The sequence below is a fragment of the Sphingomonas sp. NPDC079357 genome (assembly GCF_044901155.1).
In the GTDB taxonomy this organism is placed as follows: domain Bacteria; phylum Pseudomonadota; class Alphaproteobacteria; order Sphingomonadales; family Sphingomonadaceae; genus Sphingomonas.
The window spans coordinates 1523753-1578147 of record NZ_JBJDOM010000001.1 but is presented as its reverse complement, the minus strand read 5'-3'; the positions used below and the strand labels follow the sequence as shown (position 1 = coordinate 1578147).

The following is a 54395-nucleotide window of genomic DNA, read 5'->3' as shown; positions in this document are numbered from 1 at the left end:
AGCGGCGCGAGCGCGATGCGCAGCGGCCGATCGGGCGGGGGCGGGGCGGCGGCGACCTCGATCGCGACCGCGCCGCTTTGCGACACCATCAACCGGACGCGCGCTGCGGCGCGCAGCCGGAAGGTCGCGGCCTGCAGTTCGTTGCGCGCGGCGTGGCGATCGAAGGCAAAGCCCAACGCCGCCGCGCTGTTGCGCAGTCGCTCGAGATGTCGCTCGATCCGCAGCACGCCTTCGTCCGGATCGAACGCCATCGTCTCCAGCAAGTCGACCCGGCGGCGGGCGCCGGCCAGGAACGCCGCCTTGGCGATCGCCTCGTCCCATTCGTCGTCGACGCGCGAATCGGCGACGATCCCGCCACCGATCCCGATCACGGCATGATCCGCGCCCTCGTCAATCGTCAGCGTGCGGATCGCGACGTTGAACGCGGCACTGCCGTCGGCGTCGATCCGGCCGATCGCGCCGGTATAGGCACCGCGCGGGCTGCCGCGTTCGACGGCGGCGATCGCCTGCATCGCGCGAACCTTTGGCGCACCGGTGATCGAGCCGCACGGGAACAGCGCCGAGAGCACGTCGATCGAATCGCACTCACGGGCCAGCGTCGCCGTCACCTTCGAGGTCAGTTGATGCACGGTCGGGTAGCGTTCGACGGCGAACAGCTCGGGTACCGCGACGCTGCCCGCGACGGCGACGCGCGACAGGTCGTTGCGCATCAGATCGACGATCATCAGATTTTCGGCGCGTTGCTTGGTGTCGGTGGCAAGCGTGCGTGCGACGGCGAGGTCGATCGCAGGATCGGGGTGGCGGCGCGCGGTGCCTTTCATCGGACGGCTGACCAGCATATCACCGTCGCGTGTGAAGAACATCTCGGGCGAGAGCGACAGGATCGTCTGCGTGCCCGTCGCGACCAGCGCGCTCCACCCGGCACCCGCCGTCTGCCGCAATCCGGCATAGAGCGCGAGCGGATCGCCGATGAACGGCACGCGCGCGCGGAAGGTGAGATTGAGCTGGTACAGATCACCCGCGCGGATCAGTGCCTGTGCCGCGTCGAACATCGCGCGATAGTCGGCGCGCGACGGCTCGGGTTCGGGCGCGCCGGTCCATACCCCTGCGGGATCGGGGAGTAGCGCGGCGACATCCGCCACCTCCTCGAACCCGTCAAAAAGTCCGAACCACCCCAGCGGAGTCGTGGAGGCGGGCTCGCCTCCGGCGGCAGGCTCGAACGCCGCACCCGCGCCATAGGAGAGAAACCCCGCCGCCGCGCCGGGCCACGCCCGGATCGCCGCAAGCAGGTCGTGCACCTCGTCCGGCGTCCAGGCAGTCAGCACCCGCCGCGGCGCCCGATACAGCCTGGCACGATCCAGCCCGGCCCGGGCATCATGGAGCAGCACGAAGGGAGCAGCGAGACGCATCGGCGCCCTTGATGCCCGTAGGCCATTACGCCTGCAAGCCGCGTTGCGTCCGACCAAGGTCGAAGTTAGTGCCTGCGGCACCGGCGATGCCGCATCCCGGCAGGAGTTTTCCGATGACCGACACCCCGTTGCGCGCCGCGATCGTTCCCGTCACCGCGATCGAGCAGAATTGCACGCTGATCTGGTGCACCGCGACGATGAAGGCGGCGGTGGTCGATCCCGGTGGCGATCTGCCGCGCATCCTGTCGGCGGTGGAGCAGGCCGGGGTGACGGTCGAAAAAATCCTGCTGACCCATGGGCATATCGACCACGCCGGCGAGGCGAAGCCCTTGGCCGAGCAACTGGGCGTGCCGATCGAGGGCCCGCACGAGGACGACCGTTTCTGGCTGTCGCGGCTCGACGAGGACGGGCGCAACTGGAATATCCGGGGTGTGGTGTTCGAGCCCGATCGCTGGCTGGCGGATGGTGACACGGTGACGGTCGGCGACCTGACGCTCGACGTCTACCATACGCCGGGTCACACCGCGGGGCATGTGATCTTCCACCACGCGCCGTCACGATTCGCGCAGGTCGGCGACGTGTTGTTCCAGGGCTCGGTCGGGCGCACCGATCTGCCGCAGGGCAATCACAAGCAGCTGATCGAATCGATCGTGACCAAGCTATGGCCGCTGGGCGACGAGACGACGTTCATCCCCGGTCACGGCAAGCCGAGCACCTTCGCGCACGAGCGGGCGCACAATATGTTCGTCAGCGACCGCGCGCTTTCCGCCTGAGAGGGACACGACCGCCCGTTCGGGGCGTTGGCGGGATGGAGGTCATGTGACGGGCTTTACTTGCAACCGCCGGGGAATTCGCTATAGGCGCGGGGCTTCGCGATGCGAGCCGATGCCCGGCTGTCTGCCGCGGCCGGTGCTTGCATCGTCCGCGCGGCACCGTGCACCGGCTCGTCGCTCATATGAACTACTAGACAAATCAAGGTGCCGCGATGGCCGTCCCCAAGCGAAAGACTTCTCCCTCCCGCCGTGGCATGCGCCGCGCGCACGACGCTCTGTCGGTCGAGGCGTTTCAGGAATGCCCGAACTGCGGCGAGCTGAAGCGTCCGCACAATCTGTGCACCGCCTGCGGTCACTACAATGGTCGCGAGGTCATCGCGGTCGACGCCTGAGCCTGACCGGGTGCAGGCACAGCTTCGGGAGCGAGGTTCAGTGATATCCGACAGGTCCCGGATCGCCGTCGATGCGATGGGCGGTGACGAGGGGTTGGCGGTAATGCTGGCTGGGGTGGCGCGTGCGTGCCGCCGTCACGACGACGTCAACTATCTGTTGGTCGGCGACGAGGCGGCGATTCGCGAGGGGCTGTCCCAGCATCCCAATCTCGCCGAGCATTCCGAAATCGTCCACGCCCCCGATGTGATCGCGGGCGACGAGAAGCCGAGTCAGGCGATCCGTCGCGCCAAGACGACCTCGATGGGTGTTGCGATTGACTGCGTGAAGCAGGGGCGCGCCGCCGCTGCGGTGAGTGCGGGCAATACCGGTGCGCTGATGGCGATGGCCAAGCTGTCGCTGCGGACGATGCGCGGCATCGACCGGCCGGCGCTGGCCGCGTTGCTGCCGACGCTCGGTGACAATGACGTGGTGGTGCTCGACCTCGGCGCCAACACCGAGTGTGACGCGCGCAATCTCGTGCAGTTCGCGGTGATGGGCGCGGCCTATGCGCGCACCACGCTGGAGCTGGATGCGCCGCGAGTCGCGCTGCTCAACATCGGCAGCGAAGATCAGAAGGGCACCGGCGAGATCCGCGACGCCGCGCAGATGCTGCGCGCCGCGCCGCATCTGCCCATGAAATTCACCGGCTTCGTCGAGGGTGACCGGCTGTCGCGCGGCGAGCATGACGTGATCGTCTGCGACGGCTTTTCGGGCAATATCGCGCTCAAGACCGCCGAGGGCACCGCGCGCTTCGTCGCCGATCTGCTCAAGCGTGCGTTCCGCAGTTCGGTGCGTTCCAAGCTGGGCTTCCTGATCTCGCGCCCGGCTACCGAGTTGCTGCGCGATCACCTTGACCCCAACAACCACAATGGCGCGGTTTTCCTCGGGCTCAACGGGCTGGTGGTCAAAAGCCACGGGAGCGCGAACGAGCGCGGGGTGGAAACCGCGATTGGCAACGCCGCCAAGATGGTGCGGGCCGACCTGACGCGCCGGATCGTCGAGGATCTGCGCCATTTCGAAGCGAAGGCCGCTGCATGATCCGTGCCGTGCTGACGGGAACGGGCAGTGCGCTGCCCGCCCGCCGCGTCTCCAATGCCGAACTGGCCGAGCGCGTCGATACCTCGGACGAGTGGATCGTCGAGCGCACAGGCATCCGCTTCCGCCATATCGCAGGTGACGACGAGACGACTGCGACGCTGGCGCGCGACGCCGCGACCGCCGCGATTGCTGCCGCCGGGCTGGTCGCAGGCGACCTCGACCTGATCGTGCTGGCCACCGCCACTCCCGACAACACCTTTCCTGCCACCGCCACCAAGGTGCAGGCGATGCTGGGCATCGACGATTGCGTCGCCTTCGACGTGGCGGCGGTCTGCTCGGGCTTCCTCTATGCGGTGCAGGTCGCCGACAGCATGATCCGCGCCGGCGCGCACCGCCGTGCGCTGGTGATCGGTGCCGAGACGTTCAGCCGCATCCTCGACTGGGAGGATCGCACCACCTGCGTCCTGTTCGGCGACGGGGCCGGTGCGATCGTGCTGGAGGCGCGCGAATCGGCGGACGACGTGACGGACGCGGGCGCGCGGGGCGTTCTTGCCACGCGGCTTCATGCCGACGGCCGCCATAATGGGTTGCTTTATGTCGACGGTGGACCGTCGACGACCGGCACCGTCGGTAAGCTGCGGATGAAGGGGCGGGAGGTTTTTCGCCACGCCGTGATCAACCTGGCAGCGGTCATGGAGGAGGCGTTGCACGCCGCCGGACTACCCACCGCGGCGGTCGACTGGGTGGTGCCGCATCAGGCGAATGCGCGTATTCTCGACGCCACCGCGCGCAAACTTTCCCTGCCGTCTGAAAAGGTTGTGCTGACTGTCGACCAGCACGCCAACACCTCCGCGGCGTCGGTTCCGCTGGCGTTGGACCAGGCGGTGCGCGACGGCCGGATCCGGCCCGGCCATATCGTCGTGCTGGAGGCGATGGGCGGCGGATTCACCTGGGGCGCTGCGGTCATCCGCATCTGACCCACAACGGTCGACCGCATCGACAATTTGCGCGCGGCGTTCTAAGCGGGCGGTGAATTGTGTAACCTTTCCGGGGGGTAGAGGGAAGTCGATGACGGAAGCAGGTACGTTGACGCGCGCTGATCTGGCGGAGTCGCTCCACAAGCAGGTGGGGCTGTCCCGCGCCGATTCCTCGCGCCTGGTCGAGCAGATTCTCGACAATGTGTGCGGCGCCCTGTCGCGGGGCGAAAACGTCAAGATCTCGGGCTTCGGCACGTTCGTGCTGCGCGACAAGGGCGAGCGGATTGGCCGCAATCCCAAGACCGGCGTCGAGGTGCCGATCGCGCCGCGCCGCGTGCTGACCTTCCGTGCAAGCCAGATGATGCGCGACCGCATCGTCGCGGGCTGAGCTATTGGCGTCGGACGCAAAATCCGCCGCCGCGTTTCGCACTATCGGCGAGGTCGCTCAGGCGACCGGCCTCGCTCCGCACATCCTGCGGTATTGGGAAAGTCGCTTTCCGCAACTTCGGCCGGTCACACGCGCGGGCAATCGCCGCTACTACCGGCCGGAGGATGTGGCGCTGGTCGAGCGGATCGACCGGCTGCTCAACCGCGAGGGCTATACGGTCAAGGGCGTCCAGCAATTGCTGGCGCGCGAGCCCGTTGGCGCCCCCGGCCTGGTCCCGCGGCCCGGCGTGCCGTCGCTCGTCGCGATCCGCGACCTGCTTGCCAAGGCGCTGGCGGACGACTGACCCTTGCGCCGGCGCGGCCAGGTGCGCATGTGCTGGCGGCATGAAGCGTCTGCTCGCCTCCATCCACGATGTCTCGCCGCGGTTCGAGCGCGAGGTCGATATGCTGCTGGACCGGCTCGCGCCCTATGTGGGTGAGCGTCTGGCGATGCTCGTCGTCCCCGATCATTGGGGCAACGCCCCCTGGACCCCCGCCTTCACGGCGCGACTGCGGGGCTGGGCCGACGCGGGTATCGAGATGTTCGTCCATGGCTGGTTCCACCGCGACGACAGCGCGCATAGCGGGGTTGCGGCGATCAAGGCCAAGCGGATGACCGCGGGCGAGGGCGAGTTCCTCGGGCTCGATCACACGGAGGCGCTTGCGCGGATGCGGCGCGGCAAGACGTTGCTGGAAGACGCGACAGGGCGTGCGGCGGCGGGGTTCATCGCCCCGGCTTGGCTCTATTCGGAAGGCGCGCGAGCGGCGCTGGGCGATGCCGGCTTCGCGATTGCGGAAGACCATGCGCGCGTCTGGGAACCGGGCGGTGCGATGGTAGCGCGCGGGCCAGTGATCACCTGGGCCAGTCGCAGCGATGCGCGCGCGCTGAGTTCGCTGGCGGCGGCGTCGGCGCTGCGCCATTTGCTCCAGCCCTTGCCGACGGTGCGAATTGCGGTGCATCCCGGCGACGTCACGCGCCCGGCATTGCTGCGCAGCATTGACCGGACCTTCGCCGCCTTCTCGACGCCCGCGCGTCGGCCGGCGGCCTATGCCGACCTGCTGACCCCGCGCCGCGCGTCGATCAGCGACTGATAGTGCGCGATCAGCGCCTGCGCATGTTCGCGGTCGCTCCACACCTTCGGCGCGGCGATCGCCGCCGCACGGTGCAGCAATCGCTTGTCGCGCGAAGCGAGCGCCACGATCGCGCGCGCGCAATCATAGGCGTTGCCGCTGCGGAACCACTCGCCATATTCCGGCTTCGGCACCGCCGAGGCGCCGCCGCGATCCGGCACGATCAGCGGGAGGCCCGAGGCCAGCGCCTCCGACGCGACCAGCCCGAACGTCTCGGTATCGCAGCCATGGACGAGCGCGTCGGCACTCGCCATGATCGAGGCGAGCTGTCCGCGATGGTAGATCGGCTGGAACATGCGGACGTGCGGACTTTCGGCGATATGCCGCTCCAGGGTCCGCGTGTCCGGGCCCAGCCCCAACAACACCAGCCCGACCGGCAATTGCGCCCCGGCGCGCCGCACGGCGTCGATCACCATCGGCCAGCGCTTTTCGGGATGATGCCGCCCGACCCCGATCAGCAGGAACGCATCTTCGGGCAGGCCGCATTGTTCGAGCATCGCGGCGCGCAACGTGGGGCTGCGCAACGCGGGCGAGAAATGCTCGCGCTCAATCCCCAGTGTCATGGTCGCGTCGATACGAACGCCGCGCGCGCGGAGTCGCTCGGTCAGCACCGGGCCGTTGGTGACCACGGTGTCGAACTTGTCGAGCCAGCGGTTCATGTACCGATCGTACCAGCCGAACGCGCGCTCGATCGTCGCTCCTGAAGCGACCCGCGAGAACCAGCGCTTCGGATAGGTTTCAAGGTTGTCGTTGTGCATGAACCACGACCGCAGCGCATCGCCCTGCCAGTCGGCGACGATCGCGGCCGACCGCCACGGTGCGCAATTCTCGACCACATCGGGCCGATAGTGATCGAGCAACTCGTGAATCGGCCCGGCTTCCCAGAACAGCCCGTAATTCGAATCGAACGGTATTCCCGGCGACTTCACGAAGTGAATGCGCGCGCCGCCGGGCCGCTCCTCGACCCGGTCCTCCCGCCCCGGCGCAATCACGATCTGCTGATGCCCAAGCTCGGACATCAGCGCCATCTTGCGATCAAGGTACGAGCGTACTCCGCCGCCGGTGGGCGAGTAGAATTCGTTGACATCGACGATCCGCATGGTCCCGTCCTCCGATCAGCGCATGAAGCCGAAGCCGCCCAGCCCGCGCAGATACTGGGCGCGGATCGTGGTGCGGGTAATGCCGGGGCCGACGTCGATCAGCGCGTCGACCAGCTTGGGGCGGGCGCGCCCGATCTTGTTGTTGCTGGGGAAGCCAGCGCCATCGCTCCAGAAGTTGAACTTGCGCTTGCCGTCGCGGTCGTGCCCGAGGAACAGCGCATAGCGGCCCTGCCGCGGCACGCGGATGCAGATCGCGGCATCGCCGGCGGCGGGTGGCGCGACCGACACGCGGCGGAAGAACTTGCCCTGGCGCGCGAGATCGTCGTCGCCGGCCAGAAAGTCCTTCTCATTGGGCGGATACAGTTCGAGCTTCAGCGTGCCGGTGCGGTCCTTCAGCCCGGTCACGGTGGCGAGGATCGCCGGACCTTCCTGGCCGCTGGCGCAGGCCGCCGCGTCGCTGCCCAGAATCTGCGCGCCGGCACCCGGCGCCGCGAGCGTCAGCAGCCCGGCAAAGGCGATCGTCAGCGTTCCTCGCGCCATGTGCGCATCCTTCCAGTCACATATGCCGCGCCGAACAACAGCAGCAGCAATCCATGCATCACCAGGGTTGACGCCGCGGTGAATGCCATCAGGTCCGACAACGCACGATCATGCCCGATAACCAGGATCGCGAAATTGGCGAAAAGCAGGTCTTTGTTGGGCAGGAACGGCAAACGCGACACCAGTTGCCGCCCGGCGACCAGGAACAGCCACATGCCGAGCGAAACGCTGGGGATCACGCACGCCCAGGCAAGCGCCACCGTGACGCAGCTGCCGCCGATGCGCAGCAGGTCGACCCAGAAGATAAACCAGAGGTCGCGTCTCGGTAACGAAAAGACCCGCTTGGAAAAGAGGAGCAGCGCCAGCGACAGCGCTGTCGCGAAGGCCAGCGACCAGATCATCGCCGACACCACCTCGGGCGCGATCAGCTGATAGCCGAGCGGCAGGGCGACCGCGCCGAGCAGCAGGGCAGTGACGTTACCGGTGATCCCGGAGACGATCGTCACGTCCTTAACCGCCCCGAACGGTGCGGCGACCATCTCCAGCCGCGCCCGTGCCCAGGCGTAGAAATAGGCGTCCCCCGTATAGCCGATCAGAATGTCGTTCGCGATCCGCTTGCGGTTAAGCGCCCCGAAGGCGGCGGGTGGCACGTTCCACAACCGGCGGAAAATGACGAAATCGCAGACCGGCAGCATGAAATAGGATGCGAGGAAGAACAGGTAGAAACCCGATGACGTGGGGGTCACGCGGCGGATGCCTGCCAGACCGTCGGCGAACAATTCGTACCCGACTCCGACCAGCATCGCGACGCTCAGCACGGTCGCCAGCAGGACCGGCCAACGCCGACGCAGCGTCTGGACCGGCTTCAGCGCGACCAACGGCGCAGCGTCGGCAGCAGACATGGTCGAGGGAGTTGATACTGGCTCGTCGACGCGCAATCGGTTCTTCCTGCGCCCGTTCGTACACGGGACGCGGGCTTTAGCAGCGTCCGGCGGCGCGCGCCAGCCGTGCCGCATCGCCGTCAGTCGCGGGAAGGGTCGACCTCGACCTTCTCGGAGCGGCGCTCCATCGCGGTCTTCAGGATCGCGGTCATCGGATCGGCGAGCGCCAGCCCCATGATCCCGAACAACGCGCTGGCCAGGATCTGTGCGCCGAGCGTCAGCGCCGGGGGAAGGTCGACCGTGCGCTTGGCGACCATCGGGATCACGACATAGCCATCGAAGGTCTGCACCACGATGTAGACGACGATCGCCAGCACCCCGGTGTGCACGCCCGCCGAAAAGCCCACCGCGACCATCAGCGCGCCGGAGATAAACGCACCGATATTGGGGATGAAGGCGAGCAGGCCGGTGAGAATGCCGAGGATCATCGCCATCGGCACCCCGACAATCCACAGGGCAATCGCGGTCAGCACGCCCTCGAACGCCATGCCGAGCAGCCGCCCGGCGAGCAGCCGGCGCAGCGTCTGCGCCATCCGCTTGAGCGTCACCGCGAATTCGACGCGGTTCCGTTCGGGCACCATCCATTGCAGCCCGCGCTCATAGCCGTGCGGATCGATCGCGATGAACAGTCCGAGCACGACGATCATGAAGCCGCTGGTCAGCGCCCCTGCTGCCGTGCCGAGCCAGCTGGTGACGCGCCCTAGCGACGACATCGCCTGTTTGGCGACGCCGCTCAGGTCGCTGGCGCCCGGCATCAGCCCTTGCGCGCTCAGCCAGCCGCTGAAGCGCAGCACCTGCACCTCGACGGTCGAGCGGAGTTGTTGCGCCTGCGCGGTGATCTGGACGCCGGCGAGATAGAAGGTGCCGAGCAGGAAGGCGATCGTCAGCAGGCAGACAATCAGCAGCCGCCAGCTTCGCCCGATCGGCAGCACGCGCCCGAGCAGCCGCACTCCGCCGTCGAGCAGCGCGGCGAAGACGAGCGCCGCGAAGATGATGAGCAACGGCTGGATCAGCAGCACGACGAGGGCGATCGCGCCGGCCATGCCCAGCCAGACCGCGGCGCGGCGGATTTCGTTGCGGGTCGACTCGTCGCGGACCTCGGTAGGGCTCGCACCGGCGCGGACGCGCACCCGCTCGCCACCGGCGTCGATCCGCACCTCCGGCGCGTCGCTCATGGGACGCGCGTCGGGTGGAGCGAGCTGCCCGCGCGTCCGCCGCGCAGCGCGCGCGGCCACGTCAGCGGGTTCCAGCCGGCGCTGCCGTCGACCGAGAAGGTGATGAACTCGGCGCGCCCGCCGATATTCTCATAGGGCACCGGACCGCCCAGCCCGCGCTCGAACCCGCCCAGCGCAAAGCGGCTGTCGGCGGAGCGGTCGCGATTGTCGCCCATCAGGAAGACGTGGTTAGCGGGGATCGTCACTGGGCCATAGTTGTCGCCGGCGCTGTCCGATTCCAGATCGACCGTGTCATAGCGCCGGCCGTTGGGCAGCGTCTCGGTGACGATCGGCAGGTGGCAGACCGCCGAGCCGTCGGGACGCTCCTGCCGCGCACCGGGATATTGTGCGGGATCGCAGGTCGCGTTGGCATCGACCGGCAGGTCGCGATAGTGGAGCGGTCCGCGCGCAACCGGCGTGCCGTTGAGGATCACGACGCCGCCGCGTACCGCCAGCGTGTCGCCCGGCAGGCCGATCACGCGCTTGATGTAATCGCTCGACTGGCCCGGCGGGGTAACGATCACCACATCGCCGCGCTCGGGCAGGCTGCCCCAGATGCGGCCATGGATGAACGGCACTTGCACCGACCAGCTGTCGACCGGCTGGTGGAGCAACGTACCGCGGATAATTGCGACCGGATCGGGGATCGTCGGCGAGACGAACGACCAGCCATAAGCGAATTTCGACACCACCAGCCGGTCACCGACCAGCAAGCCGGGCAGCATCGATTCGCTCGGGATGTAAAAAGGCTTGGCGATGAAGCTGTGAAAGCCGAGCACCGCCAGCAGCAGCCAGAACAGCCCCTTGATCTCGCCCCACCAGTCGAAGCCGGTGCGCGACGCAGGCGTCGCGGCCGTGGCGTGCGGGGGCGTGTGGTCGCCGGTCAATGCGATATCCTCTGCCACGCGGTCACTCGGCTCCTGCATGTCGGTCGGCAACGGCCTCGATGATGACGAATGCCTGCGCCCAGGGATGGTCGTCGGTCAATGTCAGATGGATGCGCGCGCTGTGCCCGGCGGGGATCAGCGTATCGAGCTGCGCCTTGGCCCCCCCGGTCAGCGCCAGCGTCGGTGCGCCGGAGGGTGCGTTGACGACGCCGATGTCCTTCATGAACACGCCCGCCTTGAACCCGGTGCCGACTGCCTTGGAATAGGCTTCCTTCGCGGCGAAGCGCTTGGCGAGCGTCCCGGCCTTGGTGAACGGTCGGCGATCGGCCTTCGCGCGCTCGACATCGGTGAAGACGCGCCCCTCGAACCGTTCGCCGAAGCGTTCGAGCGAATGCGCGATCCGCTCGATGTTGCAAAGGTCGGAGCCAAGCCCGACGATCAACGGGCTTCGTCCATCAACGCCTTCATGCGGCGCACGCTGTCCTCCAACCCGGTAAAAATTGCCTCGCCGATCAGGAAATGGCCGATGTTGAGCTCGCGGACCTGCGGGATCGCGGCGACGGGGGTGACATTGTCAAAGGTCAGCCCGTGCCCGGCATGGACCTCAATCCCGTTCTTTGCCGCCAGCGCCGCGGCATCGGCGAGCCGGCGCAGCTCGACGGTGCGCGCCTCGCCGTCCAGCTCGGCATAGCGGCCGGTGTGCAGCTCGACGACCGGCGCGCCGAGCGCGACCGCCGCCGCGATCTGGCGCGGGTCGGGCTCGATGAACAGCGAGACGCGAATCTGCGCCGCGCCGAGTTCGCGGACCATCGGCGCGAGGCGGTCGTGCTGGCCGGCGGCGTCAATCCCGCCCTCGGTGGTGCGCTCCTCGCGCTTTTCGGGGACGATGCAGGCGGCGTGCGGCCGGTGGCGCAGCGCGATCGCGAGCATCTCGTCGGTCGCCGCCATCTCGAGATTGAGCGGGATCGACAATTCCGCCGAAAGCCGCGCGATGTCCGCATCGGTGATGTGGCGGCGATCCTCGCGCAGATGCGCGGTGATCCCGTCGGCACCCGCCTTCGCCGCGAGCAGCGCGGCGCGCACCGGATCGGGCAATCCGCCGCCACGTGCGTTGCGCACCGTCGCGACATGGTCGATATTGACCCCGAGGCGCAACGGGCCGCCCATCGTCACGCCGCCGCCCGGCTGCCCGGCTTGATCGCCGGGATCGCTGCGAGTTCAGGGGGCAGGTCATCAGGCTGGTAAGTCGGCACTTCCAGCCGGATCAGCGGAAAGAACGGCACACCGATGTCCGCGGTGCCGTTCGAGCGATCGACCAGCGCCGCGCCGGCGATCACGCGCCCGCCGGCTTCCTCGATCGCCTTGATCGCCTCGCGGCTCGACAGGCCGGTGGTGACGACATCCTCCATCATCAGCACTTCCTGCCCCGGCTCCAGCCTAAAGCCGCGGCGCAGCTCGAAGGTGCCAGTCGGGCGCTCGACGAACATCGCATCCACGTCGAGCGCGCGCGCCATCTCCTGCCCGGCGATCACCCCGCCCATCGCGGGGGCGACCACCGCGGTGATCCGCGTGCGCAGCTCGGCCGGAATCCGCGTCGCGAGCGCCTCGGCGAGCCGCGCAGCACGGCGCGGGTTCATCAGCACGCGCGCGCACTGCAGGTAGCGCGGGCTGCGCAACCCGGAGGAAAGGATGAAATGCCCTTCCAGCAGCGCGTCGGCGGCGCGGAATTCGGCGAGCACGTCGTCGTCGGTCATCGTGTGCTTGGTCTCCTGCGCGCGCCATAGAAGCGCGGCCGCGCGCACGCAACGCGCCTCGGGCGAGAAAAGCGCGGACGCACGCCCCCTTGAGGCGAGGGGATGCCATGCTATAGGCAGGTGCAGGAGGGGCGCTTCGATACGCCCGGTACGCGAATGCGCACCACGACAGGGGTGACGATAAAGAAATGCTGAGAACCGGGATCAAGGGTTGGGTATTGGCAGCGGGCTTCGCGCTGACCGCCCTCACAGGTGCGGGCAGCGCCGGTGCGCAGGCGCCGGCCGCGACCTCGCCCGCCACCGCGGCGACTGCCGCGCCGAGTGGGCTGCGCCCCGCCGACTCGAATCAGGGCCAGGCCGGCGGCACGGTGCAAAAGGCCGATGCGGCGCCGCAATCGCCAGCGCTGGCGATGGACGGGGCACCGGCCTTCAATGCCACCACTTCCGCGCCCGGCGTCGGCCAGCCGCTCGACGGCGTGATCCACATTCAGCCGCAGGTCACCAAGAATGGCCTGCGCGCGCACTGGTTTCACGACCGCATCCTCTTCCCGCTGATCACGATCATCTCGATCCTGGTGCTGGTGCTGCTGGTGGTCGTGGTCGTGAAGTTCCGCGCCAGCGCCAATCCGGTGCCGTCGCGGACCAGCCACAACACCTTCATCGAGGTAGTATGGACCTTGGTCCCGGTGCTGATCCTCGTCGCGATCGCGGTGCCGTCGATCGGGCTGCTGCAAGCGCAGTTCAAGCCCGCGCCGGCCGGTGCGGTGACGCTGAAGGCGATCGGCAACCAATGGTTCTGGAGCTATCAATATCCGGATCATGGCGGGATCGAGATCACCGCCAATATGCTGAAGGAAGCCAATCAGGTCGCAGCCGGCGAGCGCGCGCGCACCGACGCCGACGGCCCGCGCCTGCTGGCCGCCGACAATCGCGTCGTGCTGCCGGTCGGCGTGCCGATCCGCCTGATCACCACCGCCAATGACGTCATCCACAGCTGGGCGGTGCCGGCGTTCTGGATCAAGCTTGATGCGATTCCGGGTCGGCTGAACGAGACCAGCTTCACGATCGACAAGCCCGGCCTTTATTTCGGCCAGTGCAGCGAATTGTGCGGCGCGCGCCACGCGTTCATGCCGATCGCGGTTGAGGCGGTCACGCCGGCGCAGTTCGCTGCGTGGGTGCGCGCCAAGGGCGGCTCGATGCCGGCGCCGGGCAAGGCTTCGGACGCGGTGATACCGCAGCCGGGCGCGGACAATTCCGCCGCCGTGATGGATGAGGCGGCGGTCGCCAACGCGATCACCGGCCCGACCGAGAATGGGACCGACACTCCCCCCACTTCCCCGCAGGGCGCAACCGGCAATCCGGGCGGCGTCGGCGAAGCCGGACGCTAAGATCATGACCGACACCGCGCTCCACCCGTCCGCGTTCGTCTCGCACGACGATCACCATCATGACGCGCACGCCGACCACAAGCCGGCGTTCTTCGCGCGCTGGTTCATGTCGACCAACCACAAGGACATTGGCACGCTCTACCTGATCTTCGCGATCGTCGCGGGGATCATCGGCGGGGCGATCTCGGGGCTGATGCGCGCCGAGCTGATGCATCCCGGCATCCAGTATCTGCCGCACTGGGCGTCGATGCTGCACGGCGGCGAGGAACAGTCATTCGATCAGGCGCTGCACCTCTGGAACGTGCTGGTCACCGCACACGGCCTGATCATGGTGTTCTTCATGGTGATGCCGGCGATGGTCGGCGGGTTCGGCAACTGGTTCGTGCCGCTGATGATCGGCGCGCCGGATATGGCGTTCCCGCGGATGAACAACATCAGCTTCTGGCTGCTGGTGCCGGCGTTCCTGCTGCTGCTCGCCTCGCCGTTCTTCGGCGGCGCCGGCACCGGCTGGACCGTGTACGCGCCGCTCTCCACCTATGGCGAGCCGGGGCCGTCGGTCGACATGGCGATCCTGTCGCTCCACCTCGCGGGCGCCAGCTCGATCCTGGGCGCGATCAACTTCATCACCACGATCTTCAACATGCGCGCGCCGGGCATGACGCTGCACAAGATGCCGCTGTTCGCCTGGTCGGTGCTGGTCACCGCCTTCCTGCTGCTGCTGGCGTTGCCGGTGCTGGCGGCGGCGATCACGATGCTGCTGACCGATCGAAACTTCGGCACCACCTTCTACGATCCCGCCGGCGGCGGCGATCCGGTGCTGTACCAGCATCTGTTCTGGTTCTTCGGCCACCCCGAAGTGTACATCATGATCCTGCCGGGCTTCGGCATCATCAGTCACATCGTCGCGACGTTCAGCCGCAAGCCGGTGTTCGGTTATCTCGGCATGGCCTATGCGATGGTCGCGATCGGCGTGGTTGGCTTCGTCGTCTGGGCGCACCACATGTTCACGACCGGCATGAGCGTGAACGTGAAGATGTACTTCACCGCCGCGACGATGGTGATCGCGGTGCCGACCGGCATCAAGATCTTCTCGTGGATCGCGACGATGTGGGGCGGCAGCCTGCGCTTTCCGACCCCGATGGTGTGGGCGATCGGCTTCATCTTCATGTTTACGGTCGGTGGCGTGACCGGCGTCGTGCTCGCCAACGGCGGCGTCGACGACTACATGCAGGATACCTATTACGTCGTTGCGCACTTCCACTATGTGCTCAGCCTCGGCGCAGTGTTCTCGCTGTTCGCGGGCTTCTATTACTGGTTCCCGAAAATGTCGGGGCGGATGTATTCGGAGCTGCTCGGCCAGCTGCACTTCTGGGTGTTCTTCGTCGGCGTGAACCTGCTGTTCTTCCCGATGCACTTCCTTGGCCTGCAGGGCATGCCGCGCCGCTATCCGGATTATCCGGACGGCTTCGCGCATTGGAACAACGTGGCGACGATCGGCTATATGATCATGGCCGCGGGTATGGCGATCTTCTTCGTCAACCTGATCTGGTCGCTGATCGCGGGCAAGAAGGCCCCCGACAATCCCTGGGGCGAGGGCGCGACGACGCTGGAATGGACGCTGTCCAGCCCGCCGCCGTTCCACCAGTTCGAGACGCTGCCCAAGATTGACTGACGATCAACGGCCGGCGCGAGCAAGGCGGCGGGGGAGCATCGGCTCCTCCGCCGTTCTCGTTTTCAGGGCCCGGCGTCGGGCATGAGAGCCACGGCTTGGCCGGGTGAGTCGCACGCGGCGGAGACGACCGGCAGGGAGGGGCCGATCACGATGCAGCAAGGTGCGAAAGCTCTGCGTCTACGGCGGCGTTGACGCCGGCCTGCCGACGCGATGTCGGCGCTACGCTCCGAGCACTTCGCTACGGCTGGCTCAGACCGCTTTACGAAGGCGACTGGCAGCGTCGAGAATCCAGCTCAGCGCGATCAGAAACACTGCGATCGACGCGAGCGTGATGCTGCCGGTCAGTCCGTCGAGCCCCAGAACGCGGCCAAGATGATCGTGCCGCCACAGCAGCACGTAGCCCGCGATGCCGATCCACACCGACGGCCGTCGCTGGCGCAGCAGCAACGGCAGCGGAACGAGCAATACCGTCAAATCATAGGGATGCACCCCGACCAGGCACGAAACCGCCAGCGCGGCCGCCGCCGTCGCATACGTCACCTTGTCCGCAGCGCTCAGCCTGCTCGTGCGACGCAGCGCGACGCCGATCGCCAGACTGGCGGCGCTCGCGACCAGCAGCCCGATGCCGACCGACATGTCGATGCCGGCCAGCAATGCCAGGAGGTTCGGCAGGCCCACCATCGAGATCGGCCAATTGACCGGCACGTCGTCATAGCCAGCGGTGACGTTCGCGATCATACCGCCCACCTGCTCGGCAACCCCGCTGATGAGCAACGGCGGGACGGCCAGCGCCGCGGTGATCACGCCGCCGATCACGCACAGTCGAAATCCGCCGGGTGTCGTCGCGACCAGCAGCAGGATGGGGATCCCGAATTGTGGTTTGAGCGCGAGCAGCACGATGCCGACCAGCTTCACCGGGTCGCGCCCGGCCGCCATGCCATAGACCAGCACCGCAAAGCCGAAGACCGACAGCATCACCGGCTGCGCGAGTTGCAGCAGCCCCGCCAGTGCCGTGAGCGAGCCCGCGTAGACGGCCATGCTCGCGATCGCGACCCGGTCGACCCGTGCGCCCAGCAGACGCGACGCGCGGATCGTCAGCACGCTCCCCAGCGCCAGCAGGATATAGCTCCCCACCTGCCAGACGTGCAGTGCAGCGGTGGGGGAGAGGAAGGCGAGTGGACGTGAAATCCAATACCATTGAAAGGGATAAACCCAGAAGGAGACGCGCGCTTCCTCGCCGTAGACCCCTATGCTGTGCGGGATGAAGTCCGCGCCATAGGGGTTGAGCGCCGATGCCCAGAGGTCGCCCGCCAGCCAGACATAGCGAAGGTCGGTCTGTGTCACCGAGCGCAGCGAGACCTTGAAGATCTGGAACGCCAGCAACGCGAGCGCGAGCAGCCCCAGAGCGACGGTCGCCGCCTTCCACGATCGCTGACGTTCGCCTGGCCGCATGGTCCCCACCCTCGCTGTCTCGTGTTCCGCTTAGGCGGGCGGTCGTTAAGCGTCTATATCGGCACGACGATGATCGCGTCGCGATGATACAGGCAAGGCTTTTCACGCCCGCCGCTCGGGGGTAGACGTGACGACGCCGATGACACCTGCCGCCCCCCTGCTGCCGCCCGCCGACTGGCGCGATTTCCTGGCCTTGACCAAGCCGCGGGTAATGACGCTCGTCGTGTTCACGGGGCTGTGCGGGATGCTCGCCGCGCCGCCGGTCAACGGCCACTTGATCGATCCGGTACTCGGCTTCACCGCAATCCTGTGCATCGCGCTCGGTGCGGGCGCAGCCGGGGCCCTGAACCAATGGTATGAGGCCGATCTGGACGCGGTGATGAAGCGCACCGCGCAGCGGCCGTTGCCGGCCGGGCGCATGGAACGCCAGTCCGCCCTGCACTTCGGCGTCGGGCTTGGCGCCTTCTCGGTGATCCTGATGGGGCTGGCGGTCAATCTCGCCGCCGCCGCGATCCTGACGGTGTCGATCCTGTTCTACGTGCTGATCTACACCGTCTGGCTGAAGCGCCGCACGCCGCAGAACATCGTCATCGGCGGCGCGGCGGGCGCGTTCCCGCCGCTGATCGGCTGGGCTGCCGCGACCGGGCAGATCGCGCTGCTGCCGTTCCTGCTGTTCGCGCTCGTCTTCCTGTGGACGCCGCCGCATTTCTGGGCGCTCGCGCTGTTCGTGAAGACCGATTACGCCAATGCCGGCGTGCCGATGTTGCCGGTGGTGGCCGGCGAGGCGGCGACGCGGCGGCAGATCGGGCTCTACACGATCCCGATGGCGGCGGTGGCGATCGCGCCCTGGGCGCTCGGCCTGGCCGGCAGTATCTATGGCGTGGTGGCGATAGCGATGACCGCGGCGTTCGCGGTGCTGGCGGCGCTGGTCGCGGCCGGCGCGAAGCGCGCCGCGACGCCGATGTTTTACGAGAAGCGCCTGTTCGCTTTCTCGATCCTGTATCTTTTCGTGATGTTCGGCGCGCTGGTCGTCGACCGGTGGGTGGCATGACCGAAGACGAGCAAAATCTGATCCGCCGCCGGCAGAAGGCGCGCGCCATTGTCGTCGCGCTGTTGCTGGGCGCGTTCGTGGTGCTGGTGTTCTTCATCACCATCGCGCGCATCAAACAGGGCATGGCGCATTGAGCGGGACAGATCGGACCGGGGCGCGCCCGCGGACGTTGCGCACCGCGCTGCTAGCGGTCGCGGGGATCTGTTTCATGACCGGGCTCGCCTTCGCCAGCGTGCCGCTTTACCGGATGTTCTGTCAGGCGACCGGGCTGAACGGCACCACCGGGCGCGGCGTCGCGGCGCCGGGCGGCGTCCACCGGCAGATCGAAATCGCCTTCGACGCCAACACCAGCCCCAAGCTGCCGTGGCGCTTCGTGCCCGAGCAGGAGCAGGAAACGGTGGAGATCGGGGCGCGCGACATGGCGTTCTTCACCGCCACCAACCGCGGCGCGCAGCCGGTGACGGGCACCGCCACCTATAACGTCACCCCTGCGATCGCCGGCAAATATTTCACGAAGATCCAGTGCTTCTGCTTTACGCAGCAGACGCTGAAGCCCGGCGAGACCCAGCGGATGCCGGTGATCTTCTATGTCGACCCGAAGATCCTGAGCGATCCGGACACGCGCGACGTGCAGACGATCACGCTCAGCTACACCTTTTACCCGGTGGATTCCGCCAAAGCGAACAGCTAAGACCACCGCAATAAGCGAATTGGGGAGAGCCGCGCATGGCGGGTGCCAAGAACCACGAATACCACATCCTGCCTCCCAGCCCATGGCCGTTGCTCAGCGCGTTCGCCGCGCTCATCATGGCGGCCGGCGGCATCATGTACATGCATCAGGGCACGGGCGGTGGCTGGGTATTCCTGATCGGCTTCGCCTCGGTGCTGTTCTGCATGTACGGCTGGTGGCATCAGGTGATCCGTGAGGCGCATGCCGGCGATCACACGCCGGTGGTGCAGCTCCACTTCCGCTACGGCATGATCCTGTTCATCGCCTCCGAGGTGATGTTCTTCGTCGGCTGGTTCTGGGCGTTCTTCGACTTCTCGCTGTTTCCGACCGCGATGCAGGTGGTCGACGGTCAGGTCGAGCGCGCCGCCGAGGGTGCGGCGGCGATCGCGGCGCAGTGGCCGCCCAAGGGGCTTGAGGTCATCAACGCCTTTGAACTGCCGCTGCTCAACACGCTGATTCTGCTATGCTCGGGCACGACCGTCACCTGGGCGCATCATGCCTTGATCCATAACCAGCGCGGCGGCGAGAAGCGCGGCTTCTGGGGCCTGCTGGGCGTCGGCGATCGCGACGGCGTGCTCAAGGGGCTGTGGCTCACCGTAGTGCTGGGGCTGCTGTTCAGCGGCATCCAGGCCTATGAGTACATGCACGCGCCGTTCCCGTTCAAGGGGATCAACTACGGCGCGGCGTTCTTCATGGCGACCGGGTTCCACGGCTTCCATGTCATCGTCGGGACGATCTTTTTGATCGTCTGTCTGATCCGCGCCTACAAGGGTGACTTCACACCCAAGCAGCATTTCGGCTTTGAGGCGGCGGCCTGGTATTGGCACTTCGTCGATGTCGTGTGGCTGTTCCTGTTCGTCACCGTCTACGTATGGGGCGGCTGGGGCGCACCGGTTCACGGCGGATGAGTGAGGCCAATCGGCCGGCGGCCGGGGGTGCGCCCCGGCCGATCGACTGTGGCATCAAGGGGTTATGTCCCCAATGTGGCGCCCGCACCTTGTTTGCGGGCGTCCTTCGTTTCGCCGATCGCTGCCCGGCATGCGGGCTGTCGATCACCGGATTCAACGTCGGCGACGGGCCCGCAGCGCTCCTGGTGCTGGCATGGGGCGCAATCATCGTCGCGCTGGCGATTGTCGTCGAACTGTCATTCTCGCCGCCATGGTGGCTACACGTCCTGTTGTGGGTGCCGCTGAGCACTGCGGCGATCGTCTGGTCGTTGCGCGTTGCCAAGGGCTGGCTGCTCGCCGCCGAGTATCGCCACGCGGCGGGCGAGGGACGGCTGGCGCCATGAAGCGCGTTCCTGTTCTGCCGACAATCGTCGTTGGCATAGCGATCGCGGCGATGATCGCGCTGGGGCTGTGGCAGTTGCTCGATCGCCGCCCGCAGAAGGAAGCGTTTCTCGCGCAGCTCGCCGCAAATCCGGCGCGCCCGCCGGTCGCTTTCCCGCGGCTGGCCGACGAGACGTTGCTCTTCCGGCGCAGCAGCGCCTTTTGTCTGGAGCCGGTGTCGATCACCCGCGCCGGGGCCGGGGCGGCGGGGTATCGCGTGATCGCCTTGTGCCGGACCGGCGCGGAAGGGCCGGGGTTGCGGGTGCAGATCGGCACGACACGCGATCCGGTCGGCAAGGTGGCGTGGGGCGGCGGCAAGGTCAGCGGCTGGATCGCGCATGCGCCCGACGCAAGGCCGCTGATCGCCGAGGTGACGCAACCGCACGTGGTCCGCGAGTTGATGCTGGTCGCGTCGACGCCCGCCGCGGGGCTGTCTGCGAACGCGTCGCCCTCGATCGAGTCGATCCCGAACAACCATCTTGCCTATGCGGTGCAATGGTTCCTGTTCGCGGGAGTGGCGGCGATCATCTATATCGTCGCGCTGCGCCGACGGTGGCTAAAGGACAACGTGGCCTAGTTTTCGCTGCGGTCAACGGCGCGGATCAAGAGCGGGATGACGTCGCGAAGGAATCAGATCCCTGCCCACCAGTCGTAATCAACATTGTCCTCCCAGTAACCGCCGCGCCCCTTGCCGATACCGGTGAGACTGGCGACCGCGGTGACCTGCATCAGATATTTGGCGTGCTTGTAGCCAAGCTGGCGCTCGACCCGCAGCCGTAGCGGCGCGCCGTGACCGACGTCGAGGAAACGGTCGTTCATCGCCCAGGCGAGAATCGTCTGCGGGTGGAAGGCGTCGATCAGGTCGACCGATTCGTAATAGGGCGCGCCGCCATACAGATCGGCGCAGCGGAACACGATGTAGCGCGCCGCGTCGCGCAGCCCCGCCGCCTTGAGCACGTCACCGAGCCGCGGGCCTTGCCACTTGCCGATCGCGCTCCACCCCTCGACACAATCGTGGCGGGTGATCTGCGCGCGTTGCGGGAAGCGGCCGAGATCGGTGAGCGACAGTGAGAGCGGCCGCGCGACCAGCCCGTCGACCGTCAACCGCCAGTCGGCGAAGCGTCCGGCGCGGAGGGCGGCGTAAGCGGGCGTACCGGGATCACGCGTGCCGTTGGTACGGAAACGCGGGGACATCTGCGCGGGGGTGAACTCGGGTGCCAGCGCATCACGGTTCGACAGCGCGCGTTGCAGGGCGCGGTGCATGTCTTCGCCCTTGAAGACGATCGAGCGCACCGTCGGCTGCTGGATGACGCGGTCGCAGCCGGCGAGCATCAGCCCGGCGCCGCCGCCGAGCAGTGTCCGTCGCCGGATCATTCGGGCACCTGCCAGCGGCCTGTCAGCATCGAGCGCAGCTCATTGCGCCAGCCAGCGAGGATCACCAGCACGAGGTGGATGACCGTGAAGCCCGCGATCACCGCCATCGCGATGAAGTGAAGGGAGCGTGCCGACTGGCGGCCGCCAAATAAATCAAGCAGCCATGGCCATAGCGCGTTCATGCTTGGCGACAGTGCCAGCCCGGTGAGAATCACCAGCGGCAATGCGAGGAAAACCACCGCAACATAGCTGAGCTTTTGCAGTGCGTTATACTCGCCGGGGGCTTCGGGATCGTGAAAGCGGAAGGCGAGATGGGCGCGGATGTCGGCGGCGAGATGCGCGGTGCTCACGTCACGCCGCCGAACGCGGAGATCGCGCTGAAAATGGCGATTGAGTAGGCTGACGATCATATAAGCAAGCAGCGAGATGGCGAGCACCAGCGCGAAGAACAGATGCCAGCGCCGCGAGATCGCGAGATTGTAGCTGGCCGGGATTGTCAGCCACGAAGGAAAGCGCGGCAGTTGCGCCCAGGCATGGTCGAAATTGGCGCCGTACCGCCCCCAATAGAGGCGCGGGTGCGCGTTCGAGATGCCGAGCCCGGAGCCGATCAGGACGAAGATCGCGAACGCATTGATCCAGTGCCACAGACGCGTGGCGAGGCGGTGGCGGTGGATCACGGTTGCAGCCATTCACGCTTCCTAGCAGAAGCCGCGGCATGACCGAATGGCATTTCTACGAGCCGGCGCAGGGGCATGGCCTGTCGCACGATCCCCTCAACGCCATCGTCGCGCCGCGTCCGATCGGCTGGATTTCGACCGTGTCGCGTGACGGACGGCGCAATCTAGCGCCGTACAGTTTCTTCAACCTGTTCTCGTACCGGCCGCCGATCATCGGTTTCTGCTCGTTGGGCGAAAAGGACTCGCTGGCAAACGTGCGTGCGCGCGGCGAGTTCGTCTGGAACCTGGCGACGCGTGATCTGGCCAAGGCGATGAACGAGACGTCGGCCGCGACCGATGAGGACGAATTTGTGCGCGCCGGGCTGGCGACGCTGCCGTCGGCGCGAGTCGCCGCGCCGCGCGTCGCGCTGAGCCCGGTGCAGTTCGAATGCCAGGTGACGCAGATCGTGCAATTGCAGGATCGTCGTGGCACCGCGCTGCCCGGCTGGCTTGTGCTCGGCGAAGCGGTTGCCGTCCATATCGACCGCGCGATGCTGGAGGACGGCGTCTACCAGACCGCGCGCGCGCAACCGATCCTGCGCGGCGGCGGGCCGGGCGATTATTTCGAGCCCGGCGAGAAGTTCACGATGACGCGGCCGGGATAAGGCATCACCCGTAAGCGTGCGCGAAGAACACCGCCGTGGTCGCGCCGGTGACGAGAATCGTCCACCAGCGCACCACGAGCGCAGGCAGTCGCTTGCCGACGATCGCGCCCAGCCAGCCGCCGACCACGCCGCCCGCCAGCATCGGTAGGCACGCATCCCAGCGGATCATCCCGCAGGTGACGAACACGATCGCGGCGGCGAAATTGGCGACGGTCAGCATCAGCGTGCGCGGCGCGAACATCGCGCGTGGGGTCGTGCCCGCCAGTAGTCCGTAGGTCGCGGTGGTCATGATCCCGACCCCGCCGCCGAAATAGCCGCCATAGGTGCCGAGCACCGCCTGCACCGCCATCAACGTGCGCGGCTTGATCGTCACCCGCGTCGCCAGCCAGTCCGCGGCCCGCGCGCCGAACACGATCGCGACGAACGCGACCAGCAGCAGCCATGGCACGATCAGGTCGAACGCCGCGCCCGGCGTCACCACCAGCAGGATACTGCCGAGCAGCCCGCCGACGAAAGTGATCGCCGCCAGCACGCGCACCGACACGCCGCCAACCGGCTGCAATTCGCGGCGGAAGCTCCACGCGCTGGTCGCACCGCCCGGCATCAGCCCGAGGTTGGAGGTCGCATTGGCGATATTGGCCGGCGTGCCGAGCCCGAGCAGCGCCGGCATCGTCGCGAAGGTGCCGCCGCCTGCCAGCGCGTTCATCATCCCGCCGAGGACGCCCGCCCCGCCGGCGAGCGCCACACCGGCCGCATCAACCAAGCGCGGCCTGCTTCTCCGCTGCCAGCCGATCAAGCTCGGCGCGGCTCTTTTTCTCCGCCGCCGTTTTCAACTGGCCGCACGCCGCGTCGATGTCGCGCCCGCGCGGGGTTCGGACCGGGGCGGAGATGCCACCCTCGAACACGATCTCGCTGAACCGCCGCACCCGCTCGGGCGTCGAGGTTTCATAAGGCGCGCCCGGCCACGGATTGAACGGGATCAAATTCACCTTGGCGGGCAGTTTGTAGTGCTTGAGCAGGCGGACCAGCTCATGCGCCTCGGCATCCGAATCGTTCTTGTCCTTGAGCATCACATATTCGAAGGTGATGCGGCGGGCATTGTTCGCGCCCGGATAATCGGCGCACGCCTGCAGCAATTCCTCGATGCCGTATTTGCGGTTGAGCGGGACGATCTCGTCGCGGACGTCCTTCGTCACCGCATGGAGCGACACCGCGAGATTGACGCCGATCTCCTCACCCGCGCGCGCCATCATCGGCACCACACCGCTGGTCGACAGCGTGATGCGGCGCTTGCTGAGCGCGAGGCCGTCGCCGTCCATGACCAGCTTGAGCGCGTCGCGTACCGCATCGAAATTGTAGAGCGGCTCGCCCATGCCCATCATCACGATGTTGGTGAGCATCCGCCCCTCGGGCTGGCTCGGCCATTCGCCGAGCGCGTCGCGCGCCAGCATCACCTGCCCGACGATCTCGCCCGCGGTCAGGTTGCGCACCAGCCGCATCGTGCCGGTGTGGCAGAAGCGGCAGTTGAGCGTGCATCCGACCTGGCTCGACACGCAGAGCGTCCCGCGATCGGCTTCGGGGATGAACACCGCCTCGTAATCCTGCCCGTCCTCGGAGCGGAGCAGCCATTTGCGCGTCCCGTCGGTCGACACCTGTGCCTCGACCACCTGCGGACGTCCGATCACGAAGCGCTCGGTCAGCCACGGATGCTGCGCCTTCGCGATGTCGGTCATCACCGTGAAATCGGTCGCGCCGCGATTGTAGATCCAGTGCCAGATCTGCTTGGCGCGCAGCTTGGCCTGGCGGGATTCCAGTCCGGCCTCCTCAAGCACGCGGCGCAGTTCGTCGCGCGGCAACCCGATCAGGTCGATTCGGCCGTCGGTGCGCGGCGCGCTGGCGCGCGGCACGGTCACGGGGTCGATGTGCCCGGGGATGGGCATGGGGGCGGCCGAGGCTGTGAGCATCGCGCGCACATAGGCCAAGTGCGCGCATTTTTCCAGCGTTACCGGGCCGCGCATCCGAGTTGCGCCGCATCGATCGCGGTAGCCGCGCCGGCCAGCGGGTAGGTGTCGTTCAGCGTCCGCCCGCCCGCGTCCAGCGTGGTAAGCGTCATCGCGCCGGCGCCGCGCATCGCTCCAATGATCGCGCGATCGGTTTCGACATCGGCGGCGCGCGCGGTTTCGCGGTCGCCGATCAGTGCGAAGCGGCGCTCGCCAATGACCAGTGTCAGCGGCGCGCCTTCGCCACGTGGGCGCGAGAGGTGCAGCCGGATCGATGGCGCGTGCGTTGGCCCCTGCCGCACCGCGACCAACGCGAAACCGCCGCGGCGATCCGTCGTGCCATCGCGGCGCATCGGCTGCGCCACCGCGAAACAGCGCTGCCCCGGCATTTCGCGCAGCGCGGCCCAGCGTTGCCATACGCCGAGCGGTTCGCCCAGCGCGGCGCCGGCCAGCAGGGCGAGCACGATCGTCATCGCCAGGACTGTCGCGCCACTGTGGCCGAAATGCAACGCGAATCGTTGTTTATGTCAGGTTCATGCAACATTGGGCCGTCCGCGTATTTGTCCCCGCACGCCCCGTGTCTGGGGGCGCGTGAGATGGAGTGAGACATGCGTAAGCTTGCAATGGCGATCCCGGCGGCGGTGATGGCGATCGCGGTAGCGGCCCCGGCGACCGCGCAGGACGGTCCGTTCGCGGGCGGCCGCGTCGAGGTGCTGGCCGGCTACGACAACATCCAGGACGGCGGCGACGGCGATTCGGAAGGGCAGCAGGGCTTCGGCTACGGCGGCCGGATCGGCTATGATTTCCAGCGCGGCAACATCGTCTATGGCATTGACGGCGAGCTGACCGATGCGACCACCAAGTCGCGCAGCTACAATGCGGTGACCGCGGGCGATCGCTTCTCGGTCGAGGCGGGACGCGATCTCTATGTCGGTGGCCGGCTCGGCTACGTGATTTCGCCACAGGCGATGATCTACGGTAAGGGCGGCTATACCAACGCGCGCGTCGAAAGCCGGTATCAGGCGACGACCAATTCAGCGAACGAGTTGATCGACAAGACCAATCTTGGCGGCTTCCGCCTTGGCGCCGGGCTTGAGTACAAGCTGACGCCGAGCTCGTTCATCACCGGCGAATATCGCTATTCGCATTATGGCAAGATCGACGGTTATGACATCGATCTCGATCGTCACCAGCTGATGGCCGGTCTGGGCATCCGTTTCTGATTTCTCGGCGCTTGTGGCGTCGGACCGGGCGGGAGCGCATGCTCCCGCCCATTCTTTTTGGCGAAGGTCCAAATTCTCTCAGAACAAGGATCGTAATCGCTAGTGGAGGACCGCCGGCGACGAGCGCAATGCAACACCCGTAAGCAAGCGACGATGACCGGCGATCGCAACTGGTGACCGACGCGCGACGCCGCATGGTGCTAAAATCCGCTCCGCCACGACCTTGTTCTGAGAGAGTTTGGACCTTAGGGAGACTCGGCCAATTGCCCCTGGTGAGTGACCTGCGGGCCGGGGGAAGTGACGATGAAGGCGACGATTGAACGCGCGACGCTGCTAAAGGGGCTGAGCCACGTCCAGTCGGTGGTGGAGCGGCGCAACACCATCCCGATCCTGTCGAACGTGCTGCTGGAGGCGACCGCCGAGGGCCAGCTGCGCCTGATGGCGACCGATCTCGACCTGCAGATCAACGAGAGCGTCGCTGCCGCGGTCGATCAGCCGGGCGCGACCACCGTGTCAGCGCACACCTTGTTCGACATCGCGCGCAAGCTGCCTGAAGGCGCGCAGGTCTCGCTGACCGCTGCCGAGGGTCGGATGACGATCGTGGCGGGGCGCGCGCGCTTTTCGCTCGGGACGCTGCCGCGTGATGATTTCCCGGTGATCGCCGAGGGCGAGCTGCCGACGCAGTTCGAGCTGCCTGCCGAAACGCTCAAGCAGATCATCGACAAGACGCGCTTCGCGATCTCTACTGAAGAGACACGTTATTACCTCAACGGCATCTTCCTGCACGTTGCCGAGGGCGTGCTGAAGGCCGCCGCGACCGATGGTCATCGTCTCGCGCGCGTGACGGTCGACCAGCCTGAGGGCGCGGCAGGGATGCCGGACGTGATCGTGCCGCGGAAGTGCATCGCCGAGTTGCGCAAGCTGCTCGACGAGGTCGACGGCTCGGTGGGCGTCTCGCTGTCGGGGACCAAAATCCGCTTCGATCTGGGGCAGGCGGTCCTGACTTCGAAGCTGATCGACGGCACCTTCCCCGATTACAGCCGCGTCATTCCGACCGGTAACGACAAGATCCTGAAGCTTGATCCGAAGAGCTTCATGCAGGGTGTCGATCGTGTCTCGACGATCGCCACCGAGAAGACCCGCGCGGTGAAGATGGCGCTGGATCGCGACAAGATCACGCTGTCGGTCACCAGCCCCGAGAATGGCACCGCGGCCGAGGAAGTGCCCGGCGAATATGCCGCGACGCCGTTCGAGATCGGCTTCAACAGCCGCTATCTGATGGACATTCTCGGGCAGATTGGCACCGATCTGGTCGAGGTCCACCTTGCCGACGCCGCCGCGCCGACGCTGATCCGTGAGAATGACAAGAGCCCGGCGCTCTACGTGCTGATGCCGATGCGGGTGTGATGCCTCTCTCGGGGGAGCCTAGAAACTCCCCCGTCATTCCCGCGAAGGCGGGAATCCAGACGCGCAGGTTTTCGTAAGAGCCACCGACAGCAGAGGCTCTGGATTCTCGCCTTCGCGGGAATGACGAACCGTCTTAGCGCCCCCGCATCATCGCGCGCAGCCGGCCGGGCATCCAGCGTGCCGCGAACGCCATCCGCTCGGCGGTCTTGCCGACCACCGTGTGCACGCGATCGCCGTGCACCGCCGCCCACGCCTTTTCGGCGACCGTCTCGACCGACGTGAACTCCAGCTTGCGCCGCACGACCAGATCGCGCGCCGTGTATTTCGTACCGGGGATCGGCGCCGACAGCAGGTTGGTGTCGATGAAGCTCGGCATCAGCGAGCGGACCCGGATGCCCTCTGCCGCCCATTCGCCGTCGAGCGCCTCGGTCAGCCCGCGCACCGCAAACTTGGTCGCCGAATAGATCGCCAGCCCCGCCGAGCCGTAGATCGCCGAGGCCGAGGCGGTGTTGAGCAGGCATGCGCCCGGCGTCGCCTTCAGATACGGATAGGCCATGCGTGCGCCATAGGTCATGCCGCGGAAGTTGACGTCGATGACGCGGTCGATCGCGTCGAGCCCGATCTCGGCGAACGGCCCGCCGGCCGCGATCCCGGCATTGTTGAACAGCACGTCGAGCCGCCCGTCGCTGACGCGCGTGAAGTCGGCGAGTACTTCCTCCCATTCCGACGGATCGCGCACGTCCATGACATGCGTGCTGGTGCGATCGGCGGGGAGCAACGCAGCGGTGTCGCGCAGGCCCTGCGCGTCGATGTCCGCCAGCCCGACCCGCCAGCCGCGCGCGCTGAACAATTGTGCCACCGCCCGGCCGATGCCCGAGCCGCCGCCGGTGACCAGCATCGCCTTCATCCCGCTCTCCCGCCTTAATGCTTGTTACAGGCGCACGCTTCCCGCATCACCAGCGACGATGCCAGCACTTTCGTCCGGACCGGCGGTCGCCTTCGAGCAGGTTGGCAAGCGCTACGGCGATGCCGCGGCGATCGACGGCGTGTCGCTGACGATCGCGGCGGGGACGTTCGTCGCGCTGGTCGGCGCGTCGGGATCGGGCAAGTCGACCTTGCTCAAGACCGTCAACCGGCTGGTGATGCCCGATACTGGCCGTGTCTTGCTCGATGCACGCGACGTCGCGGAGGCGCCCGCGCCCGCGCTGCGGCGCCGGATCGGCTATGTGTTCCAGGACGTCGGACTTTTTCCGCATCTCAGCGTGGCGGAAAACATCGTCTTGCCGCTGCGGCTGGCGGGGCGGCCCGATGCGGCACAAGCGGCGGTGATGCTCGACCTTGTCGAATTACCGCGCACGGTCGCGACGCGGATGCCCGCCGAGCTGTCGGGCGGTCAGCGCCAGCGCGTCGGCGTCGCGCGTGCGCTGGTGACGCGGCCGGGACTGCTGCTGATGGACGAGCCGTTCGGCGCGCTTGACCCGGTGACGCGCGAGTCGCTGGCGGGCGCGGTGCGGCGGCTGCATGGCGAGCTGGCGCTGACCACGATCATGGTGACGCACGACATGGCCGAGGCGCTGCTGCTCGCCGATCGCGTCATCGTTATGGCGGCGGGGCGCGTGGTTGCGGACGAGCCGCCCGCCGCCTTGCTGCGCGGAGCGGGCGGTATGGCGGCGCAGGCGCTGGTGGCGGTGCCACGCGAACAGGCGGCGCGGCTGGCGGCGCTGACGACATGAACGATGCTTTCGCCCGCGTGCCGGCGCTCGCCGCCCAGCACTTGTTGCTTGCGATGGCAGCGCTGGCGCTGGCGCTGGTGTTCGGCGTGCCGGTCGCAATCCGGGCCGCGCGTGCGCCAGGGCTGGCGGGGGTGGTGCTGGGATTTGCGAGTCTCGTCCAGACGATTCCGAGCCTTGCGCTGCTCGCGCTTTTCTATCCGGCGTTGCTGTGGATCGGGCACGGCGTGCCTGCGCTCGGCTTCGTGCCGGCGCTGCTGGCGCTGACGCTCTATGCGTTGCTTCCGATCGTGCGGAATATCGTCACCGGATTACAGGGCCTTGATCCGGCGGTGCTGGAGGCGGCGGACGGGATCGGGATGACGCGCGCGCAGAAGCTGCGGCTGGTCGAGCTGCCGCTGGTGCTGCCGATCGCGATGGCGGGAGTGCGCACCGCAGCGGTGTGGACGATTGGTGCGGCGACGCTGTCGACGACGGTGGGGCAGCCGAGTCTGGGCGATCTGATCTTCGCGGGGCTGCAGACGCAGGCGTGGACGCTGGTGATTGCGGGCTGCGTTGGAGCCGCGGGGTTGGCGCTGGGCGTCGATCTGCTGCTCGGCGTGACGGAGCGGGCGGCGGGAGAGCGGCGGTGGAAGCGCGCCGGGGCGGCATTGATGCTGCTTCTGGGGGCCACGGTTGCAGCTGCGACGCCCTTGTGGCGCGCAGGTGGCGAGCGGCGGGTGGTCGTGGGAGCGAAGAATTTCTCGGAACAGTACATTTTGGCGCGGTTGATCGGCGATCGGCTCACGAAAGCGGGCTATCGGGTCAGTTATCGCGACGGATTGGGATCGGCGGTGGCGTTCGGGGCGGTCGCGGGGGGCGAAATCGACGTGTATGTCGACTATGCCGGGACGCTCTGGACCGCCGAAATGCACCGCACCGAGACGCCGCCGCGCGCCGAACAACTGCGCGGGATCGCGGATTGGGCGCAACGGTCGCGCGGGGTGACATTACTGGGCGCATTGGGTTTCGAGAACGCCTATGCCTTCGCGATGCGCGGCGACGATGCGCAGCGGCGCGGGGTGGCGACGCTCGACGATCTGGTGCGGGTCGCGCCGCAGCTTCGGTTCGGGGCCGATCTCGAGTTTCTCGACCGTCCGGAATGGGCGGCGATCCGACGTGCCTATCCGTTGCGCTTCGCGAGCGCGACGCCCTACGCGCCGACGTTCATGTACCGGGCGCTGGAAAGCGGGCGTACCGACGTTATCAGCGCCTTCTCGTCGGACGGACGGATCGCCGCCGACCGGCTGACGGTGCTCGCCGATCCGCGTCACGCGATCCCGGGGTATGACGCGATCGTGCTGGTCGCGCCGGAACATCGGGAGGATGCGCGGTTCCTCGACGCGCTGCGGCCGCTGATCGGACGGATCCCGGTCGCGGCGATGCGCGAGGCGAACTATCGGGTCGATCGCGACCGCGACAAGCAGAGCCCGGAGGCGGCGGCGCGGTGGCTGGCGGGGCGGGTTGGGTTGTGAGGGACACAGCCGCCTCGAAGATCGAGGTGACCGGCCGTGACACTCGACAGACATGGGCCCCTGCCTGCGCAGGGACGACGGATTAGAAGAACAGTTTGCGGAACGAGACGCGGATCGTCCGGCCGACCGGATCGAGATAGTCGGGCTGGAAGCCGATCGGGACCGTGCCGTTCTGGTCGCGGACGTCGCGCCGGGTATTGAAGAGGTTGTCGAACTGGACGCTGACACGCGCGCCGCGCATCCACGGGTGCGCGCGCACCCAGTCGATGTTGCCGCCGAGGTCAGCGAACAGGCGGAGGTTGGCGGTGGCGAGGCTGCCGAATTCCAGCGTCTCCGGCGTGGCGGCGGTGCCGCCGTTGACGCGCGTGCCGCTCTGGTAATTGACCGACAGCCGCGCGCCGAGACCGTTGTTCGTGTAGCCGGCCTGCCCCTCCAGCTCGTGCCGCGCCTGTCCGCCCGCCGCACCGATCGCATCGCCGTTGAGCAGGTCGAGCACGCGGCCGCCGTCGGCGATCGTCACGCGCTCGGTCAGGTGCCACGTGTGATAGAGCGCGAACTGGACGCGTCCGCCGGCCTGCCCGCCGCCGCCACCGCCGCGCCCACGGAAGCCGCCGCCGCCACCGCCGGGCGGGCCGCCTGGCGCGCCGCCGCCGCTATCGGGGCGTCCGCCGTTCATTGCGCTGCCGTCCGGCCGGGCGCGATTCTGCGGCGGGCGATCGGGGCGGCGCTCGCCACCGGGCGGACGCAGCCCCTCGAACGGGTTCGGGCCGGTGCCGGCGCGGAACGCCTCGATCTTCTTCTGCAGCTCGGACTTGATGCGGAACGACAGGTTCACGCCGTAACGGAGCTGCGACGTCTCACTGCGCGCGAAGTTGATCGGGCGCGAATCGATCTGGAGCAGATTGCCACCAGCGTCTCGGGTGAAGCGGTCGGGGAAGGCGGCCTCGATCGCGGCGGTCGCGCTGGGGAAGGCGGCGATCGGATCGTCGGTACTCTGCCGCGTGTAATCGGCGCGAAAGTTGATCTGCTGCGCGCTCCACGGCTTGATATCGAGCCCGACCTTGAGCGCGTGGCGGTTGTCGGCGATCAAATTCGGGTTGCCGCCGGTGATCGCGGTGACGGTGGCGGTGGTGCCGCGCACGTAATCGAACACGCGCACGCCGGGGGTCGTCACCGTCGGATTGCCGAGCTGCTGTGCCGAGGGTGCCTCGTCCTGGTCGGTGACAGACGCGAGCAGTCTGATGCCCTCGATCGGGGTCCAGTTCGCGCCATAGCCGATCGTCCACAGCGTGCCGAAGTCGGAAAGCTGGTCGACCGCGAGATTGCCGTTGATCGACAGCCGGCCGAGCGCGCTGAGCACACCCTGCGCCTTGTTGGCGATCGGCAGGTCGAGGTTGATCTGTGCATTGGCGAGGTCGCGGCCAATGTCGGCGGCGCTCGCCACGCCGCGGCGAAAGGAGTCGCTGCTGAAGTCGCTGGTCGAGGCACCGACGCGAATGCTGGTGTTGGCGTAGCCGGCGGGGAGCAGGAACAACGGCCCGGCGACCAGCGCGTCGAGCCCCGCGCTGGTCGCCACCGAACGCCCGCGATCAGCGGGCGATGCGCCCAGCGAGAGGGGGCCATAAGGATTGGCGAGCGGGTCGAAGGCATTGATGCTCGCCTGCAAGGCACTGGTGTCGAGCCCGGTGGTGGTGACCGTGTTGCTCTCGTCGCGATCGACGTTGCCGGTCAGCGACCAGCGCCATTGCCCACGATCGCCGTTGAGCGTGCCGCCGAGGTGCAGATCGGTGGTTTCGGCGCGCTGCGTCAATGCGGGAACGTCGTCGAAGGCACGCGTCACGCGCACCGGGACCGCGAACGGCGAGAAGGGGCTGCCGACGGGCAGGTCAAGATCGACCTCGGCCAGCCCGCGCAGCGCGCGCGTGACGTTACGGTCGACCGTTGCGTTCAGCGAGGCCGAAACGTTGCCGAAGATCGTCGTTGCATAGGTGCCGTTGGCGCTGAACGTGCGCTGCTGCGGCAGTAGCGTGCGATACACACCCTGATCGGTGACGTTGCGGGTGGTCGTAAAGTCGCCGAGCAACGGCGCCTGCATCGCGGCGAGCGCGGGGATGCCGAGCGTGGTGGCATTGCCGAACAACGGGTTGATCGCACCGCGGTTCAGCGACGACACATTGCCGCCGACCGCCGCGGCATTGGGTGCCTGGATGATGTCGCGCTCGGATTCGGTCAGCGCACCGGGGCGGCTGTATTCGAGGTGCAGGTTGACGCGCTTGTCGCTGCGAATCCGGAGCAGATCGAGTTCGGCACCCGGCGTGTTGCGGCCGCCCTCGGTTGCGAACCGATCCTCGACCTCGGCGGTCACCGCCTTGAAGCGGCGGCGCAGCACGAAGTTCACGACGCGCTGGTCGGCGCGATAGCCGTATTTGAGCGCGACCTCCTCGGGCAGGATGTCGACGCGCTGGATCGCTTCGGTCGGGATGTCGCGGATTTCCTGGAAGCCCGAGATGCGCCGCCCGTTGAGCAGCACCACCGGCGCGCCACCCGCGCCGCGCCCGGAGCGGGTCTGCGGCGACAGTTCGTTGAGCAATTCGGTGACCGAGCTGACGCCGTAGCTGCGGATGTCGGCGGGGGACAATTGCTCCTCGGGCGTGACGTCGCCGATCACCGCGCCGCGTTGCGCGCGTGATCCGGTGACGACGATGTCGTCACTGCTTTCTTCTTCGTTTTCCTGCTCGGCGGCGGGAGCGGGGGTCTGCGCGCCGGCCTGCACGGGCGGCGGGGTGGCGGCCTGTTGTGCATAAGCGGGCAGCGCCGCGGTGGAGGCCAGCAGAAGGAACGAGAGACGCATGTGTTACCCCAGCCGCACGTGACGTTTGGCGGCGATCGTGGCGCTAGCGCCGATTTGTCGCATAATTGTGCCGGGTGGGTCTCCCTCTCCCCTCCGGGGAGACGAGTGTCGGGTCGTCCATGCTCCCAGCATGGACTGAACAATGCGGGGCATTGTTTACCCGACACTGGTGAGGGTTGGGATCTCACCGAGAGCGGCCTCTCTGCGAGACACCGGCCCCTCACCCAACCAGTTCCGGTTCGACATCGCCCCGCGATGTCGAGAATGTGCCGGGGGCACATTCGACCTGGAACTCCCCGGAGGGGAGAGGGCTAGGTTACAATTCGTACCGGCACCGACTTCGCCGCCGGGACGTGGCTTTCCTCGGCATGGTGCGACAGCGGGATCAGCGGGTTGCACTCCGGGTAGTATGCCGCGATGCACCCGTCGGGCACGTCATATTCGACGACGATCAGGTCACCGACACGGCGATCGTGATTGTCCTCCGCGTCGGTGGCGAGTGTCACCTTCTGCCCGGCGGTGAGCCCGGCGCGCGCGATGTCTGCGCGGTTCATCAGCACCACCTGACGCGTGCCGTTGATCCCACGGAAACGGTCCGAATAGCCGTAGATCGTGGTGTTGAACTGGTCGTTGGAGCGCAGCGTCAGCAGCCGGAACCGGCCCTCGGCCTCGGTGAAGCCGGTCGCGTTGAGCGTATCGGGGACAAGGAATTCGGCCTTGCCGCTTTCGGTATCCCATTCGCGACCGGATGCCTTGTTGCCCTTCCAGAACCCGCCCTTTTCCTCACGCAGCCGCTCGTTGAAGCGCGCGAAAAAGTGGGGGAAGACCGCAGCGATCTCGTCACGGATCAGGCTGTAGTCCCCGACCCATTTGTCCCAGTCGATCGCCGGGTTGGCGGGCAGGAACGATTGCGCGATCCCGGCGACGATCGCGGGCTCGGAGAGCAGATGCGGGCTGGCCGGCTCGACCTTGCCGAGCGACGGATGGATAACGCTGGTCGAATCCTCAACCGTCACCCGCTGCGGGCCGGTCGCCTGCAGGTCACGCTCGATCCGGCCAAGGCACGGCAGCAGCCAGGTGTCGCCTGCCGCGGGGATCAGGTGGCTGCGGTTGAGCTTGGTCGCGATCTGCACCGACAGATCCATCCGCGCCCAGCCGTCCTCGACCAGCTCGGTTTCGGGTACCGCGCGCGCGAAATTGCCGCCGAGCGAGAGGAACGCCTTGACCGTGCCGTCGATGATCCCGCGGCACGCCTCGACGGTGTCGAGGCCCTTTTCAGTCGGCGGCGAGAAGCCGTAGCGTTCCCTGAGCTTCTCGACGGGCGCGAGTTCGGTCTTCTCGGTGATGCCGACGGTGCGCTGCCCCTGCACGTTGCTGTGGCCGCGCACCGGGCACAGGCCCGCGCCCGGCTTGCCGATGTTGCCGCGCATCAGCATCAGGTTGACGAGCATCCGGACGTTGTCCACGCCCTTCACATGCTGGGTCAGCCCCATGCCGTAGATCGCCATCGCGGTCTTCGCGCGGCCATAAGCGGCGGCGGCGCGCTCGATCGCGGCGCGGGTCAGCCCCGATTCGTGTTCGATCTCGTCCCATGTCGTCGCCTGCACTTTCGCGGCGAAGGGCGCGAAGTCGTGGGTGTGTTCGGCGATGAAATCATGGTCGATCGCGTTGTTCGCGAGCAGCCATTTGGCAATGCCCATCATCACCGCGATGTCGCCGCCGGCCTTGACCTGATGGTATTGGGTGGCGATCGGCGTTTCCTTGCCCGTCGCCATCTCGATCGGGTTTTGCGGATCGGTAAACCGCTCCAGCCCGCGTTCCTTGAGCGGGTTGAAGACGATGATGTCCGCGCCGCGCTTGTGGACGTCGCGCAGGTTGTGGAGCATCCGCGGGCTGTTGGTCGCGACGTTCTGGCCGAAGTGCAGGATGCAGTCGGTGGTGTCGAAATCCTCCAGCTTGGTCGTGCCGACGGGCACGCCGATCGAGGTCTTGAGCCCGACCGAGGTCGATTCGTGGCACATGTTCGAACTGTCGGGCAGATTCTGGTTGCCGTAGAGGCGCGCCATCAATTGCCACATGAACGACGTCTCGAGGCTGGCGCGGCCCGAGGCGTAGAAGACCACCGACTTGGGCGGCAACGCCTTGAGCCGGGCGCCAATCGCCTTGAACGCTTCTTCCCATGGAGCGACGACATATTTGTCGCTGGCGCGGTCGTATTTCATCGGATGCGTCAGTCGTCCGGCTTCCTCCAGCCGGTAATCGGTCCAGCCGCGCAGCTCGGTCAGCGTGTGCTGGCGGAAGAAGTCGGGGGTGACGCGCTGGCTGGTGATCTCCCACGCGGTCGCCTTCGCGCCATTCTCGCAGAATTCGGCGGGGTGCGGGGGATAGGGCTTCGACCAGGCGCAGCTGACGCAGGCGAAGCCGTCGTGCTTGTTCTGGCGGAGCAGCTCGGCGGAGGTCTGCGCGATGTTCTTTTCGCGCGGGATGATGTCGGCGAGCGAACGGACCGACCCCCATCCACCCGAAGGGCCCTCGTAAGGAGTGAAATCGGGGCGATCGTCGTGCTGCTCGGTCATGACCGCGCTAACGCACGGGATGCGAGAAAAGCACCGCATCGTCGCGCGCGAGCGACACGAGCGTCAGCCCGGCGGCGGCGGCCCGCTCCAGCGCGAGGCTGGTCGCTGCCGATACCGTCACCAGCATCGGGCACGCCGCCAGCGCGGCCTTCTCGACCAGCTCGTAGGAGCAGCGGGACGACAGCAGCGCGAAGCCGCCGTCCCAGTCGAGAGACTGGCGCGCCATCGCGCCGATCAATTTGTCGAAGGCGTTGTGCCGCCCGACATCCTCGCGCGCGATGCGGATCGCCCCGTCATGCGCGCACAGCAGCGCGGCGTGCGCGGCGCCGGTAGCGCGGTTGAGCGGCTGATGCACGCGCATCGCGGCCAGTGCGGCGAAGATCGCCGCCGGCGCGGCGGTCGCTTCGGGAACGCGTGGCAGGTCGCGGTGGACGGCATCGAGATTGTCCATCCCGCACAGCCCGCACGAGCTGTCGCTGGTGCGCCGCCGCACCCGGTCGAGCATCGCGGCGGCGCGGGCGGGCGGCACGGTCAGGCGGACGATCGTACCGTGTGGCGTCTCGTGGACGTCAAGCGAATCGATTTCGTCGGCCACCGCGACGATCCGCTCGGCAAGCGCGAAGCCGGTCGCGAAGTCGGCAATGTCCCGCGGCGTCGCCATCATCACCGCATAGCCGATGCCGTTCACCTCGATCGCAACCGGCGCTTCCTCGATCACCGCGCGCGCGTGCGACGTAGCGATCGAGTCGGGGGTGACGCGGTCAAAGGAGTGTGTGATCGTCATTCACCCACATCATCGGGTTGGTCGGATTTGGCCAGTGGGAGCTTGATCGAGATGAAGGCGGCGTCCGCCGCCGTGGCGCACATTCGGCGGTGTTGAAAGCGTACCGTCATTCCTTGGGTCAGGAGCATCGGTCATGTCTGCCACCGGCGATATCGCCTATTTCCGTCAACGCGTCATCGAAGAGAAGCAGCGCGCGCGTGCTGCGTGCGAGGAGGCGATCCGCCGACTGCATCTCGATTTCGCCGCGCGTTATGCCGAGCGCGCCGAAGAGGCCGAACGTCTGGCGATGCGCTATTCGACGCAATAATGAATTGGCTTGAAGCTGCCGCCGTTCGACGCGGGGGCGGAGCAGGCGGTAAGCCCGATCACCAGATCCATTGCCGCGCGCAGCACGATCCGGTCGCCGGCCTTGCTCACCGGCGGCAGCACCTCCAGCCGCCCGGTGGGCCCGTCAACCGGCACGTTCATGAAGCAGTTGAACGCGACCGGGATCATGTCCTCGGTGATGCCCCATGGCGCAAGCGCCTCGGCGAGGTTGCCGAAGCAGCCGCGATGCCGGGGTAGATCGGGGTAGAAATGGTCGAAGGTGGCATAGGAACACGGCGTCAGCAGGAAATCATGACGCCCGACGGTATCCTCGACGATCTCCAGCATCACGTTTGAGCGATTGGAATAGAGCTTGTGCCCCGTCGTCAGCCGGATCGTTTCGGCATAATCGAGCGTCCGCCCCGACGACAGCACCTCGCGCACGTCGGCGGCATTATAGGCGAGCAGATCGGCAACCTGCACGCCGCGCGGGTCGATCACCGTCAGCGTCTGCCCGGCGGATAACGTAAAGCCCGCCCCGCTGCGCGGCGCGATCTCATGCAGGGCTGCAGTGGTCATGCGTGCTTCTCGCCCGTGTAGTGGAAGGGGCAACGCCATGCCTCGTCAACGACACGCCCGCTATATTGCCGCGCCTCGCTGGTCTCGCCGTGGCGGGCAAGCATCGGGTTGCGCGAGCCGGCGATCGCCTCATCGCGCACCATGATCGCCTCGCGCATCGTCTCGTAACGGCCGTCGGCGCGCAACGTCTCGAACTGGTCGTGGAGGTTGAACACCAGCGTCGGGCGCGCGAAGCGCCGCGCCGGGCGCGAGGCATGCGGGTGAAGCCCGACGACGAAGAACGCCTCGCCCCCGAAGCTCAGCGAGAAGTGCGAGTCGGCGGGATCGTGGCTGACGCGCGTGTCATAGGGCTGGCCGCGCCAGACGTCCTTGTCGGACAGTGACTGGATGCGTTGCCACAGCGCCCGCTCGAATGCGGGTTCGTCGAGGTCGCCCGGTCCGTCGAACACCACCGCGAAGCTGCGAAACAATGCCGGGTTCTCGCGATAGGCGGCGGCAAACTTCACCAGACCATCGTGGATGCGAAGATCGTCCCACGCGCTGTCGATGCTGGTGCACGCCAGCACGTTGAGCGTGCCGCGCGCCATTGCCGCCTTGGCGCCGACACAGGGGAAGGCGCGATCGGCGATGTGATCGTGGAGGAGGGATTCGAGTTCCGCCTGCGCATGATGCGTCCAGCGGAACATCGGTGTATCGGGTGCCGGCATAGGGCAGGTTAGACGGACAGACGTCGCCTTGCGTTCCGATGAATCACATTGACGACGATCAGTGTCGGATCGGCTTTATCCGCCGAGGATGGCATCAATCGCTGTCGCCAACTCGATATCGCGCCCGGAAAGACCCCCGGCATCATGCGTCGTCAGCAGGATTTCGACGCGATTCCAGACATTGCTCCATTCGGGATGATGGTCGGCGCGCTCGGCGAGCAGCGCGACTTGCGTCATGAATCCGAATGCTTCGGCAAAGTCGGTAAACACGATCGAGCGCGTGATCGCATCGCGCCCCTCGTCATAATCCCAGTCGGGCAGCGCATCGAGTGCGTCGACCCGCTCAGCCTCGCTCAACGGTTCGATCGTCTTGGCCATGCACCCGCTCCCTTCCGCTATTTCGCCCGGAGCGGTATGGCGGGCAGGATGGACGGGCAAGAGGCAATGGGCATCGCGCCCTCCGCAGACGCGATCGAGGCGCACGCGCGCGGTGTGATCGCGCGGCTGCCGGCCGAATTCCGCGCACATCTTGGCGATATCGTGCTGCTGGTCGAGGAAGAGGCGGATGCCGAGACGCTCGCCGCCCTCGACCTGGAGCATCCGCTGGAGCTGACCGGCCTGTATCACGGTCAGCCGATCGGCGAAAAAAGCGGGTTCGAGAGCGGGGCGCTGCCCGACCGTATCCATCTGTACCGGCAGGCGATCCTCGCCGAATGGTGCGAAACCGGTGTGCGGCTCGACGATCTGGTCGCGCATGTCACGATTCATGAGATCGGGCACCATTTCGGGCTATCCGACGACGACATGCACGCGCTGGAAGACGCGGTGGCGGATTGAGCCTGCTGGTTGCGGACGCGCTGACCGTCGTGCGCGGCGGCCGCGTGTTGATCGAGGATCTGAATCTAACGGTGCCGCGCGGTGGCGCGGTGCTGGTGCACGGGCCAAACGGCGCGGGCAAGTCGAGCCTGCTGCGCGTGCTCGCCGGGTTGCTGCCCCCAGCCGTCGGCACGGTGCGGCGGGAAGGCAGGCTGGCGTGGCTGGGCGAGGCGACCGCGCTGGATGGCGAGCGGCGGCTGGGCGAGGCGCTGCGCTTCTGGGCGACGCTCGACCGCGCGGCGGGGGCGGCGTTGCGCGTCGCGGCGGCGCTGGGGGCGGTTGGGCTGGATGATCTTGAGGACGTGCCGGTGCGGCTGTTGTCGACCGGGCAGCGCCGTCGTGCCGCGCTGGCGCGGGTCGTCGCGGCGGGCGCGGCGCTGTGGCTGCTCGACGAACCGGCCAGCGGGCTCGACGCGGCGGCGGTCGCGCGGCTGGAGGCGCTGATCGACGGACATCGCGGCGGGGGCGGGGCGGTGGTCGTCACCACGCATCAGCCGCTCGCGCTGCCCGACGCCGCGACGGTGACGTTGTGACCGCGCTGTTCTGGCGCGACGTGCGGCGCGGCTATGCCGGCGGTGGTGCGACGCTGGTGATCGCCTTCTTCCTGCTGGTGGCGGTGCTGTTCCCGTTCGCGATCGGCCCGGATACGGCATTGCTGGCGCGGGTCGGCGGCGGGGTGATCTGGGCGGCGGCGCTGCTGGCGGCGCTGCTGCCGGTCGAGCGGCTGGTGCAGCCCGATCTGGAGGCGGGGGTGCTCGACCAGCTGGCGGTGCGCGGCGTGTCGCCGGCGATGGTCGCGGCGGTGAAGATCGCGGCGCATTGGTGCGCCTTCGCGCCGCCGCTGATGCTGGCGGCGGTGATCGCCGCCGGGTTGCTCGACCTTTCGGCGGAGCGGTTGCTGATGGTCGAGGCGGGGCTGCTGCTGGGCACGCCGGGCCTCGCCGCGCTGGCGGTGGCGACCGGGGCGCTTGTCGCGGGGTTGCGTGGGGCGGGGGCGGTCGCGGGGCTGGTGATGCTGCCGCTCGCGGTGCCGCTGCTGATCTTCGGCGCGGGTGCGATCGAGGGGGGCGCGAGCGGGTTGAAGCTGCTGGCGGCGGTGAGCCTGGTGCTGGTGGCGGGGGCACCGGTCGTTGCAGGCGCGGCGATGCGGGCAGGGGTGGAGTAAACTGGGGGCGGGCCTTGAGCAGACTCGCCCCGTTCGCCCTGAGCTTGTCGAAGGGCGCGTCCGGGGCACGTGCTTCGACAGGCTCAGCACGAACGGAGAGGGAAAGGGCTGCTGCGACCGGGAGTGGTCGGGGTTGCGTAGTTTTCCGTCATTGAGAGCGTAGCAACGCAGTCCAGGGCCGGATCAGGACGCCCTGGATTGCTTCGCTACGCTCGCGATGACGGCATCACCGCGACCAGCGCGCCCAGATCGCGGTCGGCAGTGCCAGCCCGCGCGCTTCCTCGCGCACCGCCAGTTCGCCGGCCTCGATGGTGCCGGGCAAGTCCGCAAACGCCTGTCGCAGCATCTCGCCAATCGCCAGCGCCGACATGCGCACCGCATAGACGGTCAGGAACAGATAACGCGACTCGGCGTCGAGTAACCGCCGGCAGTCCGCGATCAGCGCGGGGAGGTGCTCCTCAAGCCGCCACACCTCGCCGTCCGGTCCGCGCCCGTATTTGGGCGGATCGAGCAGGATGCCGTCATAGCGCCGCCCGCGCCGGACCTCGCGCGCGACGAACTTGGCGGCATCGTCGATGATCCAGCGCACCGGCGCGTCGGCGAGTCCGGACAGCGCCGCATTGCCGCGCGCCGCCTCGACCGATTTCTTGGAGGCATCGACATGCACCATCTTCGCGCCGACCGCCGACAGCGCCAGCGTGCCGACCCCGGTATAGCCGAACAGGTTCAGGCATTCTGGCTGGTCCATGCCGGCGATCCGCCCGCGCATCCACGACCAGACCGGCGCCATGTCCGGGAAGAAGCCGAGGTGGCGGAACGGCGTGGTCTGCGCGGTGAACTTCACCCGCGCGTCGCCCTCGCTCCACGCGAGCGGCCAGCCGTCGCGCGGGACCGGCTCGGCGAAATGCCACTGCCCGCCACCGTCCTCGTCGCTGCCGGGGACGAACTCGCCCTGCGCGCGCCAGTCGGGGCTGGCGGGCGCCCACAGCGCCTGCGGCTCGGGGCGGATAAAGCGGAAGCGGCCGTAGCGTTCGAGCTTGCGGCCGTGGCCCGAGTCGACCAGCCCGTAATCCGCCCACGGCTCCCCGATGAGAGTCGACAGTTGCATCAGCCGCGCGGCACCGCATGTTGCGCCACGTAGCCGCTCACCGCCTCATAGGTGGCGTCGAGTGTCACGAACCGTTCCTCGCGCTCGAACAGGTCGCCGACGCGCGGCGGGAGCGGCGGGCGGACGCCGGTGGCGCGCTCCACCGCGTCGCCGAACTTGGCGGGATGCGCAGTCGCCAGCGTCACCATCGGCACGCCTTCGCTGGCGTGGCGCTGTGCCGCCGCGAGGGCGATCGCGGTATGCGGGTCGACGATCTGGCCGGCGCGCTCGTGCGCGTGGCGCATCGCCAGCGCCATCTCGTCGGTGTCGACGCGTTCGCCGACGAACAGCGGCGCGGCGCCCTGCGTCTGCGCGTTGGTCAGGCGAATGCTGCGCGCGTCCTCGAAGCTGCGCATCTGCTCGGCGAGCGCCGCGCCGTCGCGACCGCCGAGATCGAACAGCAGCCGCTCGAAATTGCTCGACACCTGGATGTCCATCGACGGCGTCGGGGTCGGGACGACCGTGCGGCTCGAATAATCGCCGTTGCTCAGCGCGCGTGCGAGGATGTCGTTGACGTTGGTCGCCACCACCAGCTTGGCGATCGGCAGCCCCATCCTCGCCGCGACATAGCCCGCAAAGACGTCGCCGAAATTACCGGTCGGGACGCTGAACGCCACGGGCTTGGCCGGCGCGCCGAGCCGAACCGCGGCGTAGAAATAATAGACGACCTGCGCCATCAACCGCGCCCAGTTGATCGAATTGACCGCCGAGAGGCGGAAGCGTGTCGAGAAGCCGGTGTCGTTGAACATCGCCTTCACCAGCGCCTGCGCGGTGTCGAAGTCGCCGCGGATCGCGATATTGTGGACGTTGGGCGCGCCGACCGTCGTCATCTGGCGGCGCTGCACCTCGCTCACCCGGCCCTCGGGATGGAGCATGAAGATGTCGACGCCGCTCCGGCCCGCCACCGCGTCGATCGCGGCCGAGCCGGTGTCGCCGCTGGTCGCGCCGACGATCGTCAGATGCTGGTCGGTGCCCTTCAGGAAGCGCTCGAACAGATGCCCGAGCAATTGCAGCGCGACGTCCTTGAACGCCAGCGTCGGGCCGTGGAACAGCTCCAGCAGCCATTGGTCGTGATCGAGCTGCACCAGCGGTGTCACCGCGTCATGGCTGAACGCGCCATAGGCCGCCGCGCACAGCCCGCGCAGTTCCTCGCGGGTCAGCGTGCCCGCGACGAAGGGCGCCATCACCGCCACCGCGGTGTCGACATAGGACAGGCCCCGGAGCGCGCCGATCTCGTCGGGCGACAGGGTCGGCCAGCTTTCAGGCACGTACAGCCCGCCATCGGAGGCGAGGCCGGCGAGCGTGACGCCCGCGAAGTCGAGCGCGGGCGCGTTCCCGCGAGTGCTGACATAGCGCATGGGAGGCTGCCTAGATGCCGCTGCCACCACACGCAATGCCTCCCCGGTTGCGCATCGCCCAATGCTGGGTTTAGCAGGCGCTCATGGCACTGATCGACGTTTTCCTCCGCCGCGCAATCCAGCGCGGTCGCCTCACCCTCACCAAGCCTGACGGATCGGTTTCGACCTTCGGACAGGACGACCCCGCGCTGAAGCCGGTGTCGTTCCGCATCACCGACGCCAAAGTGTATCGCGAGATCGCTGCCGATCCCGCGCTGGGCGTCGCCGAGGCGTTCATGGACGGGCGGCTGATCGTCGAGGAAGGCGATATCCTCGACCTGTTGATGCTCGCCACCAGCAACAGCCGTTGGGAGAATGGCAGCAACAAACTCGCCGCCAGTCCGCTGCGGCGGCTGGGCGGGCAGATCCGCCACCGCTTCCTGACCGCGAACAAGGCGCTGCAATCGAAGCGCAACGTCGCGCATCACTACGACCTGTCCGACCGGCTGTACGACCTCTTCCTTGACGTCGATAAGCAGTACAGCTGCGCCTATTATACCGATCCGGCCAATCCGCTGGAGCAGGCGCAGGCCGACAAGAAGGCGCATATCGTCGCCAAGCTGGCGATCAAGCCGGGGATGCGCGTGCTCGACATCGGTTGCGGCTGGGGCGGGATGGCGTTGTACATCCATGCCAAGACTGGTGCCGAGGTGCTGGGGATCACGCTGTCCGAGGAGCAGCTCAAGGTCGCCAAGCGCCGCGCCGAGGAGGCGGGGGTGGCCGACAAGGTGCGCTTCGAGCTGATCGACTATCGCGCGCTGGAGGGGCCGTTCGACCGGATCGTCTCGGTGGGCATGTTCGAGCATGTCGGGGTGCGCAACTTCCGCACGTACCTGAACAAGTGCCGCGACCTGCTGACGCCGGACGGCGTGATGCTGCTCCACACGATCGGACGCGGCGACGGACCGAATTTCACCGACAAGTTCACCGACAAGTACATTTTCCCCGGCGGTTATATCCCGGCGCTATCCGAGGTGCTGAAGGCCAATGAATATATCCGCTGGTTCGTCACCGATATCGAGGTGCTGCGGATGCATTATGCGATGACGCTGCGCGACTGGTACGTGCGGACGGTGGCGGCGCACGACCAGATCGTTGCGCTGTATGACGAACGCTTCTTCCGGATGTGGACCTATTATCTGGCGGGCGCGATCGTCTCGTTCACCAATGGCCCGCTGGTCAATTACCAGATCCAGTTCAGCCGCGACCGCCTCGCGCTGCCGCTGACGCGCGATTACATGTTCGAGGAAGAGCGGCGGTTGCGAGAGGGTTGACCGTCATCCTCATCTCCTCTGTCATCCCCGCGCAGGTGGGGATCCAGACGCGCAGGTCGCCGTGACAGCCACAGGCGTCAGAGGTTCTGGATTCCCGCCTGCGCGGGAATGACGAGTGGGCCTACCGCTTCGGTGCCGCCTTCGCCTGCGCCGCACCCTTCGCCGCCGCGCGAGCGCGGGCGGCTTCGGTGGCGTCGACCTTGCCGTCTCGGTTGGTGTCATAGGCGCTGAACACCGCGCCCATCAGCGCTGCCGACTCGGCCTTGCTGACCTTGCCGTCCTTGTTGGTGTCGGCACGCGCCAGGAACAGCGCCGCGACGCGCTTCGCGTGGGTGGGGTCGAGCGTCTTGCCCGCGCCGACCTTCATCCTGCCCATCCGCGCCTCGATCTCGGCGGGCGAGAGGAAGCCGTCCTTGTTCGCGTCCGACGCGGCGAATTCCTTGTCGAGCTTGGCAGTGGCGGAAGCGCGCGTTTCCTGGCCGAGCGCGGTGACGGTCAGCGCCGGGAGCGACAGCAGGGCGACGAGCGCGGCGGCAAGGGTGACATGATGCTTCATGCCGTCTCCGTGCCGCGCGCCGCTTTTACCCGCGCTGAACGGCGCGCGCCGGGTCGGCAAGACGGTTGCCCTTGCGCACGCGAGCGCGTAGCGGCGCGCGCAAGAAGGAGCCTTGCCCATGACCGATCAGATCAAGCGCGTCGTACTTGCCTATTCGGGAGGGCTGGATACCAGCGTGATCCTGAAATGGCTGCAGACCGAATATGGCTGCGAGGTGGTCACCTTCACCGCCGATCTGGGGCAGGGTGAGGAACTGGAGCCGGCGCGCGCCAAGGCCGAGCTGATGGGGATCAAGCCCGAGCATATCTTCATCGACGATCTGCGCGAAGAGTTCGTGAAGGATTACGTCTTCCCGATGATGCGCGCCAACGCATTGTACGAGGGGCTGTATCTGCTCGGCACCTCGATCGCGCGGCCGCTAATCGCCAAGCGCCAGATCGAGATCGCCAAGCTGGTCAACGCCGACGCGGTCAGCCACGGCGCGACCGGCAAGGGCAACGATCAGGTCCGCTTTGAGCTGGGCTATTACGCGCTCAACCCGGACATCAAGGTGATCGCGCCGTGGCGCGAGTGGGACCTGACCAGCCGCACCCGGCTGATCGAGTTCGCCGAATCGCACCAGATCCCGGTCAGCAAGGACAAGCGCGGCGAGGCCCCGTTCTCGACCGACGCGAACCTGCTGCACACCTCTTCGGAGGGCAAGGTGCTGGAAGATCCGTGGGACGAGGTGCCCGAATATGTCTTCTCGCGCACCGTCAGCCCGGAGGATGCGCCCGATCAGGCGGAGACGATCACGATCGATTTCGAGCGCGGCGATGGCGTCGCGGTCAACGGCGAGGCGCTGTCGCCCGCCGCGCTGCTCGCCAAGCTCAACGAACTGGGGCGCAAGCACGGCATCGGCCGGCTCGACCTGGTCGAGAACCGCTTCGTCGGGATGAAGAGCCGCGGCATGTACGAGACGCCGGGCGGGACGATCTACGCGCTCGCGCACCGCGCGATCGAGCAACTGACGCTCGACCGCGGCGCGGCGCACCTCAAGGACGAACTCGCGCCTCGTTATGCCGAGCTGGTCTACAACGGCTTCTGGTTCTCGCCCGAGCGCGAGATGCTGCAGGCGGCGGTCGACCATTCGCAGGAGAAGGTGGCGGGCACCGTCCGGCTCAAGCTCTACAAGGGCGCGGCGCATGTCACGGGGCGCAAGTCGCCGAACTCGCTCTATTCGGAAAAGGTCGTGACCTTCGAGGACGATCAGGGCGCCTACGACCAGCGCGACGCGGCGGGCTTCATCAAGCTCAACGCATTGCGGCTGCGGTTGTTGGGGCGGCGCGACCGGTAAGGTACTCTAATCCCACGACTATACTTCCTGGTTATTATCGGGGCCGGCTCTTAAACATGAAGGGCCGGCCCTTTTATTGACTTTCTGCATCCTGTTCCGTGTATGTTCTCACGCAAGCGTGGGGGCGAAGCATGATGAACCTCGTCACTAGCGTCGACCGTCGACGGCGACTTCTCGGTGTGGCTCCGGACGGGGCGACGTCCGACACGAACCGCGGACGGCATCGAACTCAAGTTCAATCCGTATCACGATCCGCGAAATGGGCAGTTCACCTCAGGGCCGGGCGGGACTGCTTTACCGGATCGAGGTGTAACAGCGCGTCGCGTTGCAGCGCCGGCTTCGCGGCAACTCTCTAAGAGCGAGTGGCGTGACGCTTCGGTCGAGCAATCGGCTGATACCAATAATCAAGAAGCGGTCATCGATGCGGTCTATCGTCCAGATCGTGACGCGGGTGCTTTCCAGAACACGCAATTTGTGCCCCCGAGAGCGACGGTTCGCAGCAATAGTCGCGCTTTTGAAGACCCGATGACGCTCGAACAGACGTTTCCCGGTCTGCGCGACGCGCCCGGCGGCGCGGTTATCTCGCTGCTGGATAATGCGTTTGGTATCGCCGCGCCCGCGAACGAGGACATGGCTAAGACGACGCAGGAGCGAAGCGCGTATCTCATTTCGCAGATCAAGGCGCTCGATCCCCATTGGACGTTTCAGTCGCTTGGTTTCCCAACGACATGGGAAGGGCAGAAAAATCAACTGAATGATTTGCGCATGCAGCGCGCTGCAGCTTTTTCTAGGATTAAAGGCGATCTGCGGCCCATGCAAGTCGAGACAATGCGTGCAATGCAAGGTTTGGCGGACAAAGCGTACAGCAAGGCGGTCCGCCTCTACGACGCTGGCGCACTGAGAGGGCATTTATCAAAGGAACAGGCGATTGGCCGCTTCGTCGACAAGGAGGTTCGAAGGGGATTAAGATCTATATATGAGGATTACAAGATAAAAGAGGTGAGTAAGCAGGTGCGGGTAAACCGCCGAGAGTATGATACATCAACGCCCGAATCCTCATATAGGATTCCCGATGCCAGAGTTGGCGATGTCGCCTACGATGTGACCCTTTCTCCTAAGTCGCTAAAAAGCCCTCAAATACGCGGCTTCTTCAATGCGGACTTCCGTCCACAGCTTGTTGTCGTTGTCAGGCCTCGGCAGTTGGGGCGAGGAAGCAGTTACATCATTAATAGGCCGGAGGCAGGAAAATGAATAGCTATAAGCCGTACGTCCCCGAAACCCTAAGCGAGCTTATGGATCAGGTCGTGCCGATGATGGGAGATGCGCCAAACTTTAAAGATGACACAGGATACTTTCCTCGAAAAAATATTGATTCTGAATTCTACGCGCTGATCGAGGGATTTGGGAAGGTCCGGGACAAGGTCGGGGAAGATCGTTACGCCAAGGCACTCGATATCGCGGCCCGCATGAAAGCGATCTTTTCCGAGGCCGAGGACGAGAACGACCCCAAGACGATGCAGGGCATTTATCTCATCCACGAACTCATCGACATCATTGATGAGGTGCGTGCGCGGCGTGTGGCGGAAAAGCTCAAGGATGACGAAGGGCGCGTGACGGGGGACTGATCTCGCCACCCTCAGTCGCGATGGTGGAATTCGGCTGCCAGCACGGCATGGCGAGGCGCGCACCGCTTCGCTCATGGCTGATGAAGGCTCTCCGTTCGCTCCGGTCAACACCGACGCACGGGCAGGCTCATCCGTCAGCGGTTGATCGAACCCACCGGCAAGTCGGAACTTGCGTAGCGCGGCACGAGGCACGGCGGCCCGCGCACCTGCCTTGCCGCGCCACGGCGTGACTGATGTTAGTCCTTGCGCGCCGATGCGACGGCGATCTTCACCCAATCGTCCGGCGCATCGTGTAGCTTGAGGTACAAGGCATCGCCAGCGGGTCGTGGCGCCGACAGCGACGTGCCGACGAACCCGACCGGCACCGCCACCGCGCCCGCGCCGTCGGCGCTGCCTGCCACCGCAGAGATCAGGAACAGGTCGTCGCCCTCGATCGCGCACTCCTTGTCGCCGCACGACACCTTCGTCAGCATCGGCAGGCGGACGACGCGTGCCAGTGGCTGCCACTCGCCGAGCGTCTCGCCCTGTACCAGCCGCATCCTGAGCGCGCCGACCGCCGCCGCGCCGAGCGCCTGTCGCGGCGCGAACGTGCCGACCGCGACATCGCCGCCCAGGGATTGCAGCTTGCCCGAGGCGACGGTCAGCCTGGTGGTCGCCGCGTCGTCGGCGGTCGCGACCTCGATCGCGTCGTCGTTGGTGAGCCGCGTGCCGATCGCGCGCACCGAAAAGGTCAGCGTCGCATCGGGCGCGAGCAGTCCGGCGGGGAGCGCCAGCGGCAGCTTCGCCGCGGCGGCTGGGGCGTCGACATGGGCACCGACCAGCTCCAGCCGCGGGCGCGGCGGGGTGATCGTCGCGCGCACCGTCGTGGTGCGCCCGTCCTTCAGCGTCACCTTCGCGTCGCTCGCCCCCTGTGCCAGCGTTTCGGTATTCGCGTCGGTGGTCAGCGCCAGCCGGTCGCCGCCGCCGGGGTCGCGGGTCAGCGCGCCCGCGACGAAGGTCACGCCGGCCACGTCGAGCTTCGCGACCTGATCGAGCCGCGCGCCGACCAGTCGGCCTTCCTTGTCGCCGGTGTAGAGCGTGAAGCCCTCCAGCCGGCTCGCCTCGGTCTGTCCCTTGAGCGTCAGCTGCGCGGGCTGCGCCGCGCCATATTGCGCGACCAGCAAGGTCAGCTCACCCGGCCGGGTGCGCGCGAGCGGGAGCGTGGCGGTGATTTCGTCCCCCGCGCTCGCCTTCCACTCGACCGGCCGCGTCGCCCCGCCGCGATCGCGCAGCGCGACCTGCTCGACGCACGACGCCGCGCCGCCTTGCAGCGTCAGCGGCGCATCGCGGCCGACCACCACGGCGTCGTCGGGTTTGGGCTGCCACGCGGTCGGTGCGCCGTTCTGCACCGGAAAGCGCGGCCCGGTGAACGTATCGAATCCCCAGCGTCCGACCAGTGCCGCATCGCTGATGCCGGCCTGCCCCAGCTTCTGCGCGTCCGCCACGACCAGCCCGCCACGCTCGGCATCGGCGGTGACGGGCAGTTCGACGCTGCGCCCGTCCTGCAAGCCCAGCTTCAGCCGCAGGTCGCGTGCGAAATCGGTCGCGAACAGTAGCGGCGCATCGTCCAGCCGCAGCACGAGGCCGGGCTGCGCGAGGCACACCGCGTCCTTGGCGGCGGCGCGCAGCGGCGGCGGCGCCGCGTTGCCGATCGGCGGCAGCGGCGCGACCAGCACGGTCTGCGGGTTCTGGAACGACGGCGGGTTGTTGAGCTGCAACCGCAATCGCTCGCCGGACCCGACCGCCAGCGCGGGGGCATATTGATAGCTCGCGCTGCGGAACACGCCGAACAGTCGCGCGAAGTCGCGCGCGAGTGAGATGTACGGGCTGTAGAGCCCCGCGCCGCCCTCTTTGGTGGCGGCGAGGCTGTAGGCGAACTGCGTCGTCGTGCCGCCCAGTACCTCGGCGAGCGTCGTGCCCCCGCCGGTCTGGAGCACCATGCCGTCGCGGTTCTGCGTCAGGCACGACGCCTGCAACGAGCGCGCGCGCGAAAGGCAATCCCCGTTCAGCTTGATCGCCAGCGTCCCCGCCAGCGCAGTCGACACCGGCACCAGCCGTTCGGGCGCGCTCTCCTCGATGCGGGCGACGCCGTTCACGAACGTCTCGAGCCGTGCGCGGTCGAGCGAGGCCTGGAACAGATCCTGCGCGGCGCGGACGAACACGCCCGGCCGCCCCCGCACCGCCTTGACCAGCGCGTTATACCCGCCGCCGGTGTCCGGCGCCATGAAGGCGATCGCCTGCCCGGCGCCCTCTGGCACGGTGATCGTCAGGCCGGACTTCTTCGGGTTCTTGTCCCAAGTCTCGGCCTTGAAGAACCAGTCCTTGGGCGGCGGGTTGGTCGCGCCGCGCAGGAAGGCGACGACCAGCACGTAGCGCGCGGACTGGTCGGCGGGCAGATCGGCGCGCACCTCCAGCTTGTCGCCGGCACGGATGCCCGGCACCTGCCCGGCGGGCAAGGTCACGCCACCGCGCGTCACGCGCATCGTCAGCGTGGGACCGGCCAGATCGAAGGTGGTGCTCTGCGCCACCGCCGCCCCGGGCAGCGTCAGCGAGACCGCAGCCGCGAGGGCCAGCACGGGAGGAAGAAAAGCACGCATCCGACGCGCTATAGAACAGGAGCGACGGGCTGTGCCACCATCCGGCGTTAACCGCGCCTCAACCACTTTCCTTCATTGCGTTCTCATCCACGGCAAGCGGAACGGGCGTGATGGCGAAGTCAGGCACTACGGTCGACGTAGCGATCATCGGCGCGGGCCCGGCGGGGCTGACCGCCGGCTATCTGCTGACCAAGGCCGGCTATTCGGTCGCGATCCTCGAAAAGGACGCCGTGTACGTCGGCGGGATCAGCCGCACCGTCGAGCATGAGGGATTCCGCTTCGACATCGGTGGCCATCGTTTCTTCTCGCGCTCGAAGGAGGTCGTCGACCTCTGGAACGAGCTGCTGCCGGACGATTTCATCGAGCGTCCGCGGATGAGCCGCATCTATTACGAGGGCAAGTTCTACAGCTATCCGCTGCGCGCGTTCGAGGCGCTCGGCAACCTCGGGCTGGTGCGCTCGGCGCTGTGCATGGCGAGCTTCGCCAAGGCGAAACTGTTGCCGAAGCGTGACGTGAAGAGCTTCGAGGACTGGACCGTCAACGCGTTCGGGCGGAAGCTCTATTCGATCTTCTTCAAGACCTACACCGAGAAGGTGTGGGGGATGCCGTGCGACCGGATGAGCGCGGATTGGGCGGCGCAGCGGATCAAGGGGCTGTCGCTGTGGGGCGCAGTGGTCGACGGGATGAAGCGTTCGCTCGGCCTTAATCGCCGGCCGAACGATGGCGTCGGGCAGGCCAAGACGCTGCTGGAGAATTTTCGCTATCCGCGGCTAGGGCCGGGGATGATGTGGGATGCAGCGCGCGATCGGATCGTCGAGCGTGGCGGGCAGGTGCTGATGGGCCATGCGCTCCACCAGTTGCGGCTGAGCGAGGCGACCGGACGCTGGACCGTCACCGCCAACGGTGCCGATGGTCTGGTCGCGCTCAATGCCGCGCATGTCATCTCCTCGGCGCCGATGCGCGAGCTGGCGAGCCGCATCCACCCGCTGCCCGCCTCGCTGCCCGAGGCATCGAACCTGAAATATCGCGACTTCCTGACGGTTGCGCTGATGATCCGTTCGCCCGAGCTGTTCCCGGATAACTGGATCTACATTCACGATCCCAAGGTGAAGGTCGGCCGCATCCAGAACTTCCGCTCGTGGTCGCCGGAAATGGTGCCCGATCCCGCAATCGCCTGCGTCGGGCTCGAATATTTCTGCTTCGAAGGCGACGGGCTGTGGACATCAAGCGACCAGCAGCTGATCGCGCTGGCGACTGCCGAGATGGCAACGCTCGGGCTGTGCGACCCGGCGCAGGTGACCGGCGGCGTCGTGGTGCGGCAGGAAAAGGCCTACCCCGTCTATGACGAGGATTATGCGCAGAACGTCGACATGCTCCGCCGCGAGATCGAGGGCCGGTATGCGACGCTGCACTGCGTCGGTCGCAACGGGATGCACCGCTACAACAATCAGGATCATGCGATGATGACCGCGATGCTGACGGTCCGCAACATCCAGGCCGGCGCGCGCGTGTACGACGTGTGGGCGGTCAACGAGGATGCCGAATATCACGAGAGCGGCAACGAGGGCGACCGGGCGGGCGAGGCTGCGGCGCTCGCCAGCCTGCGGCAGGTGCCGACCGCGCTGAAGGCGGCGTAAGCTGTCGCCCGATCGCCGCCATGCCGCCCTCGTGCTCGGCGGCTGGGCGCTGACGTCGCTGGTGCTGCTGGTCGCGGGGTGGGGCGCGATCGTCTCGCGCACGCTGCCTGACGCCGACGATTCGATGCGCTTGCTCGAGGTGCGCGACTGGCTGGCGGGCCAAGGCTGGTTCGACGTCGGGCAGCATCGGCTGAACGGCGGTAACTTCCCGATGCACTGGTCGCGGCTGGTCGACCTGCCGCTCGCCGCGGTGATCGTGCTGCTGCGCCCGCTGCTGGGGGTGCCGCTGGCCGAGCATGTCGCGGTGGTGATGGTGCCGCTGCTGACGTTGCTGGCGGCACTGGCGCTGATCGCGTCGATCGCGCACCGGCTGGGCGACGATCCGCTGGTGATGCCGGCGATGCTGATGGCGGGGCTCACGATCCCGCTCACCTTCCAATTGTCGCCGCTGCGGATCGATCATCATGGCTGGCAAATCGTGTTCGCGCTGGTCGCGGCCCGCGTCCTGATCGCGCGGCCGGATGGGCGGAGCGGACTGCTGGCTGGCGCGGCGCTCGCCACGTTGCTGACGATCTCGCTCGAAGGATTGCCGATCGCGGCGGCGATCTGCGGGGCGGCGGCGCTGGCCTGGGTCGTGCAGCCACAGCGCGGGGCGATGCTGCGTTCGATGATGCTGGCATTGGCCGGCGGGGCGATCATTCTTCAGGCAGCGACACGCGGGCCCGGCTTCTGGCAGCCGGCGTGCGATGCGCTCGCCCCGGCGTGGCTCGCGGTGCTGGGTGTCGCGGCGCTCGGCGTCACGATCGCGGTGGCAGCGGGACGTTTCGGCCCGATCGCGCGACTGGCTGCGCTTGGCGCAGCGGCGGTGGCGGCGGGGGCCACGCTGCTGATGCTCGCGCCGGGCTGCCTCGCCGGGCCGTTCGCGACCTTGCCGCCGCTCGTCTATCGGGTCTGGTATCTGGCGGTGCTCGAAGGGCGTCCGGCGTGGGAGCAGGAGCCGGCGTGGGCGGCGGCGACGCTGGCCTTGCCGTTTGCGGGGCTGATCGGTGCGGCCCTGGGGTGGCGAGTGGCGACCGGTGAAGCGCGCCCGCGCTGGGCGATGTTCGCGCTGTTGCTGCTCGCCGCGACGCTGATCGCGTTGGCGGTCAGTCGCGCGGGCGCCACCGCCAATGCGCTCGCCGCACCGGCGGCGGCGGCGTGGCTCGCGCGGTTGCTCACGCGGGCCCGAGGCCTGACACGGCCGACGCCGCGCATCGTGGCCACCGTCGCGGTGCTCGCGCTTGCCGCACCGGGTACGCTTGCCGCCGCCGTGCTTCACGCCATGCCGCACGATGCGGCAGCGACGACGCAGATCAGCCACCGCCCGTCGTGCACCAGCACCCGCGACCTGCGCGTCCTCGCCGCGCTGCCGCCCGGGATCGTGTTCGCACCGATCGACGTAACCCCGGCGTTGCTGCTCGACACCCCGCATCGCGCGATCGCAGGCGGCTATCATCGCAACGCGGCGGCGATGGCGCGGGTCATCACCGGCTTCATCGCCCCGCCAGCCCGGGCGAAGGCGGCGATCGTCGCGACCAGCGCCGACTATCTCGCGGTCTGCCCCGGGATGCAGGAAATGGTCGCCTATCGCGATCGTGCGCCCGACGGCCTGTGGGCGCGGCTCGAACGCGGCGAGCGGTTCGACTGGCTGCGCCCGGTGCGGGTGCGTGGCCCCGCGCTGGTCTGGCGCGTCATCCACCCCTTGCGGGAAGGCGGGTCGGCCCCGTAAGGCGCGGCGATGCAGCAAGACCGGCTTCACTGGTGGCAGACGCGATGGTTCGTGATCGCGGCGGTGCTGGCGGCGGCGATCCCGCTGCTGTGGCCCGATATCCCCCCGATCGTCGACCTGCCCGGCCATATGGGGCGGTACCGCGTCCAGCTCGACCGCGGGGCGCATCCGTGGCTGGCGGACTGGTATGCGTTCAAATGGTCGCTGATCGGCAATCTCGGAGTCGATTTGCTGATCGAGCCGCTCGCGCCGCTGGTCGGGCTGGAGACGGCGGTAAAGCTGATCGTCATCGCGATCCCGGTGCTCACCGTCGCCGGGCTGCTGTGGATCGCGCGCGAGGTGCATGGGCGCATCCCGGCCACC

At 67.4% G+C, this 54395-nt stretch carries 57 protein-coding genes (2 of these 57 running past the window's edge); 31 read left to right on the top strand and 26 right to left on the bottom strand.

The features are described from left to right. Nucleotides 1-1409: the 5' portion of an aminodeoxychorismate synthase component I gene (gene pabB / locus ACI2JO_RS07400; RefSeq protein ID WP_404720042.1), read on the bottom strand. It extends 337 nt beyond the left edge of the window; only the first 1409 of its 1746 coding nucleotides appear in the window; its start codon is at nucleotides 1407-1409; its stop codon lies off the left edge, out of view. Between the two features lie 113 nt (nucleotides 1410-1522). Here pabB and ACI2JO_RS07395 point away from each other — a divergent pair, with 113 nt between their 5' ends. The 7 genes from ACI2JO_RS07395 (at nucleotide 1523) to ACI2JO_RS07365 (ending at nucleotide 6147) form a co-directional block, all read left to right on the top strand. After that, nucleotides 1523-2182: an MBL fold metallo-hydrolase gene (locus ACI2JO_RS07395; protein WP_404720041.1), complete on the top strand. Its 660-nt coding sequence runs from the start codon at nucleotides 1523-1525 to the stop codon at nucleotides 2180-2182. A 212-nt stretch (nucleotides 2183-2394) separates the two neighbouring features. Beyond that, nucleotides 2395-2574, top strand: coding sequence for a 50S ribosomal protein L32 (rpmF, locus tag ACI2JO_RS07390; protein WP_028967316.1), 180 nt, complete (start codon nucleotides 2395-2397; stop codon nucleotides 2572-2574). 43 nt (nucleotides 2575-2617) lie between these two features. Beyond that, on the top strand, nucleotides 2618-3652 hold the full coding sequence (plsX, locus tag ACI2JO_RS07385; protein WP_404720347.1) for a phosphate acyltransferase PlsX: 1035 nt from the start codon (nucleotides 2618-2620) through the stop codon (nucleotides 3650-3652). Next, nucleotides 3649-4629 carry a beta-ketoacyl-ACP synthase III gene (locus tag ACI2JO_RS07380; protein ID WP_404720040.1) on the top strand — a complete coding sequence of 327 codons (981 nt, stop codon included), beginning with the start codon at nucleotides 3649-3651 and terminating at the stop codon, nucleotides 4627-4629. Before plsX ends, ACI2JO_RS07380 begins: the two co-directional genes overlap by 4 nt. Nucleotides 4630-4720: 91 nt before the next feature. Then, entirely contained in the window at nucleotides 4721-5017 is a 297-nt protein-coding gene (locus ACI2JO_RS07375) for an integration host factor subunit alpha (RefSeq protein WP_404720039.1), read from the top strand. A 4-nt stretch (nucleotides 5018-5021) separates the two neighbouring features. Continuing rightward, complete coding sequence (locus tag ACI2JO_RS07370; protein WP_404720038.1) at nucleotides 5022-5360, top strand: MerR family transcriptional regulator; 339 nt, start codon at nucleotides 5022-5024, stop codon at nucleotides 5358-5360. Between the two features lie 40 nt (nucleotides 5361-5400). Continuing rightward, nucleotides 5401-6147, top strand: a complete 747-nt coding sequence (locus ACI2JO_RS07365; protein WP_404720037.1) for a DUF2334 domain-containing protein — start codon at nucleotides 5401-5403, stop codon at nucleotides 6145-6147. Here ACI2JO_RS07365 and ACI2JO_RS07360 read toward each other — a convergent pair. From ACI2JO_RS07360 to pyrE, 8 genes are all read right to left on the bottom strand, one after another. After that, nucleotides 6102-7286 (bottom strand): glycosyltransferase, encoded by a 1185-nt coding sequence (locus ACI2JO_RS07360; RefSeq protein ID WP_404720036.1) that lies wholly within the window; start codon nucleotides 7284-7286, stop codon nucleotides 6102-6104. The genes ACI2JO_RS07365 and ACI2JO_RS07360 overlap by 46 nt on opposite strands. A gap of 15 nt (nucleotides 7287-7301) precedes the next feature. Further along, nucleotides 7302-7826: a DUF2141 domain-containing protein gene (locus ACI2JO_RS07355; RefSeq protein WP_404720035.1), complete on the bottom strand. Its 525-nt coding sequence runs from the start codon at nucleotides 7824-7826 to the stop codon at nucleotides 7302-7304. Next, nucleotides 7808-8764 carry a hypothetical protein gene (locus tag ACI2JO_RS07350; RefSeq protein WP_404720034.1) on the bottom strand — a complete coding sequence of 319 codons (957 nt, stop codon included), beginning with the start codon at nucleotides 8762-8764 and terminating at the stop codon, nucleotides 7808-7810. The genes ACI2JO_RS07355 and ACI2JO_RS07350 overlap by 19 nt, the downstream gene beginning before the upstream one ends. A gap of 83 nt (nucleotides 8765-8847) precedes the next feature. Continuing rightward, nucleotides 8848-9942, bottom strand: a complete 1095-nt coding sequence (locus ACI2JO_RS07345) for an AI-2E family transporter (protein WP_404720033.1) — start codon at nucleotides 9940-9942, stop codon at nucleotides 8848-8850. After that, nucleotides 9939-10886 carry a signal peptidase I gene (gene lepB / locus ACI2JO_RS07340; protein WP_404720032.1) on the bottom strand — a complete coding sequence of 316 codons (948 nt, stop codon included), beginning with the start codon at nucleotides 10884-10886 and terminating at the stop codon, nucleotides 9939-9941. The genes ACI2JO_RS07345 and lepB overlap by 4 nt, the downstream gene beginning before the upstream one ends. A gap of 4 nt (nucleotides 10887-10890) precedes the next feature. Next, nucleotides 10891-11310 (bottom strand): holo-ACP synthase, encoded by a 420-nt coding sequence (acpS, locus tag ACI2JO_RS07335; RefSeq protein WP_404720031.1) that lies wholly within the window; start codon nucleotides 11308-11310, stop codon nucleotides 10891-10893. Beyond that, the gene (locus ACI2JO_RS07330) at nucleotides 11307-12035 is read right to left on the bottom strand and encodes a pyridoxine 5'-phosphate synthase (RefSeq protein WP_404720346.1); all 729 of its coding nucleotides are present in this window, start codon (nucleotides 12033-12035) and stop codon (nucleotides 11307-11309) included. Before ACI2JO_RS07330 ends, acpS begins: the two co-directional genes overlap by 4 nt. 2 nt (nucleotides 12036-12037) lie before the next feature. Next, complete coding sequence (gene pyrE / locus ACI2JO_RS07325; RefSeq protein ID WP_404720030.1) at nucleotides 12038-12622, bottom strand: orotate phosphoribosyltransferase; 585 nt, start codon at nucleotides 12620-12622, stop codon at nucleotides 12038-12040. Nucleotides 12623-12810: 188 nt separating this feature from the next. Here pyrE and coxB point away from each other — a divergent pair, with 188 nt between their 5' ends. Together coxB and ctaD are read left to right on the top strand one after the other, a co-directional pair. Then, nucleotides 12811-14010 (top strand): cytochrome c oxidase subunit II, encoded by a 1200-nt coding sequence (coxB, locus tag ACI2JO_RS07320; RefSeq protein ID WP_404720029.1) that lies wholly within the window; start codon nucleotides 12811-12813, stop codon nucleotides 14008-14010. 4 nt (nucleotides 14011-14014) lie between these two features. Further along, a complete protein-coding gene (gene ctaD, locus ACI2JO_RS07315; RefSeq protein WP_404720028.1) occupies nucleotides 14015-15682 on the top strand; it encodes a cytochrome c oxidase subunit I in 1668 nt (555 codons plus the stop codon). Nucleotides 15683-15931: 249 nt separating this feature from the next. On the opposite strand, the gene ACI2JO_RS07310 is transcribed toward ctaD, so the two are convergent. After that, a complete protein-coding gene (locus tag ACI2JO_RS07310) occupies nucleotides 15932-17134 on the bottom strand; it encodes a hypothetical protein (RefSeq protein ID WP_404720027.1) in 1203 nt (400 codons plus the stop codon). A 139-nt stretch (nucleotides 17135-17273) separates the two neighbouring features. Here ACI2JO_RS07310 and ACI2JO_RS07305 point away from each other — a divergent pair, with 139 nt between their 5' ends. The 6 genes from ACI2JO_RS07305 to ACI2JO_RS07280 all read left to right on the top strand — a co-directional run bounded on the left by ACI2JO_RS07305 (nucleotide 17274) and on the right by ACI2JO_RS07280 (nucleotide 20820). Beyond that, the gene (locus ACI2JO_RS07305; protein ID WP_404720345.1) at nucleotides 17274-18185 is read left to right on the top strand and encodes a heme o synthase; all 912 of its coding nucleotides are present in this window, start codon (nucleotides 17274-17276) and stop codon (nucleotides 18183-18185) included. Continuing rightward, a complete protein-coding gene (locus ACI2JO_RS07300) occupies nucleotides 18182-18319 on the top strand; it encodes a hypothetical protein (protein WP_184036396.1) in 138 nt (45 codons plus the stop codon). The genes ACI2JO_RS07305 and ACI2JO_RS07300 overlap by 4 nt, the downstream gene beginning before the upstream one ends. Beyond that, nucleotides 18316-18876, top strand: coding sequence for a cytochrome c oxidase assembly protein (locus ACI2JO_RS07295; RefSeq protein ID WP_404720026.1), 561 nt, complete (start codon nucleotides 18316-18318; stop codon nucleotides 18874-18876). Before ACI2JO_RS07300 ends, ACI2JO_RS07295 begins: the two co-directional genes overlap by 4 nt. A gap of 35 nt (nucleotides 18877-18911) precedes the next feature. Then, a complete protein-coding gene (locus ACI2JO_RS07290) occupies nucleotides 18912-19823 on the top strand; it encodes a cytochrome c oxidase subunit 3 (RefSeq protein WP_404720025.1) in 912 nt (303 codons plus the stop codon). Between the two features lie 89 nt (nucleotides 19824-19912). After that, on the top strand, nucleotides 19913-20206 hold the full coding sequence (locus ACI2JO_RS07285) for a DUF983 domain-containing protein (protein ID WP_404720024.1): 294 nt from the start codon (nucleotides 19913-19915) through the stop codon (nucleotides 20204-20206). Further along, nucleotides 20203-20820 carry an SURF1 family protein gene (locus tag ACI2JO_RS07280; protein WP_404720023.1) on the top strand — a complete coding sequence of 206 codons (618 nt, stop codon included), beginning with the start codon at nucleotides 20203-20205 and terminating at the stop codon, nucleotides 20818-20820. The genes ACI2JO_RS07285 and ACI2JO_RS07280 overlap by 4 nt, the downstream gene beginning before the upstream one ends. A 53-nt stretch (nucleotides 20821-20873) precedes the next feature. On the opposite strand, the gene ACI2JO_RS07275 is transcribed toward ACI2JO_RS07280, so the two are convergent. Continuing rightward, nucleotides 20874-21617: a molybdopterin-dependent oxidoreductase gene (locus ACI2JO_RS07275; RefSeq protein ID WP_404720022.1), complete on the bottom strand. Its 744-nt coding sequence runs from the start codon at nucleotides 21615-21617 to the stop codon at nucleotides 20874-20876. Then, nucleotides 21614-22306, bottom strand: coding sequence for a cytochrome b/b6 domain-containing protein (locus ACI2JO_RS07270; protein WP_404720021.1), 693 nt, complete (start codon nucleotides 22304-22306; stop codon nucleotides 21614-21616). The genes ACI2JO_RS07275 and ACI2JO_RS07270 overlap by 4 nt, the downstream gene beginning before the upstream one ends. A 26-nt stretch (nucleotides 22307-22332) precedes the next feature. Here ACI2JO_RS07270 and ACI2JO_RS07265 point away from each other — a divergent pair, with 26 nt between their 5' ends. Then, on the top strand, nucleotides 22333-22938 hold the full coding sequence (locus tag ACI2JO_RS07265) for a flavin reductase family protein (protein WP_404720020.1): 606 nt from the start codon (nucleotides 22333-22335) through the stop codon (nucleotides 22936-22938). A gap of 4 nt (nucleotides 22939-22942) precedes the next feature. On the opposite strand, the gene ACI2JO_RS07260 is transcribed toward ACI2JO_RS07265, so the two are convergent. From ACI2JO_RS07260 to ACI2JO_RS07250, 3 genes are all read right to left on the bottom strand, one after another. Continuing rightward, the gene (locus ACI2JO_RS07260) at nucleotides 22943-23701 is read right to left on the bottom strand and encodes a sulfite exporter TauE/SafE family protein (RefSeq protein WP_404720019.1); all 759 of its coding nucleotides are present in this window, start codon (nucleotides 23699-23701) and stop codon (nucleotides 22943-22945) included. Further along, entirely contained in the window at nucleotides 23694-24878 is a 1185-nt protein-coding gene (gene rlmN, locus ACI2JO_RS07255) for a 23S rRNA (adenine(2503)-C(2))-methyltransferase RlmN (protein WP_404720018.1), read from the bottom strand. The genes ACI2JO_RS07260 and rlmN overlap by 8 nt, the downstream gene beginning before the upstream one ends. A gap of 62 nt (nucleotides 24879-24940) precedes the next feature. After that, nucleotides 24941-25411 carry a hypothetical protein gene (locus tag ACI2JO_RS07250; protein WP_404720017.1) on the bottom strand — a complete coding sequence of 157 codons (471 nt, stop codon included), beginning with the start codon at nucleotides 25409-25411 and terminating at the stop codon, nucleotides 24941-24943. Nucleotides 25412-25546: 135 nt separating this feature from the next. On the opposite strand from ACI2JO_RS07250, the gene ACI2JO_RS07245 reads away from it, so the two are divergent. Beyond that, nucleotides 25547-26161, top strand: coding sequence for an outer membrane protein (locus tag ACI2JO_RS07245; RefSeq protein WP_404720016.1), 615 nt, complete (start codon nucleotides 25547-25549; stop codon nucleotides 26159-26161). A 303-nt stretch (nucleotides 26162-26464) separates the two neighbouring features. Further along, nucleotides 26465-27568: a DNA polymerase III subunit beta gene (dnaN, locus tag ACI2JO_RS07240; protein WP_404720015.1), complete on the top strand. Its 1104-nt coding sequence runs from the start codon at nucleotides 26465-26467 to the stop codon at nucleotides 27566-27568. A gap of 133 nt (nucleotides 27569-27701) precedes the next feature. Here dnaN and ACI2JO_RS07235 read toward each other — a convergent pair whose 3' ends face one another. Then, complete coding sequence (locus ACI2JO_RS07235) at nucleotides 27702-28475, bottom strand: SDR family oxidoreductase (RefSeq protein WP_404720014.1); 774 nt, start codon at nucleotides 28473-28475, stop codon at nucleotides 27702-27704. Between the two features lie 58 nt (nucleotides 28476-28533). Here ACI2JO_RS07235 and ACI2JO_RS07230 point away from each other — a divergent pair, with 58 nt between their 5' ends. Together ACI2JO_RS07230 and ACI2JO_RS07225 are read left to right on the top strand one after the other, a co-directional pair. Further along, nucleotides 28534-29301 (top strand): ATP-binding cassette domain-containing protein, encoded by a 768-nt coding sequence (locus tag ACI2JO_RS07230; protein WP_404720013.1) that lies wholly within the window; start codon nucleotides 28534-28536, stop codon nucleotides 29299-29301. Next, nucleotides 29298-30812, top strand: coding sequence for an ABC transporter permease/substrate-binding protein (locus ACI2JO_RS07225; protein WP_404720012.1), 1515 nt, complete (start codon nucleotides 29298-29300; stop codon nucleotides 30810-30812). Before ACI2JO_RS07230 ends, ACI2JO_RS07225 begins: the two co-directional genes overlap by 4 nt. An 82-nt stretch (nucleotides 30813-30894) precedes the next feature. On the opposite strand, the gene ACI2JO_RS07220 is transcribed toward ACI2JO_RS07225, so the two are convergent. The 3 genes from ACI2JO_RS07220 to fdhD all read right to left on the bottom strand — a co-directional run bounded on the left by ACI2JO_RS07220 (nucleotide 30895) and on the right by fdhD (nucleotide 37023). Beyond that, entirely contained in the window at nucleotides 30895-33663 is a 2769-nt protein-coding gene (locus tag ACI2JO_RS07220) for a TonB-dependent receptor (RefSeq protein ID WP_404720011.1), read from the bottom strand. A gap of 311 nt (nucleotides 33664-33974) precedes the next feature. Then, the gene (locus tag ACI2JO_RS07215) at nucleotides 33975-36239 is read right to left on the bottom strand and encodes an FdhF/YdeP family oxidoreductase (protein ID WP_404720010.1); all 2265 of its coding nucleotides are present in this window, start codon (nucleotides 36237-36239) and stop codon (nucleotides 33975-33977) included. 7 nt (nucleotides 36240-36246) lie between these two features. Next, the gene (fdhD, locus tag ACI2JO_RS07210) at nucleotides 36247-37023 is read right to left on the bottom strand and encodes a formate dehydrogenase accessory sulfurtransferase FdhD (RefSeq protein WP_404720009.1); all 777 of its coding nucleotides are present in this window, start codon (nucleotides 37021-37023) and stop codon (nucleotides 36247-36249) included. Between the two features lie 133 nt (nucleotides 37024-37156). Here fdhD and ACI2JO_RS07205 point away from each other — a divergent pair, with 133 nt between their 5' ends. Then, the gene (locus ACI2JO_RS07205) at nucleotides 37157-37330 is read left to right on the top strand and encodes a hypothetical protein (RefSeq protein WP_404720008.1); all 174 of its coding nucleotides are present in this window, start codon (nucleotides 37157-37159) and stop codon (nucleotides 37328-37330) included. On the opposite strand, the gene ACI2JO_RS07200 is transcribed toward ACI2JO_RS07205, so the two are convergent. From ACI2JO_RS07200 to ACI2JO_RS07190, 3 genes are all read right to left on the bottom strand, one after another. Further along, nucleotides 37315-37908: a DUF1989 domain-containing protein gene (locus ACI2JO_RS07200; RefSeq protein WP_404720007.1), complete on the bottom strand. Its 594-nt coding sequence runs from the start codon at nucleotides 37906-37908 to the stop codon at nucleotides 37315-37317. The genes ACI2JO_RS07205 and ACI2JO_RS07200 overlap by 16 nt on opposite strands. After that, nucleotides 37905-38594, bottom strand: a complete 690-nt coding sequence (gntA, locus tag ACI2JO_RS07195) for a guanitoxin biosynthesis heme-dependent pre-guanitoxin N-hydroxylase GntA (RefSeq protein WP_404720006.1) — start codon at nucleotides 38592-38594, stop codon at nucleotides 37905-37907. The genes ACI2JO_RS07200 and gntA overlap by 4 nt, the downstream gene beginning before the upstream one ends. A 96-nt stretch (nucleotides 38595-38690) precedes the next feature. Then, nucleotides 38691-38993, bottom strand: coding sequence for a 4a-hydroxytetrahydrobiopterin dehydratase (locus ACI2JO_RS07190; RefSeq protein WP_404720005.1), 303 nt, complete (start codon nucleotides 38991-38993; stop codon nucleotides 38691-38693). A 48-nt stretch (nucleotides 38994-39041) separates the two neighbouring features. On the opposite strand from ACI2JO_RS07190, the gene ACI2JO_RS07185 reads away from it, so the two are divergent. From ACI2JO_RS07185 to ACI2JO_RS07175, 3 genes are read left to right on the top strand one after another with little or no spacing between them, the layout of a single operon-like run. After that, nucleotides 39042-39452 (top strand): metallopeptidase family protein, encoded by a 411-nt coding sequence (locus ACI2JO_RS07185; RefSeq protein ID WP_404720004.1) that lies wholly within the window; start codon nucleotides 39042-39044, stop codon nucleotides 39450-39452. Then, nucleotides 39449-40024 carry a heme ABC exporter ATP-binding protein CcmA gene (gene ccmA / locus ACI2JO_RS07180; protein ID WP_404720003.1) on the top strand — a complete coding sequence of 192 codons (576 nt, stop codon included), beginning with the start codon at nucleotides 39449-39451 and terminating at the stop codon, nucleotides 40022-40024. The genes ACI2JO_RS07185 and ccmA overlap by 4 nt, the downstream gene beginning before the upstream one ends. Then, nucleotides 40021-40656 carry a heme exporter protein CcmB gene (locus ACI2JO_RS07175; protein ID WP_404720002.1) on the top strand — a complete coding sequence of 212 codons (636 nt, stop codon included), beginning with the start codon at nucleotides 40021-40023 and terminating at the stop codon, nucleotides 40654-40656. Before ccmA ends, ACI2JO_RS07175 begins: the two co-directional genes overlap by 4 nt. A gap of 226 nt (nucleotides 40657-40882) precedes the next feature. Here ACI2JO_RS07175 and ACI2JO_RS07170 read toward each other — a convergent pair whose 3' ends face one another. Together ACI2JO_RS07170 and thrC are read right to left on the bottom strand one after the other, a co-directional pair. Next, nucleotides 40883-41764 carry a class I SAM-dependent methyltransferase gene (locus tag ACI2JO_RS07170; RefSeq protein WP_404720001.1) on the bottom strand — a complete coding sequence of 294 codons (882 nt, stop codon included), beginning with the start codon at nucleotides 41762-41764 and terminating at the stop codon, nucleotides 40883-40885. Next, nucleotides 41764-43161: a threonine synthase gene (thrC, locus tag ACI2JO_RS07165; protein WP_404720000.1), complete on the bottom strand. Its 1398-nt coding sequence runs from the start codon at nucleotides 43159-43161 to the stop codon at nucleotides 41764-41766. The genes ACI2JO_RS07170 and thrC overlap by 1 nt, the downstream gene beginning before the upstream one ends. A gap of 83 nt (nucleotides 43162-43244) precedes the next feature. Here thrC and ACI2JO_RS07160 point away from each other — a divergent pair, with 83 nt between their 5' ends. Continuing rightward, a complete protein-coding gene (locus tag ACI2JO_RS07160; protein ID WP_404719999.1) occupies nucleotides 43245-44474 on the top strand; it encodes a class I SAM-dependent methyltransferase in 1230 nt (409 codons plus the stop codon). Nucleotides 44475-44595: 121 nt separating this feature from the next. On the opposite strand, the gene ACI2JO_RS07155 is transcribed toward ACI2JO_RS07160, so the two are convergent. After that, nucleotides 44596-45030, bottom strand: coding sequence for an EF-hand domain-containing protein (locus ACI2JO_RS07155; RefSeq protein WP_404719998.1), 435 nt, complete (start codon nucleotides 45028-45030; stop codon nucleotides 44596-44598). Nucleotides 45031-45148: 118 nt separating this feature from the next. Between ACI2JO_RS07155 and ACI2JO_RS07150 the strand changes: the two genes are divergently transcribed. The 3 genes from ACI2JO_RS07150 (at nucleotide 45149) to ACI2JO_RS07140 (ending at nucleotide 47991) form a co-directional block, all read left to right on the top strand. Next, nucleotides 45149-46366 carry an argininosuccinate synthase gene (locus ACI2JO_RS07150; RefSeq protein WP_184507223.1) on the top strand — a complete coding sequence of 406 codons (1218 nt, stop codon included), beginning with the start codon at nucleotides 45149-45151 and terminating at the stop codon, nucleotides 46364-46366. A gap of 177 nt (nucleotides 46367-46543) precedes the next feature. Then, nucleotides 46544-47617: a hypothetical protein gene (locus ACI2JO_RS07145; protein ID WP_404719997.1), complete on the top strand. Its 1074-nt coding sequence runs from the start codon at nucleotides 46544-46546 to the stop codon at nucleotides 47615-47617. A gap of 41 nt (nucleotides 47618-47658) precedes the next feature. Beyond that, on the top strand, nucleotides 47659-47991 hold the full coding sequence (locus ACI2JO_RS07140) for a hypothetical protein (protein ID WP_404719996.1): 333 nt from the start codon (nucleotides 47659-47661) through the stop codon (nucleotides 47989-47991). A 236-nt stretch (nucleotides 47992-48227) separates the two neighbouring features. Here the strand turns inward: ACI2JO_RS07140 and ACI2JO_RS07135 are convergent, their stop codons facing one another. After that, on the bottom strand, nucleotides 48228-50627 hold the full coding sequence (locus ACI2JO_RS07135) for a hypothetical protein (protein ID WP_404719995.1): 2400 nt from the start codon (nucleotides 50625-50627) through the stop codon (nucleotides 48228-48230). Between the two features lie 110 nt (nucleotides 50628-50737). Between ACI2JO_RS07135 and ACI2JO_RS07130 the strand changes: the two genes are divergently transcribed. The 3 genes in view from ACI2JO_RS07130 to ACI2JO_RS07120 are tightly spaced (at most 31 nt apart) and all read left to right on the top strand, a layout consistent with a single transcriptional unit that may run on beyond the window. Next, on the top strand, nucleotides 50738-52264 hold the full coding sequence (locus ACI2JO_RS07130) for an NAD(P)/FAD-dependent oxidoreductase (protein WP_404719994.1): 1527 nt from the start codon (nucleotides 50738-50740) through the stop codon (nucleotides 52262-52264). Nucleotides 52265-52295: 31 nt separating this feature from the next. Beyond that, nucleotides 52296-54032, top strand: coding sequence for a hypothetical protein (locus ACI2JO_RS07125; protein ID WP_404719993.1), 1737 nt, complete (start codon nucleotides 52296-52298; stop codon nucleotides 54030-54032). A gap of 9 nt (nucleotides 54033-54041) precedes the next feature. After that, a protein-coding gene (locus ACI2JO_RS07120; RefSeq protein ID WP_404719992.1) for a hypothetical protein crosses the window boundary here: on the top strand, nucleotides 54042-54395 show its 5' end (the start). The gene runs 1350 nt beyond the window's last position; only the first 354 of its 1704 coding nucleotides appear in the window; its start codon is at nucleotides 54042-54044; its stop codon lies beyond the right edge, outside the window.

Excerpts from the sequence above, each read along its gene's own strand:
- ACI2JO_RS07395 (WP_404720041.1), top strand. The coding sequence starts at position 1,523 with ATGACCGACACCCCGTTGCGCGCCGCGATCGTTCCCGTCACCGCGATC.
- rpmF (WP_028967316.1), top strand. The coding sequence starts at position 2,395 with ATGGCCGTCCCCAAGCGAAAGACTTCTCCCTCCCGCCGTGGCATGCGC.
- ACI2JO_RS07380 (WP_404720040.1), top strand. The coding sequence starts at position 3,649 with ATGATCCGTGCCGTGCTGACGGGAACGGGCAGTGCGCTGCCCGCCCGC.
- ACI2JO_RS07375 (WP_404720039.1), top strand. The coding sequence starts at position 4,721 with ATGACGGAAGCAGGTACGTTGACGCGCGCTGATCTGGCGGAGTCGCTC.
- ACI2JO_RS07365 (WP_404720037.1), top strand. The coding sequence starts at position 5,401 with ATGAAGCGTCTGCTCGCCTCCATCCACGATGTCTCGCCGCGGTTCGAG.
- ACI2JO_RS07360 (WP_404720036.1), bottom strand. The coding sequence starts at position 7,286 with ATGCGGATCGTCGATGTCAACGAATTCTACTCGCCCACCGGCGGCGGA.
- ACI2JO_RS07355 (WP_404720035.1), bottom strand. The coding sequence starts at position 7,826 with ATGGCGCGAGGAACGCTGACGATCGCCTTTGCCGGGCTGCTGACGCTC.
- ACI2JO_RS07345 (WP_404720033.1), bottom strand. The coding sequence starts at position 9,942 with ATGAGCGACGCGCCGGAGGTGCGGATCGACGCCGGTGGCGAGCGGGTG.
- ACI2JO_RS07330 (WP_404720346.1), bottom strand. The coding sequence starts at position 12,035 with ATGGGCGGCCCGTTGCGCCTCGGGGTCAATATCGACCATGTCGCGACG.
- pyrE (WP_404720030.1), bottom strand. The coding sequence starts at position 12,622 with ATGACCGACGACGACGTGCTCGCCGAATTCCGCGCCGCCGACGCGCTG.
- coxB (WP_404720029.1), top strand. The coding sequence starts at position 12,811 with ATGCTGAGAACCGGGATCAAGGGTTGGGTATTGGCAGCGGGCTTCGCG.
- ctaD (WP_404720028.1), top strand. The coding sequence starts at position 14,015 with ATGACCGACACCGCGCTCCACCCGTCCGCGTTCGTCTCGCACGACGAT.
- ACI2JO_RS07310 (WP_404720027.1), bottom strand. The coding sequence starts at position 17,134 with ATGCGGCCAGGCGAACGTCAGCGATCGTGGAAGGCGGCGACCGTCGCT.
- ACI2JO_RS07305 (WP_404720345.1), top strand. The coding sequence starts at position 17,274 with ATGACACCTGCCGCCCCCCTGCTGCCGCCCGCCGACTGGCGCGATTTC.
- ACI2JO_RS07300 (WP_184036396.1), top strand. The coding sequence starts at position 18,182 with ATGACCGAAGACGAGCAAAATCTGATCCGCCGCCGGCAGAAGGCGCGC.
- ACI2JO_RS07290 (WP_404720025.1), top strand. The coding sequence starts at position 18,912 with ATGGCGGGTGCCAAGAACCACGAATACCACATCCTGCCTCCCAGCCCA.
- ACI2JO_RS07280 (WP_404720023.1), top strand. The coding sequence starts at position 20,203 with ATGAAGCGCGTTCCTGTTCTGCCGACAATCGTCGTTGGCATAGCGATC.
- ACI2JO_RS07275 (WP_404720022.1), bottom strand. The coding sequence starts at position 21,617 with ATGATCCGGCGACGGACACTGCTCGGCGGCGGCGCCGGGCTGATGCTC.
- ACI2JO_RS07270 (WP_404720021.1), bottom strand. The coding sequence starts at position 22,306 with ATGGCTGCAACCGTGATCCACCGCCACCGCCTCGCCACGCGTCTGTGG.
- ACI2JO_RS07265 (WP_404720020.1), top strand. The coding sequence starts at position 22,333 with ATGACCGAATGGCATTTCTACGAGCCGGCGCAGGGGCATGGCCTGTCG.
- rlmN (WP_404720018.1), bottom strand. The coding sequence starts at position 24,878 with ATGCCCATCCCCGGGCACATCGACCCCGTGACCGTGCCGCGCGCCAGC.
- ACI2JO_RS07250 (WP_404720017.1), bottom strand. The coding sequence starts at position 25,411 with ATGACGATCGTGCTCGCCCTGCTGGCCGGCGCCGCGCTGGGCGAACCG.
- ACI2JO_RS07245 (WP_404720016.1), top strand. The coding sequence starts at position 25,547 with ATGCGTAAGCTTGCAATGGCGATCCCGGCGGCGGTGATGGCGATCGCG.
- dnaN (WP_404720015.1), top strand. The coding sequence starts at position 26,465 with ATGAAGGCGACGATTGAACGCGCGACGCTGCTAAAGGGGCTGAGCCAC.
- ACI2JO_RS07235 (WP_404720014.1), bottom strand. The coding sequence starts at position 28,475 with ATGAAGGCGATGCTGGTCACCGGCGGCGGCTCGGGCATCGGCCGGGCG.
- ACI2JO_RS07230 (WP_404720013.1), top strand. The coding sequence starts at position 28,534 with ATGCCAGCACTTTCGTCCGGACCGGCGGTCGCCTTCGAGCAGGTTGGC.
- ACI2JO_RS07225 (WP_404720012.1), top strand. The coding sequence starts at position 29,298 with ATGAACGATGCTTTCGCCCGCGTGCCGGCGCTCGCCGCCCAGCACTTG.
- ACI2JO_RS07220 (WP_404720011.1), bottom strand. The coding sequence starts at position 33,663 with ATGCGTCTCTCGTTCCTTCTGCTGGCCTCCACCGCGGCGCTGCCCGCT.
- ACI2JO_RS07215 (WP_404720010.1), bottom strand. The coding sequence starts at position 36,239 with ATGACCGAGCAGCACGACGATCGCCCCGATTTCACTCCTTACGAGGGC.
- fdhD (WP_404720009.1), bottom strand. The coding sequence starts at position 37,023 with ATGACGATCACACACTCCTTTGACCGCGTCACCCCCGACTCGATCGCT.
- ACI2JO_RS07205 (WP_404720008.1), top strand. The coding sequence starts at position 37,157 with ATGTCTGCCACCGGCGATATCGCCTATTTCCGTCAACGCGTCATCGAA.
- ACI2JO_RS07200 (WP_404720007.1), bottom strand. The coding sequence starts at position 37,908 with ATGACCACTGCAGCCCTGCATGAGATCGCGCCGCGCAGCGGGGCGGGC.
- gntA (WP_404720006.1), bottom strand. The coding sequence starts at position 38,594 with ATGTTCCGCTGGACGCATCATGCGCAGGCGGAACTCGAATCCCTCCTC.
- ACI2JO_RS07190 (WP_404720005.1), bottom strand. The coding sequence starts at position 38,993 with ATGGCCAAGACGATCGAACCGTTGAGCGAGGCTGAGCGGGTCGACGCA.
- ACI2JO_RS07185 (WP_404720004.1), top strand. The coding sequence starts at position 39,042 with ATGGACGGGCAAGAGGCAATGGGCATCGCGCCCTCCGCAGACGCGATC.
- ACI2JO_RS07170 (WP_404720001.1), bottom strand. The coding sequence starts at position 41,764 with ATGCAACTGTCGACTCTCATCGGGGAGCCGTGGGCGGATTACGGGCTG.
- thrC (WP_404720000.1), bottom strand. The coding sequence starts at position 43,161 with ATGCGCTATGTCAGCACTCGCGGGAACGCGCCCGCGCTCGACTTCGCG.
- ACI2JO_RS07160 (WP_404719999.1), top strand. The coding sequence starts at position 43,245 with ATGGCACTGATCGACGTTTTCCTCCGCCGCGCAATCCAGCGCGGTCGC.
- ACI2JO_RS07155 (WP_404719998.1), bottom strand. The coding sequence starts at position 45,030 with ATGAAGCATCATGTCACCCTTGCCGCCGCGCTCGTCGCCCTGCTGTCG.
- ACI2JO_RS07150 (WP_184507223.1), top strand. The coding sequence starts at position 45,149 with ATGACCGATCAGATCAAGCGCGTCGTACTTGCCTATTCGGGAGGGCTG.
- ACI2JO_RS07140 (WP_404719996.1), top strand. The coding sequence starts at position 47,659 with ATGGATCAGGTCGTGCCGATGATGGGAGATGCGCCAAACTTTAAAGAT.
- ACI2JO_RS07135 (WP_404719995.1), bottom strand. The coding sequence starts at position 50,627 with ATGCGTGCTTTTCTTCCTCCCGTGCTGGCCCTCGCGGCTGCGGTCTCG.
- ACI2JO_RS07130 (WP_404719994.1), top strand. The coding sequence starts at position 50,738 with ATGGCGAAGTCAGGCACTACGGTCGACGTAGCGATCATCGGCGCGGGC.